56 protein-coding genes are annotated in these 56,626 nt (G+C 61.9%); 19 read left to right on the forward strand and 37 right to left on the reverse strand.

What is annotated here, in order from left to right; genetic code table 11:
* Together dnaA and N1937_RS00010 are read left to right on the forward strand one after the other, a co-directional pair.
* Positions 1-1,551 carry a chromosomal replication initiator protein DnaA gene (gene dnaA / locus N1937_RS00005; RefSeq protein ID WP_017966712.1) on the forward strand — a complete coding sequence of 517 codons (1,551 nt, stop codon included), beginning with the start codon at positions 1-3 and terminating at the stop codon, positions 1,549-1,551.
* 135 nt (positions 1,552-1,686) lie between these two features.
* Entirely contained in the window at positions 1,687-2,769 is a 1,083-nt protein-coding gene (locus tag N1937_RS00010; protein WP_260057151.1) for a saccharopine dehydrogenase family protein, read from the forward strand.
* A gap of 67 nt (positions 2,770-2,836) precedes the next feature.
* Here N1937_RS00010 and hemW read toward each other — a convergent pair whose 3' ends face one another.
* Genes hemW through rph form a run of 4 tightly spaced genes read right to left on the reverse strand, consistent with a single transcriptional unit; the run spans position 2,837 to position 5,835 of the window.
* On the reverse strand, positions 2,837-4,039 hold the full coding sequence (gene hemW / locus N1937_RS00015; RefSeq protein ID WP_260057152.1) for a radical SAM family heme chaperone HemW: 1,203 nt from the start codon (positions 4,037-4,039) through the stop codon (positions 2,837-2,839).
* Between the two features lie 9 nt (positions 4,040-4,048).
* Complete coding sequence (rdgB, locus tag N1937_RS00020; RefSeq protein ID WP_170257376.1) at positions 4,049-4,693, reverse strand: RdgB/HAM1 family non-canonical purine NTP pyrophosphatase; 645 nt, start codon at positions 4,691-4,693, stop codon at positions 4,049-4,051.
* The gene (locus tag N1937_RS00025) at positions 4,694-5,119 is read right to left on the reverse strand and encodes a VOC family protein (protein ID WP_170277313.1); all 426 of its coding nucleotides are present in this window, start codon (positions 5,117-5,119) and stop codon (positions 4,694-4,696) included.
* Positions 5,116-5,835 carry a ribonuclease PH gene (rph, locus tag N1937_RS00030; RefSeq protein ID WP_007633796.1) on the reverse strand — a complete coding sequence of 240 codons (720 nt, stop codon included), beginning with the start codon at positions 5,833-5,835 and terminating at the stop codon, positions 5,116-5,118. The genes N1937_RS00025 and rph overlap by 4 nt, the downstream gene beginning before the upstream one ends.
* 128 nt (positions 5,836-5,963) lie before the next feature.
* On the opposite strand from rph, the gene hrcA reads away from it, so the two are divergent.
* Together hrcA and grpE are read left to right on the forward strand one after the other, a co-directional pair.
* Positions 5,964-7,052 (forward strand): heat-inducible transcriptional repressor HrcA, encoded by a 1,089-nt coding sequence (gene hrcA, locus N1937_RS00035; protein WP_017966717.1) that lies wholly within the window; start codon positions 5,964-5,966, stop codon positions 7,050-7,052.
* A gap of 110 nt (positions 7,053-7,162) precedes the next feature.
* Positions 7,163-7,795, forward strand: a complete 633-nt coding sequence (gene grpE, locus N1937_RS00040) for a nucleotide exchange factor GrpE (RefSeq protein WP_017966718.1) — start codon at positions 7,163-7,165, stop codon at positions 7,793-7,795.
* Positions 7,796-7,836: 41 nt separating this feature from the next.
* Here the strand turns inward: grpE and N1937_RS00045 are convergent, their stop codons facing one another.
* A complete protein-coding gene (locus tag N1937_RS00045; RefSeq protein ID WP_260057153.1) occupies positions 7,837-8,781 on the reverse strand; it encodes a nucleoside hydrolase in 945 nt (314 codons plus the stop codon).
* 277 nt (positions 8,782-9,058) lie between these two features.
* Here N1937_RS00045 and N1937_RS00050 point away from each other — a divergent pair, with 277 nt between their 5' ends.
* Positions 9,059-9,484, forward strand: coding sequence for an Hsp20 family protein (locus N1937_RS00050; RefSeq protein WP_017966720.1), 426 nt, complete (start codon positions 9,059-9,061; stop codon positions 9,482-9,484).
* Positions 9,485-9,531: 47 nt separating this feature from the next.
* Complete coding sequence (locus tag N1937_RS00055; protein WP_003556039.1) at positions 9,532-9,789, forward strand: DUF1150 family protein; 258 nt, start codon at positions 9,532-9,534, stop codon at positions 9,787-9,789.
* Positions 9,790-10,161: 372 nt separating this feature from the next.
* Here the strand turns inward: N1937_RS00055 and N1937_RS00060 are convergent, their stop codons facing one another.
* From N1937_RS00060 to N1937_RS00140, 17 genes are all read right to left on the reverse strand, one after another.
* Entirely contained in the window at positions 10,162-10,428 is a 267-nt protein-coding gene (locus N1937_RS00060) for a DUF2277 domain-containing protein (protein ID WP_162115414.1), read from the reverse strand.
* A 231-nt stretch (positions 10,429-10,659) separates the two neighbouring features.
* Positions 10,660-11,364: a tRNA (guanine(46)-N(7))-methyltransferase TrmB gene (gene trmB, locus N1937_RS00065; protein WP_170257379.1), complete on the reverse strand. Its 705-nt coding sequence runs from the start codon at positions 11,362-11,364 to the stop codon at positions 10,660-10,662.
* Positions 11,361-12,614 carry a methionine adenosyltransferase gene (gene metK / locus N1937_RS00070; protein ID WP_017966724.1) on the reverse strand — a complete coding sequence of 418 codons (1,254 nt, stop codon included), beginning with the start codon at positions 12,612-12,614 and terminating at the stop codon, positions 11,361-11,363. Before metK ends, trmB begins: the two co-directional genes overlap by 4 nt.
* Before the next feature lie 178 nt (positions 12,615-12,792).
* Positions 12,793-13,209 carry a helix-turn-helix domain-containing protein gene (locus tag N1937_RS00075; protein ID WP_017966725.1) on the reverse strand — a complete coding sequence of 139 codons (417 nt, stop codon included), beginning with the start codon at positions 13,207-13,209 and terminating at the stop codon, positions 12,793-12,795.
* Between the two features lie 152 nt (positions 13,210-13,361).
* Entirely contained in the window at positions 13,362-14,966 is a 1,605-nt protein-coding gene (lnt, locus tag N1937_RS00080; protein WP_260057154.1) for an apolipoprotein N-acyltransferase, read from the reverse strand.
* 76 nt (positions 14,967-15,042) lie between these two features.
* Positions 15,043-16,188 carry a hemolysin family protein gene (locus tag N1937_RS00085; RefSeq protein WP_162115411.1) on the reverse strand — a complete coding sequence of 382 codons (1,146 nt, stop codon included), beginning with the start codon at positions 16,186-16,188 and terminating at the stop codon, positions 15,043-15,045.
* The gene (gene ybeY, locus N1937_RS00090; RefSeq protein WP_017966728.1) at positions 16,185-16,700 is read right to left on the reverse strand and encodes an rRNA maturation RNase YbeY; all 516 of its coding nucleotides are present in this window, start codon (positions 16,698-16,700) and stop codon (positions 16,185-16,187) included. The genes N1937_RS00085 and ybeY overlap by 4 nt, the downstream gene beginning before the upstream one ends.
* A complete protein-coding gene (locus tag N1937_RS00095; RefSeq protein WP_017966729.1) occupies positions 16,700-17,752 on the reverse strand; it encodes a PhoH family protein in 1,053 nt (350 codons plus the stop codon). Before N1937_RS00095 ends, ybeY begins: the two co-directional genes overlap by 1 nt.
* Positions 17,753-17,770: 18 nt before the next feature.
* Positions 17,771-19,180: a tRNA (N6-isopentenyl adenosine(37)-C2)-methylthiotransferase MiaB gene (miaB, locus tag N1937_RS00100; RefSeq protein WP_017966730.1), complete on the reverse strand. Its 1,410-nt coding sequence runs from the start codon at positions 19,178-19,180 to the stop codon at positions 17,771-17,773.
* A 49-nt stretch (positions 19,181-19,229) separates the two neighbouring features.
* Entirely contained in the window at positions 19,230-20,027 is a 798-nt protein-coding gene (locus tag N1937_RS00105; protein WP_260057155.1) for a lysophospholipid acyltransferase family protein, read from the reverse strand.
* Between the two features lie 27 nt (positions 20,028-20,054).
* On the reverse strand, positions 20,055-20,483 hold the full coding sequence (locus N1937_RS00110; RefSeq protein WP_017966732.1) for a Fur family transcriptional regulator: 429 nt from the start codon (positions 20,481-20,483) through the stop codon (positions 20,055-20,057).
* Between the two features lie 82 nt (positions 20,484-20,565).
* Complete coding sequence (locus tag N1937_RS00115) at positions 20,566-21,066, reverse strand: GNAT family N-acetyltransferase (protein ID WP_017966733.1); 501 nt, start codon at positions 21,064-21,066, stop codon at positions 20,566-20,568.
* On the reverse strand, positions 21,063-21,725 hold the full coding sequence (tsaB, locus tag N1937_RS00120) for a tRNA (adenosine(37)-N6)-threonylcarbamoyltransferase complex dimerization subunit type 1 TsaB (RefSeq protein WP_260057156.1): 663 nt from the start codon (positions 21,723-21,725) through the stop codon (positions 21,063-21,065). Before tsaB ends, N1937_RS00115 begins: the two co-directional genes overlap by 4 nt.
* A gap of 88 nt (positions 21,726-21,813) precedes the next feature.
* Positions 21,814-22,380 (reverse strand): NifU family protein, encoded by a 567-nt coding sequence (locus N1937_RS00125; RefSeq protein WP_012755783.1) that lies wholly within the window; start codon positions 22,378-22,380, stop codon positions 21,814-21,816.
* A gap of 208 nt (positions 22,381-22,588) precedes the next feature.
* Positions 22,589-23,080, reverse strand: coding sequence for a universal stress protein (locus N1937_RS00130; RefSeq protein WP_003544884.1), 492 nt, complete (start codon positions 23,078-23,080; stop codon positions 22,589-22,591).
* 85 nt (positions 23,081-23,165) lie between these two features.
* Positions 23,166-24,230 (reverse strand): tryptophan--tRNA ligase, encoded by a 1,065-nt coding sequence (gene trpS / locus N1937_RS00135; RefSeq protein WP_017966736.1) that lies wholly within the window; start codon positions 24,228-24,230, stop codon positions 23,166-23,168.
* Positions 24,231-24,360: 130 nt separating this feature from the next.
* Positions 24,361-24,759 carry a VOC family protein gene (locus tag N1937_RS00140; RefSeq protein WP_170260410.1) on the reverse strand — a complete coding sequence of 133 codons (399 nt, stop codon included), beginning with the start codon at positions 24,757-24,759 and terminating at the stop codon, positions 24,361-24,363.
* 187 nt (positions 24,760-24,946) lie between these two features.
* On the opposite strand from N1937_RS00140, the gene N1937_RS00145 reads away from it, so the two are divergent.
* Positions 24,947-25,375, forward strand: a complete 429-nt coding sequence (locus tag N1937_RS00145; RefSeq protein WP_260057157.1) for a YcbK family protein — start codon at positions 24,947-24,949, stop codon at positions 25,373-25,375.
* A gap of 353 nt (positions 25,376-25,728) precedes the next feature.
* Entirely contained in the window at positions 25,729-26,085 is a 357-nt protein-coding gene (locus N1937_RS00150; protein WP_260057158.1) for an endonuclease domain-containing protein, read from the forward strand.
* A 2-nt stretch (positions 26,086-26,087) separates the two neighbouring features.
* Here the strand turns inward: N1937_RS00150 and murJ are convergent, their stop codons facing one another.
* The 4 genes from murJ to mutS all read right to left on the reverse strand — a co-directional run bounded on the left by murJ (position 26,088) and on the right by mutS (position 33,734).
* A complete protein-coding gene (gene murJ / locus N1937_RS00155) occupies positions 26,088-27,665 on the reverse strand; it encodes a murein biosynthesis integral membrane protein MurJ (protein ID WP_222280038.1) in 1,578 nt (525 codons plus the stop codon).
* 24 nt (positions 27,666-27,689) lie between these two features.
* On the reverse strand, positions 27,690-30,596 hold the full coding sequence (locus N1937_RS00160) for a [protein-PII] uridylyltransferase (RefSeq protein ID WP_260057159.1): 2,907 nt from the start codon (positions 30,594-30,596) through the stop codon (positions 27,690-27,692).
* Positions 30,597-30,722: 126 nt separating this feature from the next.
* A complete protein-coding gene (locus N1937_RS00165) occupies positions 30,723-30,998 on the reverse strand; it encodes a hypothetical protein (RefSeq protein ID WP_003544896.1) in 276 nt (91 codons plus the stop codon).
* Positions 30,999-31,007: 9 nt separating this feature from the next.
* Positions 31,008-33,734, reverse strand: coding sequence for a DNA mismatch repair protein MutS (gene mutS / locus N1937_RS00170; protein WP_260057160.1), 2,727 nt, complete (start codon positions 33,732-33,734; stop codon positions 31,008-31,010).
* Positions 33,735-33,847: 113 nt separating this feature from the next.
* On the opposite strand from mutS, the gene N1937_RS00175 reads away from it, so the two are divergent.
* Together N1937_RS00175 and N1937_RS00180 are read left to right on the forward strand one after the other, a co-directional pair.
* The gene (locus tag N1937_RS00175; RefSeq protein WP_017966743.1) at positions 33,848-36,130 is read left to right on the forward strand and encodes an NADP-dependent malic enzyme; all 2,283 of its coding nucleotides are present in this window, start codon (positions 33,848-33,850) and stop codon (positions 36,128-36,130) included.
* 163 nt (positions 36,131-36,293) lie between these two features.
* On the forward strand, positions 36,294-36,833 hold the full coding sequence (locus tag N1937_RS00180) for a L,D-transpeptidase family protein (RefSeq protein ID WP_026154400.1): 540 nt from the start codon (positions 36,294-36,296) through the stop codon (positions 36,831-36,833).
* 37 nt (positions 36,834-36,870) lie between these two features.
* On the opposite strand, the gene N1937_RS00185 is transcribed toward N1937_RS00180, so the two are convergent.
* The 6 genes from N1937_RS00185 to N1937_RS00210 form a co-directional block, all read right to left on the reverse strand.
* Positions 36,871-37,746, reverse strand: coding sequence for a GNAT family N-acetyltransferase (locus N1937_RS00185; protein WP_222387259.1), 876 nt, complete (start codon positions 37,744-37,746; stop codon positions 36,871-36,873).
* 108 nt (positions 37,747-37,854) lie between these two features.
* Positions 37,855-40,137: a hybrid sensor histidine kinase/response regulator gene (locus N1937_RS00190; RefSeq protein WP_260057161.1), complete on the reverse strand. Its 2,283-nt coding sequence runs from the start codon at positions 40,135-40,137 to the stop codon at positions 37,855-37,857.
* Positions 40,138-40,192: 55 nt separating this feature from the next.
* On the reverse strand, positions 40,193-40,696 hold the full coding sequence (gene lspA, locus N1937_RS00195; protein ID WP_260057162.1) for a signal peptidase II: 504 nt from the start codon (positions 40,694-40,696) through the stop codon (positions 40,193-40,195).
* Positions 40,693-41,553, reverse strand: a complete 861-nt coding sequence (locus N1937_RS00200; RefSeq protein ID WP_260057163.1) for a TrmH family RNA methyltransferase — start codon at positions 41,551-41,553, stop codon at positions 40,693-40,695. Before N1937_RS00200 ends, lspA begins: the two co-directional genes overlap by 4 nt.
* A complete protein-coding gene (locus N1937_RS00205) occupies positions 41,550-42,647 on the reverse strand; it encodes a class I SAM-dependent methyltransferase (RefSeq protein WP_260057164.1) in 1,098 nt (365 codons plus the stop codon). Before N1937_RS00205 ends, N1937_RS00200 begins: the two co-directional genes overlap by 4 nt.
* A gap of 185 nt (positions 42,648-42,832) precedes the next feature.
* Entirely contained in the window at positions 42,833-43,480 is a 648-nt protein-coding gene (locus tag N1937_RS00210; RefSeq protein ID WP_260057165.1) for an NUDIX hydrolase, read from the reverse strand.
* Positions 43,481-43,548: 68 nt separating this feature from the next.
* Here N1937_RS00210 and N1937_RS00215 point away from each other — a divergent pair, with 68 nt between their 5' ends.
* Positions 43,549-44,004 (forward strand): SRPBCC family protein, encoded by a 456-nt coding sequence (locus N1937_RS00215; RefSeq protein ID WP_260057166.1) that lies wholly within the window; start codon positions 43,549-43,551, stop codon positions 44,002-44,004.
* A 37-nt stretch (positions 44,005-44,041) separates the two neighbouring features.
* Positions 44,042-44,476, forward strand: a complete 435-nt coding sequence (locus N1937_RS00220; protein ID WP_260057167.1) for a GNAT family N-acetyltransferase — start codon at positions 44,042-44,044, stop codon at positions 44,474-44,476.
* 39 nt (positions 44,477-44,515) lie between these two features.
* Here the strand turns inward: N1937_RS00220 and N1937_RS00225 are convergent, their stop codons facing one another.
* The 3 genes from N1937_RS00225 to sppA all read right to left on the reverse strand — a co-directional run bounded on the left by N1937_RS00225 (position 44,516) and on the right by sppA (position 46,396).
* The gene (locus tag N1937_RS00225) at positions 44,516-44,848 is read right to left on the reverse strand and encodes a LapA family protein (protein ID WP_017966752.1); all 333 of its coding nucleotides are present in this window, start codon (positions 44,846-44,848) and stop codon (positions 44,516-44,518) included.
* A 268-nt stretch (positions 44,849-45,116) separates the two neighbouring features.
* On the reverse strand, positions 45,117-45,416 hold the full coding sequence (locus tag N1937_RS00230) for an integration host factor subunit beta (protein WP_003544934.1): 300 nt from the start codon (positions 45,414-45,416) through the stop codon (positions 45,117-45,119).
* Between the two features lie 29 nt (positions 45,417-45,445).
* Positions 45,446-46,396: a signal peptide peptidase SppA gene (sppA, locus tag N1937_RS00235; RefSeq protein WP_170280298.1), complete on the reverse strand. Its 951-nt coding sequence runs from the start codon at positions 46,394-46,396 to the stop codon at positions 45,446-45,448.
* A gap of 225 nt (positions 46,397-46,621) precedes the next feature.
* On the opposite strand from sppA, the gene lptC reads away from it, so the two are divergent.
* From lptC to ptsN, 7 genes are all read left to right on the forward strand, one after another.
* A complete protein-coding gene (gene lptC / locus N1937_RS00240) occupies positions 46,622-47,287 on the forward strand; it encodes an LPS export ABC transporter periplasmic protein LptC (RefSeq protein WP_162115395.1) in 666 nt (221 codons plus the stop codon).
* Between the two features lie 15 nt (positions 47,288-47,302).
* A complete protein-coding gene (locus N1937_RS00245; RefSeq protein WP_018070081.1) occupies positions 47,303-47,938 on the forward strand; it encodes an LptA/OstA family protein in 636 nt (211 codons plus the stop codon).
* Positions 47,939-47,978: 40 nt separating this feature from the next.
* Complete coding sequence (lptB, locus tag N1937_RS00250) at positions 47,979-48,755, forward strand: LPS export ABC transporter ATP-binding protein (protein WP_020486179.1); 777 nt, start codon at positions 47,979-47,981, stop codon at positions 48,753-48,755.
* 155 nt (positions 48,756-48,910) lie between these two features.
* Positions 48,911-50,470 carry an RNA polymerase factor sigma-54 gene (rpoN, locus tag N1937_RS00255; RefSeq protein ID WP_260057168.1) on the forward strand — a complete coding sequence of 520 codons (1,560 nt, stop codon included), beginning with the start codon at positions 48,911-48,913 and terminating at the stop codon, positions 50,468-50,470.
* Between the two features lie 129 nt (positions 50,471-50,599).
* Positions 50,600-51,523 (forward strand): DMT family transporter, encoded by a 924-nt coding sequence (locus N1937_RS00260; RefSeq protein WP_260057169.1) that lies wholly within the window; start codon positions 50,600-50,602, stop codon positions 51,521-51,523.
* Between the two features lie 293 nt (positions 51,524-51,816).
* Positions 51,817-52,392, forward strand: coding sequence for a ribosome hibernation-promoting factor, HPF/YfiA family (gene hpf / locus N1937_RS00265; RefSeq protein WP_017958734.1), 576 nt, complete (start codon positions 51,817-51,819; stop codon positions 52,390-52,392).
* Between the two features lie 70 nt (positions 52,393-52,462).
* The gene (gene ptsN / locus N1937_RS00270; RefSeq protein WP_017966761.1) at positions 52,463-52,927 is read left to right on the forward strand and encodes a PTS IIA-like nitrogen regulatory protein PtsN; all 465 of its coding nucleotides are present in this window, start codon (positions 52,463-52,465) and stop codon (positions 52,925-52,927) included.
* A gap of 87 nt (positions 52,928-53,014) precedes the next feature.
* On the opposite strand, the gene N1937_RS00275 is transcribed toward ptsN, so the two are convergent.
* Entirely contained in the window at positions 53,015-55,348 is a 2,334-nt protein-coding gene (locus N1937_RS00275) for a methyl-accepting chemotaxis protein (RefSeq protein ID WP_260057170.1), read from the reverse strand.
* A gap of 345 nt (positions 55,349-55,693) precedes the next feature.
* Positions 55,694-56,593, reverse strand: coding sequence for a ribokinase (locus tag N1937_RS00280; protein WP_017966763.1), 900 nt, complete (start codon positions 56,591-56,593; stop codon positions 55,694-55,696).
* Positions 56,594-56,626: the final 33 nt, after the last annotated feature.

A 56,626-nucleotide genomic window follows, 5' to 3' on the forward strand; every position in this document is an offset into this window, starting at 1 on the left:
ATGCAGATGAATACGATGACGACGAGCGGGCTCGACAATGGGGATGCGGCACCGCAGGCGTTCGGCTCCATTCGCCTGGAAGCGGCGGAAGTAAAGGCGGATACGAAGCAGAACGTATTGTTTGAGCGCGTCAGTGCGCGCTTGAAGGCTCAGGTCGGTCAGGATGTCTACGCCAGTTGGTTCGCCAGATTGAAGCTGCATTCGGTATCGAAGAGCGTCGTTCGCCTTTCGGTCCCCACGACCTTCCTGAAGTCGTGGATCAACAATCGTTATCTCGACCTCATCACCGGTCTGTTCCAGGCCGAAGATCCGGAAATTCTGAAAATCGAAGTCCTGGTGCGTACGGCGACGCGCCACGGCACGAAGGCGCTCGATGAGGCGGTCGCGCCGGAACCTGCCGCCCCGACGCAAATGCGCCGCCCGGCAAGCGCTCAGCCGGCCGGTCAGGCTGTCCAGCAAGCGGTTTCGGCTGTTGCCGCCGCAAGGCCCGCAAGCTTTGGCTCGCCGCTCTTCGGCTCGCCGCTCGATAGCCGCTTTACCTTCGACACCTTCGTCGAAGGCAGCTCCAACCGGGTCGCGCTTGCGGCTGCAAAGACGATCGCGGAAGCTGGTCAGGGCGCCGTGCGCTTCAACCCGCTCTTCATCCATTCGGCCGTCGGCCTTGGCAAGACCCACCTGCTGCAGGCGGTCGCCAATGCGGCGGTGCAGAACCCCAGGGCTCTGCGCGTCGTCTATCTGACGGCCGAATATTTCATGTGGCGCTTCGCCACCGCGATCCGCGACAATGATGCGCTGACGCTGAAGGATTCGCTGCGCAACATCGATCTCTTGATCATCGACGACATGCAGTTCCTGCAGGGCAAGATGATCCAGCATGAATTCTGCCATCTCCTGAACATGCTGCTCGACAGCGCCAAACAGGTCGTCGTTGCCGCCGACCGCGCGCCCTGGGAGCTGGAGTCGCTCGACCCCCGCGTCCGCTCGCGCCTGCAGGGCGGTGTCGCGATCGAATTCGACGCGCCGGATTACGAGATGCGTCTCGAAATCCTCAAGCGTCGCCTTGCTGTCGCCCGGCTCGAAGATCCGTCGCTCGAAATTCCAGCCGAACTGCTCCAGCATGTCGCCCGCAACGTCACGGCCAGCGGCCGCGAACTCGAAGGCGCCTTCAACCAGCTGGTCTTCCGCCGCTCGTTCGAGCCGAACCTGTCGATCGAACGCGTCGACGAACTGCTCGCCCATCTGGTCGGCTCCGGCGAGCCCCGCCGTGTACGCATCGAGGATATCCAGCGCATCGTCGCAAGGCACTACAATGTCTCGCGCCAGGAACTGGTCTCGAACCGTCGCACCCGCGTCATCGTCAAGCCGCGCCAGATCGCCATGTATCTGTCGAAGACGCTGACGCCGCGCTCCTTCCCGGAGATCGGCCGCCGTTTCGGCGGGCGCGATCATACGACCGTGCTGCACGCCGTGCGCAAGATCGAAGAGCTGATTTCGGGAGACACCAAGCTTTCGCACGAAGTCGAGCTTCTGAAGCGGCTGATCAACGAATAATCGGCGGTTTTCCAAAAAATCGACGGCCGGAAGCGATTCCGGCCGTTTTCCTTTATAAGTTTTTTATTCTATACCTCCCGCGCATCACGTGCATATCAAAGACTGAAGCGCCAAAACGGCGCGTGGGAGGAATGAATGAGTTTTGAAAAGATCGCCGTTTTCGGCCTGGGCAAGGTCGGACGGCTGGCGGCGACGCTTTTGCATGAAGGCGGCTTCGAGGTCATCGGCGTCGATGCGCAATTGCCGCTGAGCGACGTCCCTTTCAAGTGCCGCACCGGCGATATCTCCGATCTCCAGGTGATCGGCGAACTGCTCTCGAATGTCGAGGCTGTGCTCTCCTGCCTGCCCTACCATCTGAACATCGAGCTGGCGCGCGCCGCCCATCTTGCCGGCATCCATTATTTCGATCTGACCGAAGACGTTCCCACAACCAATTTCATCATCGAGCTGTCGAAGACATCACGCGGCCTGATGGCGCCGCAATGCGGCCTGGCGCCGGGTTTTGTCGGCATCGTCGGCGCAAGCCTGGCCGACGGCTTCGATCGCTGCCGGTCGATCCGCATGCGCGTCGGCGCCCTGCCGCAGCATCCGACTGGACTGCTCGGTTACGCCTTCAATTGGTCGCCCGAAGGCGTCGTCAATGAATATCTGAACGACTGCGAGGTCATCGAGGGCGGCGTGCGCAAGCTTGTCTCGCCGATGGAATGGCACGAGACCGTCTATGTCGGCGGCGTCAAGCTCGAAGCCTTCACGACGTCCGGCGGCCTTGGCACTATGTGCGACACCATGCTCGGCAAGATCGACAATCTCGATTACAAGACCATGCGTTATCCCGGCCATATGGAGCTGATGAATTTCTTCTTCCACGAGCTGTTGATGCGCGACAAGCGCAAGCTCGCCGGCGAGATCCTGACCAATGCCAAGCCGCCGGTCGAAGACGACGTCGTCTATGTCCATGTCGCCGCTGAAGGCACCGAGAATGGCAGCCTGCGCCGCAAGGAGTTCGTGCGCGCCTATTACCCGATCGAGATTGCCGGCGCGCGCCGCACGGCGATCGCCTGGACCACGTCAGCCTCCGTCGTCGCCGTCATCGAGATGGTCCGCGACGGCCTGCTGCCGACGACCGGCTTCCTGCACCAGGAGCATATTCCGTTGGAGATGTTCCTGAAGACGCCGACCGGCAGCCTCTTCAAGGCGGGTGCGACCAGCCACGGCTAAGAAATAGTCTCCGGTGCGGCGGCAATATCAATGCCGCCGCACCGAAAACCAATCCGTCGTATCGGTGTCAGCAGGCGAGATCGGCGACGACCGAATCGAGGATCAGCATGCCGGATGGCGTGCAGCGCAGGCGTGAATTGCCGATCCGCTCGATGAACTTGTGTTCGAGCAGGAATTCCTCGCGCTTCGGATCGAGGTCGCGGCCGGAAAGCTGCTGCCAGCGGGCGAGATCGACGCCTTCCCTGAGCCTCAACCCCATCAGCAGCAGCTCGTCGGACTGTTCCTCGAAGCCGAGCCGCTCCTCGTCGAGAATGCCGTGCCCATCACGCTCGACCATGTCGAGCCAGGCTTCCGGCTTGCGCTCGGTCGCGGTCGCGAGCTTCTCGGGGCCACGCGTCAGCCGGCCGTGGGCGCCTGGGCCGATACCGGCATAATCGCCGTAGCGCCAGTAGGTCAGGTTATGCCGGCTTTCAGCACCCGGCCGGGCATGATTGGAGACCTCATAGGCCGGCATGCCCTCGCGCGCCGTGATCTCCTGCGTCGCCTCGTAGAGCAATGCCGATTGCTCGCCGTCCGGCACGACCAGCTTGCCGGCCTTGTGCAGGCCGTAGAAGGGCGTGCCTTCCTCGATGGTCAGCTGATAGAGCGAAAGATGGTCGACCGCGTAGGAGATCGCCTCCTTCAGTTCCTTTTCCCAGTCCTCGACTGTCTGGTCGGGCCGGGCATAGATCAGGTCGAAGGACATGCGCGGAAAGATGTCGCGCGCCAGCCTTATCGCCTTCAGCGCGTCGGCGACATCATGCAGCCGGCCGAGGAATTTCAGATCCCGGTCGTTCAGCGCCTGCACCCCAAGCGAGACGCGGTTGACGCCGGCTGCTCGGTAGCCGCGGAAACGTTCGGCCTCGACGCTTGAAGGGTTGGCCTCCATGGTGACCTCGATGCCATCTGGCACATGCCAGTGCCGCGCAATGCCATCGAGAATGGCGGAAACCGTTTCCGGCTTCATCAGCGACGGCGTGCCGCCCCCCAGGAAGATGCTTGTCACCGTCTTCGGCCCACTGAGCGACCGGACCGCCGCCATCTCCTTCAGGAAGGCAGATGTAAAACGCTCCTGGTCCACCGGCTGGTGGCGCACATGGCTGTTGAAGTCGCAATAGGGGCACTTCGCCGCGCAGAAGGGCCAATGCACATAGACGCCGAAGCCCGGCTCGCCGGTATCAGGCAGCAGGGCCGCATCGCGCGAGGTGCTTGGCGTATCGAAATTGCCCACAGACCGACTCTATGCCTCCAGGCAGGTTTCGACAAAGAGTTTGAAGGCACGGGCCCGGTGCGACAGCGCTTGCGGCTTGCCGACGTTCCAGCCGTGTTTTTCCTCGCCGCTCATTTCCCCGAAGGTGATGTCGTAGCCCGCAGGCTGGAAGACCGGATCGTAGCCGAAACCCTGCGTGCCGCGCGGCGGCCAGACGACGCTGCCTTCCACCTCACCGCGGAACAGCTCCGTATGCCCATCCGGCCAGGCAAGGCAGAGCACGCTGATGAAACGCGCCCTGCGCTGTTCCGGCTTTGTCGCGCCCGCATCCTGCAGCGCCTTTTCCACCTTCGCCATCGCCATGTCGAAATCGCGCGTGCCGTGAGATGTCTCCGCCCAATTGGCGGTGTAGACACCAGGATCGCCGCCAAGCGCGTCCACCACCAGCCCGGAATCGTCCGAAAGCGCCGGCATGCCTGATGCATTGGCCGAGGCGACCGCCTTGATCGTCGCATTCTCTTCGAAGCTCGTGCCCGTCTCATCCGGTTCGACGAAGTTCAGCTCGGCTGCGGATCTGGCGGTGAAGCCGAGCGGCCCGATCAATTCCTGGATCTCGCGGATCTTGCCGGCATTGTGGCTGGCGACGACGATGGTCTTCGTTTCAAGCTTGCGCATTCAGATATCCTGTTCGATGCCCCAGATTTTAGCCTCCGCGCATTCCAGGCTGTTGCCGGCCGGATCGCGGAAATAGATCGAGCGGCCGCCGTTCGGCCAGCGCACCTCGGATTCGATCGCAACGCCCGCCGCCGACAGCCGTTCGGCCATGGCATCGATATTGCGGCCGGACACCCGGAAACAGGCGTGGCCTTGGCCGTTCGTGCCGTGCGGCGGCACCTGCAGTGCTTCGGGTGCCGGCGGCTTCACCGTTTCCTCGGGATTGAAGATCAACAGAACGCCGGGCCCACAGCGGAAGAAGACATGCCGGTTGGCGGCCCGCGCGATCTTTTCAAGCCCGAGAACGTCTTCGTAAAACGTCTCGGCCTTATCGAGATCCCGCGCATAGAGCGCCGTTTCCAACATGCCTTCCAGCATGGGGTTCATCCTTCGACGGCTTGCTTCTGCAGCGCCACGAGTTCGCCGATGCCGTTTCTGGCCAGCTGCATCAGCGAGGTGAATTCGCCCTCACTGAACGGCGTGCCTTCGGCGGTGCCCTGGATCTCGACGATCCCACCGGTGCCCGTCATGACGAAGTTCGCATCGGTCTCGGCCGAGGAATCCTCGAGGTAATCGAGATCGATCACCGGCTGGCTGGCAAAGATACCGCAGGAAATGGCGGCGACATGATCCTTCAGGACCCGGTCGACCTTGATCATGTTGCGGCTTTCCATCCATTTCAGGCAGTCGTAAAGCGCGATCCAGCCGCCGGTGATCGAGGCGGTCCGCGTGCCGCCATCGGCCTGGATGACGTCGCAATCGAGCGTGATCTGCCGTTCGCCGAGCGCCTGCAGGTCGACGACGGCGCGCAGCGACCGGCCGATCAGCCGCTGGATTTCCTGGGTGCGGCCGCCCTGCTTGCCGGCGGCGGCTTCGCGCTTCATGCGTTCGCCGGTCGCCCGCGGCAGCATGCCGTATTCGGCCGTGACCCAGCCCTTGCCGGAATTGCGCAGCCATGGCGGCGTCTTTTCTTCGAGGCTCGCCGTGCAGAGTACATGCGTATCGCCGAATTTCACCAGGCAGGAGCCTTCCGCATGCTTGGAAAAATTGCGCTCGAACGAGACCTTGCGCATCTGGTCGATTTTTCTGCCTGAAGGCCGCATTCTTATCTCCTGGGGTTTATTTGACCGCTTCTACGATTGGCGGCGCTCATTTGCAAATTCCCTTTTGCCACGGGTGTGAGTTTGACTTACTTTTCGGGAAGTATCATCAGCATGGGTTTGAAAGCTTCATGGGCATCAGGTCGACGTCGGTTTCGGATGCCGTAGCTGCGCTGGACGAGCGCTCCAGGGAAATTTTTCGTCGCATCGTCGAAGGTTACCTGGAAAGCGGCGAGCCGCTCGGTTCGCGCAACCTGTCCCGTATCCTGCCGATGTCGCTGTCGCCGGCCTCGGTGCGCAACGTCATGAGCGATCTCGAAGAGCTCGGCCTGATCTATTCGCCGCATGTCAGCGCCGGCCGGCTGCCGACCCAGATCGGCCTGCGCTTCTTCGTCGATGCCTTCATGCAGGTCGGCGACCTCTCCGCCGAGGAGCGCGCCAACATCGACCGTCAGCTGCGGGCCGAAAGCGGCGGCAATCCCGTTGAATCGATGATGAACGAGGCAAGCCGCATGTTATCGGGCATTTCGCGCGGCGCGGGCCTCGTCATCACCTCGAAAAGCGATCCGGTGCTGAAACATGTCGAGTTCATCCGGCTCGAACCGACAAAGGCGCTGGCCGTGCTCGTCGGCGATCATGATCAGGTGGAAAACCGCATTATCGAGCTGCCGGCGGGCGTCACGTCCTCGCAGCTGACGGAGGCGGCGAATTTTCTCAATGCCCATATGTCCGGCCAGACCCTGCCGGAGCTCCGCAAACAATTGAGCCGCCTGAAGGACGACGTCCGTCACGAGCTCGATGCCCTGTCGCGCGATCTGGTCGAGCGCGGCATTGCTGTCTGGGCTGGGAGCCCGGATGAGGGGAAGCCGACGCAGCTGATCATCCGCGGCCGCGCCAACCTGCTCGAAGGCCTCGCCGGCGCCGACGATCTCGACCGGCTGCGGCTGCTGTTTGATGATCTCGAGAAGAAGGACAGCCTGATCGAGATCCTCAATCTCGCCGAAAGCGGTCCGGGTGTGCGCATCTTCATCGGTTCGGAAAACAAGCTCTTCTCGCTGTCCGGCTCATCGCTCATCGTCGCACCCTATCGTGACGACGACGATCGCATCGTCGGTGCCGTCGGGGTCATCGGCCCGACGCGGCTCAATTATTCCCGCATCGTGCCGATGGTGGACTATACAGCCCAGCTCGTCTCCCGCCTTTCGCGCAATCAGCTTTGATGCGCGGCAATCAGTCACGCGGAATTTTCGCTTCTTTGTCACGCAGACTTGATTTTTTTCGGTCAAACCTCGATATCGGGCGCATCTGAAGACACCAACCGGAGACCGTCATGACCGATGACACGACGAAAAACGGACCTGACGCAACTGCGGCCGATGCCGCAGCCGACGCTGCCGCCTACGTCGAGAACGAAACTGCGCAGCAAGAGCCCGCCCAGCCGGACCCGATCGAGCTTCTGAAAGCCGAAAACGGCGAACTGCGCGACCGCTATTTGCGCCTTGCTGCCGAGATGGACAATCTGCGCCGGCGCACCGAGCGCGAGGTAAAGGATGCCAAGTCCTATTCCGTCGCCGGCTTTGCTCGTGACATGCTCGCCGTCTCGGACAATCTGCGCCGCGCGCTCGATGCCATCCCTCCGGAGACCAAGGCTGCCGCCGATGCCGGCCTGAGCACGCTGATCGAGGGTGTCGAGATGACCGAGCGCGCCATGCTGTCGGCTCTCGAGCGCCACGGCGTTCGCAAGCTTGAGCCGGTTGGCCAGAAGTTCGATCCGAATTTCCATCAGGCAATGTTCGAGGTGCCGAACCCCGACGTGCCGAACAATACGGTCGTGCAGGTCGTGCAGGCGGGCTTCTCCATCGGCGAGCGCGTGCTGCGCCCGGCCATGGTCGGCGTCGCCAAGGGCGGCCCGAAGCCGACCGAAGCCGAAACCAACTCCGTCTTCGACGAGAAAGACGCCTGATATCCCTTCCTTCTGCTCGTGCAGAAGGGAAAGCCGAAGCGTTAGATGCGGGCGAAGCGTTCGATCAGCAGATCGAAAAAGCCATCCGCATCGACATGGCGCATGACCTTGGCGTTGCGCTTGCGCTCGGTCACATGCCACCAGTCGACGACCGTCATGCCGACGGTGAGTTCGGACTGGACCTCGATCTCGACATTGCAGTCGCGGCCCTGGAAAAGTTCCGGCTTCAGCAGATAGGCGACAACGGTCGGGTCGTGCAGCGGCCCGCCGTCGGAACCGTATTTCTCGATGTCGAAGCGTTCGAAGAATTCCAGCATCTCGACCATGGCCTTTGCCGGCGCCGTGCCGATCTCGGCCATGCGTTTCACCCGGTCCTTGCGGGTCAGCAATTGATGCGTCACATCAAGCGGCATCATCACGATCGGAACGCCTGAGCGGAAGACGATGTCGGCCGCCTCCGGATCGACATAGATGTTGAATTCGGCCGCCGGCGTGATGTTGCCGCCCTCGAAGAAGCCCCCGCCCATCATCACCAGTTCGCGGATGCGGGGGACGATGTCGGGCGCCTTCTGAAAGGCCATGCCGATATTGGTGAGCGGCCCGAGCGTGCACAGCGTCACCATGCCTTCCGGCTCGCGGCGGAACGTCTCGATGATGAAGTCGACGGCGTGGCCAGGCTGCAGCGCCATCGTCGGCTCGCTGAGTTCCGGACCGTCGAGGCCGGTCTTGCCGTGCACATGTTCGGCCGTCACCAGCTTGCGGGCGATCGGTGCGTCGGCGCCGACGAAAACCTTGGTCTCCGTCCGGCCGCAGAGTTCGCAGACGATGCGCGCATTGCGGCTGGTGAGCGGAAGCGGCACGTTGCCGGCGACCGTCGTGATCCCCAGCACCTCCAACTCATCGGGACTGCCGAAGGCCAGCATGATGGCGGCCGCGTCGTCCTGGCCAGGATCCGTGTCGATGATGATCTTTCTTGCGCTTGCCATTCCGATGGTTCCATCCTCGCACTGCGTGTTACCGGGCATGCACCGATTTCTTCACGTCCCGTCACAAATCAGCACAATCCGCGCGGGCATGTTTTGATGCGAGGCAGCAGCCGGTTTGTCAAGGAAAGAGCCTGACGTCAGCTTAAAATTGAGAAGGTGGCGCCGACACGCAGCACCCCATGCCTTGCAGCGCCGGGCTCTTGTCCCCATATTAGCGGCATCCGGATGCTGCACTGAAGGTCCGGGATGGTCGCTTGCGCCAAGGACTTGAAAAGAGATGAGCCGCATTACCCCTTTCGCCAGCCCGCTGCTTCTGGGCTTCGATGCCATGGAAAAGACGCTGGAGCGCATTTCCAAGACGAGCGACGGATATCCGCCTTATAATATCGAACGCATCGGCGCCGACAGCGGCGCGCCGGAGCGTCTGCGCATCACCCTTGCCGTGGCTGGCTTCAGCGAGGAGGAACTTGATGTCTCCATTGAGGAGAACCAGCTTCTGATCCGCGGCCGCCAGGTCGAACAGGGCGAGCGGGACTATCTCTATCGCGGTATCGCCGCCCGCCAGTTCCAGCGTACCTTCGTTCTTGCCGACGGCATGCAGGTGCTGGGTGCGGCCCTGAAGAACGGGCTGCTCTCCGTCGATCTAATTCGCCCGGAACCTGCGCGCATGGTCAAGAAAATTAACATTTCGGTCTCACAGTAGCACAACGGTTTGTCGAACCGTTGGTCCCTTCTCCCGGAGGAACAGGAATGTTGATGAAAGAAGCCACGTCTCACTTGACCAAATCCGAGCTTGCCCACATCGGCAACGGCGAGGTCGCCTATATCAGAAAAATGCGGACCGATGAGGTCGCCAAGTGCTTTCCCGAGGCGCCGGATATCGATCCGACCGTCGATCTCTGGGCGCTCTTCGGCGCCGACGGCACGCCCATCCTGCTGACGGATAATCGCTCCAGCACCTTCTTCAAGGCTGCCGAGGACGAATTGAAGACGGTCAGCCTGCACTGACCGTCAAGACCGTCTGCTCCGTTTCACTGCTTGCGGTGCACGGTCGCTCTATTCGATTTCGCTGCGATCGGGACGGATGTCGCGACATATGCGCGTAGCCGTCTTCCGGCGCCGTACCTGCGATGACGTTGAAAATTCCAGGATCCGGTAGCAACTGAATGAATCGAACTCATTGAAGATGCCGACCTCTCATCGGGAACTAAGCACTCTGGCCAAGAAATTATGGGCAAGCTACGCTTGGCATTCTTGTGCCGCTGAGCAGATTTTCCTGATTTGAATCCTGACAAGCCCAAGGGTTGTCCGCTCCGGGCCGAGACCCGTCAGTAGACCAGTTGAGGCGTGATTGAGATCTCCTATCCGTGCCAGGCTCTCTCACCCGAACCGCACCGCCGTTCTCGCGCGCGCCTTTGCCGCTACCTCCTCGCGATCACGAGGAGGTTGGGACGTTTCCATCGAATCGAGCAGCTCGCGGGCGCATGCCGCGATCGAACTGACCGCGCGCTCGAATGCGACCTCATTGCGCTTCGACGGTTTGGTCGTTCCGCTCACCTTCCGTACAAACTGGAGCGCCGCATCGTGGATCTCCTCGTCAGTCGCCGGCGGATCGAAATTGAACAGGGGTTTTATATTTCGGCACATGACTTGCTCCCGGTCATTGTCTCTCTTCTATTTGAGAGGAGGGTGACCAGCACAGAAAATAGTCGCGCGAGCGCTAATGGCAACCGGTCCAACGGCGGGTCTCTCCGCGTCGCAAGGCACGGCGCAGCTCCTCCAGTTCGGTTTTTTTGTCGCTGTCGGCATCAGACCGGCGTCCCAGGCGATTGCTCACGCGAAGAACATCACGGCGCGTTCGCCGACTTGCGGGCAGCCTCAGATCTTCCTGAATGTCAGATAGGCCGAAGACCGGCCCTCGCGCCGCGCCTTGGCCTCGTAGCGTGTGCTCGGCCAGCCCTCATAGGGGGTCAGCCAATCGGCTGCATTGTCGGCCATCCATTCGAAACCGCCATGGTCGCGGCATTTGATCAGTGTCCAGTTCACATAGGTGTCGATGTCGGAGGCGAAGCAGAACAGGCCGCCGGGCTTCAACACGCGATGAAAGCGGCCGAGATTGGTCTTCGAGACGAAGCGCCGTTTCCAGTGCTTCCGCTTCGGCCAGGGGTCGGGATAGAGCAGATCGATTTGATCGAGTGAACCGTCCGGCAGCCAGTCGAGCAGTTGCGTCGCGTCGTCATTATAGACGCGGATATTGGAGGCGCTGGTCTCGCCGATCCGCGACAACAGCTTCTGCATGGAATTGACGAAGGGTTCGACGCCGATGAAGCCGGTCGAAGGCATCTCCAGCGCGCGGTGGATCAGGTGCTCGCCGCCGCCGAAACCGATTTCCAGCCGCAATCTCTCGACCGGGATCGGGAAGAGGGATGATGTCAGCGGCTCCGGGGGAGCCGCCGTCAGATCGATAAGGAACGCCGGAAGCAGACTGTTCAGCGTCTCCGCTTGCTGTTCACGCAGGGCCTTTCCCTTACGGCGACCGAAGAAAGCTTCGGTCGCCCGGCCCCGGCGCTCCATATCCGTCATGCAGCAGCCTTGGTCTTGACGGCTTCCTTGAGCGCCTTCACGAGGTCCGTGCGCTCCCAGGAGAACGAGCCGTCGCGTCCGGCCTTGCGGCCGAAATGGCCATAAGCCGAGGTCTTGGCATAGATCGGCTTGTTGAGGTCGAGATGGCGGCGGATGCCCGACGGCGACAGGTCCATGTTCTGGCGGATTGCGGCTTCGACCTGATCCTCGCTGATGCCATTGCCGGTACCGTGCAGGTCGACATAGATCGACAGCGGCTGAGCAACACCGATGGCGTAGGAGAGTTGGATCGTGCAGCGGTCGGCAAGGCCGGCGGCAACGACGTTCTTGGCAAGATAGCGGGCAGCATAGGCCGCCGAACGGTCGACCTTCGTCGTGTCCTTGCCGGAGAATGCACCGCCGCCATGCGGAGCGGCGCCGCCGTAGGTGTCGACGATGATCTTGCGGCCGGTGAGGCCCGCATCGCCGTCCGGTCCGCCGATGACGAACTTGCCGGTCGGGTTGATGTACCAGTTGCAATCGTCGGCGATCTTCAGCTCGCCGAGCGCTTCGCGGATATAGGGCTCAACGACGGCGCGGACCTTGTTCGAATCCCAGCTCTCGTCGAGATGCTGGGTCGAAAGCACGATCGAGGTTGCTTCCGACGGCTTGCCGTCGACGTAACGCACGGTCACCTGGCTCTTGGCGTCGGGGCCGAGCTTGGCAACTTCTCCGTCGCCCTTCTTGCGGGCAACTGCGAGCAGCTGCAGGATCTTGTGGGAATAATAGATCGGCGCCGGCATCAGGTCCGGCGTTTCGCGGCAGGCATAACCGAACATGATGCCCTGGTCGCCGGCACCCTCGTCGCCCTGCTGGTCGGCGGCGCTGTCGACGCCCTGCGCGATATCGGCCGACTGCGAGTGCAAGAGCACGTCGATCTTTGCCTTCTTCCAGTGGAAGCCGTCCTGCTCGTAGCCGATATCCTTGATGGCGCGGCGGGCGGCGGCCTTGAACTTCGACGGGTTGATGACGTCCTTGCCGTCCTTGTCCTTCTTCATCAGGCTCGGCGGCAGGCGAACTTCGCCGGCGATGACGACGCGGTTGGTCGTCGCCAGCGTCTCGCAGGCAATGCGCACGCCCCACGGATTGACGCCGGTCTTGGCCGCTTCGCGGTAGACCAGATCGACGATCTCGTCGGAGATGCGGTCACAGACTTTGTCCGGATGACCTTCGGCAACAGATTCGCTGGTAAAGAGATAATTCGCGCGCATTTCGGGATTCCCCTCAAAGAATAAAAGCCAGCTAGTAGGTACTCAGTTCGAGGGCCGATGACAAGCGCAGAAGGACATAAATATATCTTTATATCTGTGGCAAAGTGACAAATTTTGCCCCAAAAACGCAAAAAAGGCGGCCTTTCGACCGCCTTTCGAATTCTGCACCGGTCTTGGTTCAGTCGGCGTCGGCTTCAGCCGCCAAGGCTTTCACCAGCTCCACGACCTTGCGGCGAACCTTGGGATCGGAAATCTTGACGAAGGCGCGGTTGAGCTGCAGTCCTTCCGAGGAAGACAGGAAATCGACGACGTAATTCGAGCTGGAGGCTTCCATGCCGCCGCCGCCGGCAGAATGTTCGCCGGGCGCGTCCTCGAAGAAAAACGACACCGGAACATTGAGGATGTTCGAGATGTTCTGCAGACGGCTTGCGCCGACGCGGTTGGTGCCCTTTTCGTATTTCTGGATCTGCTGGAAGGTGATGCCAAGGCTTTCGCCAAGCTTTTCCTGGCTCATGCCCAGCATCGTACGACGGAGGCGAATACGGCTGCCAACATGGATGTCGATCGGATTCGGCTTCTTTTTGTTTTCAATCATGGTCGTGCCCTAGCTAAGAATTTCAACCTGTTTCTAACCGGCATGCCCCAGATCCATCCCAAAACGCCACGTTGCAAGAGGTGAGGAACCCACCTTCGAACATACGTTAAGAACGCCGATTGTCATCACTATGCAATTTTAGGGGTTTTTGGTCAATTCAACCCGGAAATAAAACCCCTGCGAGAAATTAGCGCAATCAGAATCAGCAACGCCTCGGTCAACCAGAAGTATGTTTGCTGGGGGTATGTCGTTCCGAGTCCCGCGCCGATGCTATCGAGCGTTGCATCGATGAAGCCGGTTTCCCCAAGATCGAGGCCCGCAATAATTTCCCCATGGGCGTTCACCAGCGCTGAAATGCCGCTATTGGCATCACGAATCAGCGGCATGCCGGTTTCAACAGCCCGTACTCGCGCCTGCTGGAAATGCTGGTAGGGGCCGGGCGTCGCGCCGAACCAGGCGTCATTGGTGATATTGAGGATCGCGTTGGCGTCTTTGATGTCGCCGGTCATTTCGTCGGGGAAAATGATCTCGTAGCAGATCAGCGGATAGAGATTGAGGCCGCCGGGCAGCGTCAGCAGGTGCCGGCTTGCCGCGGCCGAAAATCCTCCCGGTATTTCGACGACGTTCTGGATGCCGAATTCGGTGAGCACGTCCTCGAAGGGCAGGTATTCGCCGAAAGGCACCAGATGCATCTTGTCGGAGGCGCCGATGATCTGGCCGCGGCCGTCGATCACGTAGATGGAATTATAATAGCGCGTCGGAATGCCCGGTCCCATCTCCTCGGCGCGGACGGCGCCGGCGATCAGCACCTGGTTGTCATCGAGCGTATCGGCGATCCGCGTCAGCGCATCCTGGTTGTCGGTCAGGATGAAGGGGATCGAGGTTTCCGGCCAGACGATGATATCGGGTTTGCGTCCGCCATTTTTCGGTGCTTCAGCCGAAAGCTTCAGATGCGTCTCGAAGATCGCGGCGCGGTCGGCGTCGTTGTCCATCTTCGCCGCCTGGTCGATCGCCGGCTGCACCAACCGCACCACCGGCCGCTTGTCCTCCGGCAATGTGTCCGGCCGGGGCGCGAGATAGAGAGCATAAGCGCCATAACCGAGATGGGCGGCAAAGAGCAGGACGGCGAGCGCGATTCCCGGCCGCGCGCCTTGCCGCGTCCCGGCAAGGGCAGGCGCAGAAAAGACGAAGACGGCGAGGGCCGTCACCCCCGTCGCCCCGATCACATGCGCCGACTGCATCATCAGCGGAACCGGCATCATGCCGTAGCCGATGGCGTTCCAGGGAAAGCCGGTGAGGATCACGCTTCGAAGCCACTCCATCAGCCCGAAGCCTGCCGCAAGCGCGGCGATCCGCCCCATGCCATCAGACCAGACGATGCGGGCAAGGGCGGCCGCCAGCCCGTAGAAGATCGCAAGACAGGCCGGCAGGCCGAGGATTGCCAGCGGCAGCGCCCACGCGAATTCTTCCTGATCGACCAGCAGCGCATGGCCGAGCCACCAGAGGCCGGCGACGAAATAGCCGAAGCCGAACAGCCAGCCGGTGGTGAACGCCGGCCACAGCCTGCCGATCAGGCCGCTCTCAGGCGAAGCCGCCGCCCCGTCGATCAGCCAGACAAGCAGCGTGAAGGAAACGAACATTGCCGCGAAAAAGCCAAAGGGCGGCAGCGCCAGAACCGCGAATGCCCCGGCGGCGATGGTCAGCAGCGACCGTTTGAAACCCCAGACGAGGATAGCCCTGTCCGCAAGCCGCTCCATGCGCACTCCCATCAAACCGCGAATCAACCCATCCGCAGTCTTTCAAAAAAGCGGCTCTTTGTCCCGTTAGGTCCTGTTAGTTGGCGGTCGATTCCGCCGGCCGGTCTTCGCCGGCCTCGGAGCCGGGAGCGATGTCGCCATCCGTCTTGGCGCGGCGGCGAACCGCGTGGCGCTTGCGGGTAATGCGCAGCCGTTTGATGCGGCGCGGATCGGCGTCGAGGATGTGGAATTCGAAGCCCGGCAGTGCCTGGACGACTTCGCCGCGCACCGGAATGCGGCCGAGCGCCGAGAAGATCAGGCCGCCCAGCGTATCGACCTCGTCGACCTGCTCGCTGATGTCGAAATCCGGTCCGATCGCTGCGGCGATCTCTTCCAGTTCGACGCGGGCGTCGGCGATGAAGACGTCTTCGGCGACCCGCTTGAACATCACTTCGTCATCGTCATGTTCGTCGTCGATGTCGCCGACCACCATCTCGACGATGTCTTCATGCGAGGCAAGCCCGTCGGTGCCGCCATATTCGTCGATGACGAGCGCCATCTGCGTGCGGTTCACCTGCATCCGGCGCAACAGGTCGGACGCCAGCATCGACGGCGGCACGAACAGGATCTTGCGGATGATGCCGGCCTCGGCCAGCGTCTTTTGCAGGTCGACGCGGGCGAGATCGAAATTCTGCTTGGCCGAACGCGTGGTCTTCTGGATGTTTTCGGGCGCAACCTCGATCGCCGGCAAGACAGCGGCCGGTTTCGTCGGGCCGCGGCGTTTGTTGCGCGCCTGCTTGGCGATATAGGAGAGCAGATCGCGGATATGCACCATGCCGCGCGGATCGTCGAGCGTATCGGCATAGACAGGCATGCGCGAGCGGCCGGATTCCTCGAAGAGGATCATCAACTCGCCGATGGTGATGTTCTGGTCGACCGCCTCGATATCGGCGCGCGGCACCATCACGTCGGCGACGCGCACTTCGCGAAAGCGCAGGATGTTGTTGAGCATCGCCCGTTCGTCGGGCGAAAAGGCGTCGTCGCCGGCCGCATCGGTCATCAGCGCGTCGGCGAGATCCTCGCGCAGTCGCGAGCCCTGCTGCGGGCGAAGGATGCGCGCGGCGCGCGACCAGAAGGATTGGGATCGGCCGGATGGCCGACTACTACTGCCTGCCTCGTCCGAAGAGGAGGATGGCTCGGAGTCCTTGGCGTCTGCCGCCGGCTTCGTCGTAAAGTCGCTCATGGTTCCATTTTAAGGTCTTGACCCTCGTAAGGATCAGATAGGCCGAGCTGCGCCAAAATGCGAGTCTCCAGCCCCTCCATAATTTCGGCTTCGGTACTATTCATATGATCGTAGCCGAGAAGATGCAAGAAACCGTGCACCAGAAGATGGGTCAGGTGGTCGTCGAAGCTCTTTTCGAGCTCGGTCGCTTCCCGCTCCACCGTCTCCCGGGCGATGATGATGTCGCCGAGCATCGGACCGGGCATCTTGCCGGGCCGAACCGGAAAGGCGGGAAAGGAGAGCACGTTGGTCGCCTTGTCCTTGCCGCGCCATTCGGCGTTGATGTCCTGGATCGAGGCATCGTCGGTAAAGACAAGCGAAACCTCGGGCGGCATCGTCGGGAAGGGCTGCTTCTCGCTGTCGCGGAGATAGATTGCCGCGGCACTGAGCACGCGTTCGCAAAACGACTGCAGCGTTTCTTCGCCGGGCCAGCCGATGTCCTCGACGCTGATCTGGATATCGAGTTCGGCCATTAGTCCTGCCGGCTGACGTCTTCGGTTTCGACGGCATAGGTGGAATCATAGGCCCTGACGATGCGCCCGACCAGCGGATGGCGGACGACGTCGGTATCCTTGAAGCGCACGATCGAGATGCCCTCGACGCCGTTCAGAAGCTGCAAGGCCTCGACGAGGCCGGATTTGACGCCGCGTGGCAGGTCGATCTGGCTCGGGTCGCCGGTAACGATCATGCGCGCATTCTCGCCGAGACGCGTCAGGAACATCTTCATCTGCATAGATGTCGTGTTTTGCGCTTCGTCGAGGATGATGGCGGCGTTGGCGAGCGTGCGGCCGCGCATGAAGGCGAGCGGCGCGATTTCGATGACGCCGGCAGTGATCGCCCGGTCGACCTTGTCGGCGGGGATCATGTCGTAGAGTGCGTCATAGAGCGGGCGAAGATAGGGATCGACCTTTTCCTTCATGTCACCGGGCAGGAAGCCGAGGCGCTCGCCGGCCTCGACCGCCGGACGCGACAGGATGATCTTTTCGACCGCACCGCGCTCCAGCAACTGGGCGGCATGCGCGACGGCAAGATAGGTCTTGCCGGTGCCGGCCGGGCCAACGCCGAAGACGAGCTCGGCGCGTTCCAGCGCCCTGATATAGGCGTCCTGCGTCGGCGTGCGGGCGATGATCGTCTTCTTGCGTGTCGAAACCTGCGCCATCGTCAGCTTGGCCTTGCGTTCCATTGTGGGAAGGCTGAGCTGGTCGTCGGCGGCGACCGCCATGCGGATTGCTCCCTCGACGTCGGATCGTTCCACGCTGCCGCCTTTCTGAAGTTTTTCATAGAGATAGTCGAGCGTGCGCCGCGCCTGATTGGTGGTCACGACATCGCCTGTGATGACGACGGAATTGCCGCGCGCCCGCGCATCGATATTGAGCCGTTGCTCGAGTAGCTTGAGGTTCTGGTCGAATTGCCCGAACAGCTCGCTGGCGAACCGGTTGTTCTCGAACGTCAGGACGAAGTGATTGGTGTCGCTCGGCGTGCGGGGGTGGCGCGGTGAAGAAGAAACCAGTTCTTGTCCGTTCAAGCGGTCGGGCTCCTTAGGTTAAACCGCAGCCTCTGCGCGTTCGGCAAACAGGCTGTTTGTTCCGGTTCCGGTGATTCGCACTTTAATAATGTCACCGATTTGCGATGCTTTTGCATCAACATTCACTGATTGAAGCCAGGGAGAACGTCCGATTAGTTGTTCCGGCATGCGACCGGGCTTTTCGAGCAACAGGTCGATCTCCTTGCCGATGCAGGATTCGGCAAATTCCTGCTGCTGCTTCAGGAGAAGCATTTGCAGGCGTTCCAGCCGTTCTGCCTTGATTTTTTCCGGCACCTGGTCCTTCAGTTCCGCGCCGGGTGTGCCCGGCCGTGTCGAGTATTTGAACGAGAAGGCCTGTGCATAACGGACCTCCTCCACAAGCCTTAGTGTATCCTCAAAATCCTTATCTGTCTCCCCCGGAAAGCCGGTGATGAAATCGCCCGACAGGGCGATGTCAGGCCGCACCGTGCGGATGCGCTCGATCAACGCCAGATATTCGGCCGCCGTGTGACGCCGGTTCATTGCTTTCAGGATGCGGTCCGAGCCCGATTGCACCGGCAGATGCAGATAGGGCATCAGCGCCCGGAGGTCGCGATGAGCGTTGATCAGCCGGTCGTCCATGTCGCGCGGGTGGCTTGTGGTATAGCGCAGCCGCGCAAGGCCGGGGATTTCGGCCAGGCGATAAAGCAAGTCGCCGAGGCTCCATGCCTCGCCTTGGCTCCCGGCGCCGTGCCAGGCATTGACGTTCTGCCCGAGCAGGGTGATCTCGCGCACCCCGCTGTCGGCGAGCTTTTCGGCTTCCTCGACGATCTGGGAAACCGGCCGCGACACTTCCGAGCCGCGTGTATAGGGCACGACGCAGAAGGTGCAGAACTTGTCGCAGCCCTCCTGCACCGTCAGGAAGGCGGTGACGCCACGGGCGCGGATCTTTCGGCTCTCGGCGATCGGCAGATGCTCGAACTTGTCCTCAATCGCATATTCCGTATCGACGACGCGCTGGCCTTGTTTGGCCCGGCGCAGCGCCTCCGGCAGGCGGTGGTAGGTCTGCGGGCCGATGACGACGTCGACGGCGGGTGCGCGGCGCAAGATCTCCTCGCCTTCGGCCTGGGCGACACAGCCGGCAACGCCGATCATCATCTCCCGTCCGTCAGCCGCCTTCTTCTTTTTCATCTCGCGCAGCCGTCCGAGCGCCGAATAGACCTTCTCGGCTGCTTTTTCACGGATATGGCAGGTGTTGAGCAGAACGAGGTCCGCCTCTTCCATATCTTCCGTCGGCTCATAACCGTCGCGGGCGAGCGCATCGCTCATGCGCATGGAATCGTAGACGTTCATCTGGCAACCATAGGTCTTGATGAAGACCTTGCGGTTGTTGCTGCCATCGCGGGGTGTCGATTCCGGGGCCTGGAGAAGGGCGCTGTCCTGTGTCATGGCGCGCTATTTAGTGGTTTTTGCCGCCGGAGAAAATCGAAATCTTGTTTCAGGAGATTTCCCGCCCGCGCAGGCGGCTGTTCAGGAGGTTGCGGATGCGCAAGGCGATCGTCGCGCTCACTTCCTTGCGGCTGGTATCGGCGCGGTAATCCACCGCCTCGCCGAAGGAAACCTCGGCGTCGATGGCGCCGCAGCGAACGATGTCGATGAGATGCGGCAGCAGCTCGATATCACCCGGCCAGGCGGCGAGCGGCCGATGATAACGCCCCATGGCGATGCCGTGCACCCTGGTATAGGCAACCGCGACCGGCTGCACCACGACCGTCCCCGTCGGCGAATAAGGCACGGCCATCGCGGCGGCGCCGAACAGCGAGGACTTGACCTCCAGCACCCGGTTGCCGTCCGAGGTCGTGCCCTCGGGAAAGAGCACGACGATCTCACCGTCGGCCATGCGTCCGGCGATCTCGTTTGCCTGATGACCGGTCTTGCGCCGTTCCTCGCGCACCACGAAGACGCTCTTCTGCAGCTTGGCGAGCGTGCCGAAGATCGGCCAGTCGCGCACCTCGATCTTGGCGATGAAGACGACGTCGGCAACGGCCGACAGCACCATGATGTCAAGCCAGGAGGAATGGTTGGAACAGAGCATCAGCGGCCGGCGGTCTTCCAGCTTGCCGCTCACGCGGACGCGAATGCCGAGACAATAGCAGACGACACGGTGCCAGGCGCGCGGAAGCCGGCGGCGTAGCCGCCAGTCGAACCGCAGCGCCAGGATCTGCAGCGGCATGAGCATGAGGCTGACGGCAAGGATGACGACCGCGGCGAAGGCGATGCGCAGCCAGGCGATCAAATGCTGGTCTCCCGGGCTGCCATCGCTTCAGAGATCTTCTTTTTTCAGCGGAACGCCGTAGAGCTCCAGACGGTGGTCGACCAGCCGGAAGCCGTGCTCGCGGGCGATGCGCTCCTGCAGCGCCTCGATCTCCGGCGAGCGGAATTCGATGACCGTGCCGGTCTTCAGGTCGATGAGGTGGTCGTGATGCTCTTCCGGCACCGTTTCGTAGCGCGAGCGCCCGTCGCGGAAGTCATGCCGGGCGATAATGCCGGCATCCTCGAACAGTTTCACGGTGCGATAGACGGTCGAGATCGAGATCTTCGCATCGACCTTCACCGAGCGGCGGTAGAGTTCTTCGACGTCGGGATGGTCTTCCGACTCTTCCAGGATGCGCGCGATCACCCGGCGCTGCTCGGTCATGCGCATGCCGCGTTCGGTGCAAAGCTCCTCAAGGGTCTTGGCTACATCGGTCATCGCCCGCCTATAGAGATATTCATGTTTCGACAACGCCGCACGGCATTTGCGCCGGCCTGCAGGTCATCTCGCTGCCAGGGAACTACCGAAGAACGCGCTTCATGACAAGCGCCGTGGAGAGGGCGCCGTTTTCCTGTCTGTAGTAACCCTGGCGTTCGCCGACCTTTTCGAAGCCGAGCTTGCGGTAGAGGCCAAGTGCTGCCGTATTGCCGTTGTCGACCTCGAGAAACATGCTCTCGCCGCCGCGCGCGCGTGCTTCCCGCATCGCCGCCTGCATCAGCCGCCAGCCCAGTCCGGCGCGAGCGACCTTCGCCTGCACGGCAATCGTCAGGATCTCCGCCTCGCCGGCAACATGGCGGGCGAGGATGAACCCCGGAAGCGGCTTTTTCAGGATGGCATTGGTCTGGCGCGCAACGAAGCCGAACACGGTGTCCTGCATCAGCAGGCCGTGAAATTCACCGTCGCCCCAGGGGCGGGCAAACCGCTCGCCGTGCAGGAGGGCGACATCGCGGCAATCCTCACGCTCCATGGCGATGATCTCGAATTCCGGTTTCAGCGTCAGATAGGATTCCAGCATCGTCATACTCGTCGCGTAATCGCATACCCGGCCTGCGGCTTGGCATCGGGTCCGCGCAGATAGAGGGGTTTCGGCTTTCCGGCATCGGGGGAGGCGGCAGCGCCCAGGCGCGCCACCACAGAGATCGGGAACCTGTTGGTGTGATCGCCGAGGGCGTCGGCCTTGAGGAGGGGCGTCGCCGAACCGGTGATCTCGCCGTCGAAGCCGGCGGCAAAAGCCTGCGCTTCAGCAATGCTGACCGCCCTTGGCGCGTCGAGGGACGAACCGTCGGCTGCGAAGGACTGGAGGTAGATTTCGTCCCGCTTGGCATCCATCGCCGCCAGCACGGCGCGATGAGGCGTCTTGTCGCGCTGGGCTGATGCCATGACTTCGAGCGTGGTGATGCCGACGGCGGGAACATTGAGGGAGAGCGCAAAACCGCGGGCTGCGGCAACGCCGACGCGGATGCCGGTAAAGGAGCCGGGACCGATGGTGACGGCAAGGCGGTCGATATGAGAAAGCGCCAGTCCCGCCTGGTTCAGCGCGCGATCGACGATACCAATCAGATGTTCAGCATGCCCCTTGCCGATCATGTCCGATGCCTCCCCCAGCACCGTATCCCTGCCGCTGTCATAGACGGCGGCAGCGCAGTCCACACCCGCCGTGTCGAGCGCCAGAATGATCATGCCATCAATTTCCGAATAAACCAGTGTCGCCTATCGATAAATCCGTTCGGCCGAACCTGAGATGAACGGCGGGACGAATTCAAGATTTTTAAGCGGCAATCACTTCCTGCACTTCCGGAACGAAATGGCGCAGCAGGTTCTGCACGCCGTGCTTCAGCGTTGCCGTCGAAGACGGGCAGCCGGCGCAGGAGCCCTTCATGTTCAGGTAGACCTTGCCGTCCTTGAAGCCGCGGAAGGTGATGTCGCCGCCGTCCTGGGCAACGGCCGGGCGCACGCGGGTCTCCAGAAGCTCCTTGATGGTCAGCACGATCGATTCATCGCCTTCGTCGAAGAATTCGTCGCCGGCATCGGCGTCTTCGGAAAGGATGGAGGCATCGCCCATGACCGGCTTGCCGGACATGAAGTGCTCCATGATCGAGCCTAAGATAGCCGGCTTAAGATGCTGCCAGTCGGCATTGTCCTTGGAGACGGAAATGAAATCATAGCCGAAATAGACGCCGGTGACGCCTGATATTTCGAACAGGCGGGCAGCGAGCGGAGAGGCTTGAGCCTCCTCGGTGCTGCGGAACTCGGCCGTGCCGTTTTCCATCACCACCTTGCCCGGCAGGAACTTCTGCGTGGCGGGGTTCGGCGTGGCTTCGGTCTGAATGAACATCTGGTTCTCCATGCGGCCGGCCCAGGGCCTCGGCCGTCTTTAGAATTCTTCAAAAGAAGATAAGCCGATTGACGGCTCTAATCAAGAGACTTGTACTCAAGAAATGCGGGGACGGTACGATTTCAGGCCCGGTCGGCCTGAAACTAGAATCCTGTTCTAATGTAAAGAGTTAGAGCATGATGTCGTCCGAAACCGCTCGCATGTTTCGTTAGCAGAGGGCGTCGATTTCCTCGTTGGTCAGCGTATCCGGCAGCACGGTGACCGGGATCGGAAACGCCGCCGCGCGGCCGGCGACCGAGGAGACCAGCGGCCCTGGACCTTCCTTTGCCGAACCCGCAGCCAGAACCAGGATCGCCACATCGCGGTCTTCCTCGATCACGGCATTGATCTGTTCGGCAGCACCGCCCTCGCGGATGACGACCTCAGGCTCGATGCCGATCGTCTCGCGCACGATCTGGGCGATCTTGGCAACCACCGCCTCGGCCTCTTCGCGCGCTTCGGCCCGCATGATCTCTTCGACGCCGAGCCATTGCTGGAAATCTCCATCGGGGATCACGTAGAGCAGCACCAGCCCGCCATTGGAATTCTTCGCGCGCCGGCCGGCATAATGAACGGCGCGTTGGCATTCCGGTGTGCCGTCGATTACCGCCATGAATTTGCGGCGGTGACCTTCGAGCCGTGAGAGTCGCTTCGATACCATGGCGCGGACTCTGACACCCGAAGCGGAAAATTTGCAAGTCCAGTTTTTCCGCTTCCCCCCGCGACAGGGAGAAGGGGGATCACTCTCAATAGAGGAAGCCGATGACGTCGCGCACCTGGCGCATCGTCACCTCGGCGCGCGCTCTTGCGCGCTCGCCACCCTTGCGCAGGATCGCGTCGATATGGCTGGTATCGTCCATCAGCCGGCGCATCTCGCCGGTGATCGGCGCGAGTACGTTGATCGCCAGGTCGACCAGCGCCGGCTTGAAGACGGAGAATTGCTGGCCGCCGAATTCGGCAAGCACGTCCGCCTTCGACTTGTCGGCGAGTGCGGCATAGATCGCCACCAGATTGTCGGCTTCCGGACGGCCCTGCAGCCCGTCGATCTCGCTCGGCAAGCCGTCCGGATCGGTCTTGGCTTTGCGGATCTTCTTCGAGATCGCGTCCTCGTCGTCCATCAGGTTGATGCGCGAGAGGTCGGAAGGGTCCGACTTCGACATTTTCTTGGTGCCGTCGCGCAGCGACATGACACGCGGCGCCGGTCCGCCGATCAGCGGCTCGACCATCGGGAAATAGGCATGCACCGGCTCGTTGCCGACGGTGATATCGACGCCGTATCCGGTCCTGCTGATATGCTCGGCATAGTCGAGGTTGAACTTCATCGCGATGTCGCGGGCAAGCTCCAGATGCTGCTTCTGGTCCTCACCAACAGGCACATGGGTGGCGCGATAGACGAGAATGTCGGCAGCCATCAGACTTGGATAGGCGTAAAGGCCGAGCGAGGCCTGTTCACGGTCCTTGCCGGCCTTGTCCTTGAACTGCGTCATCCGGTTCATCCAGCCCATGCGGGCGACGCAGTTGAAGATCCAGGCGAGTTCGGCATGCTGCGGCACGGCCGACTGATTGAAGACGATATGCTTTTCCGGATCGATGCCGGCGGCGATGAAGGCAGCCGCGATCGAGCGCGTCTGGCTCGGCATGTCCTCGTGCACGAGTTGGGCGGTGAGCGCATGCATGTCGACGACGCAATAGATGCAGTCGTTGCCTTCCTGCAGCGCCACGAACCGGCGGATCGCGCCGAGATAATTGCCGAGATGCAGATTGCCGGTCGGCTGTACGCCGGAGAATACGAGTTTCTTGAATTCGTTCATGTCGTCCTCAATAGGCTGGTGGAGGGCCCACGCTGTCATGGTTTAAATTGCTGCAGAATGCAGCAGGGCTTTTCGCCCATATTGCTAACGCCGCGGCTTATGCACGGGCAACCGGTCGCAATCAAGGGGGTCAGGCGGCAGTGTGCTGGATCAGATCGAAAGTGTTGCCGTAGGGATCCGCAAAGACGGCCACCGTGCCGTAAACCTCGTGACGCGGCTCTTCCAGAAAGCGTATGCCGGCCGCCAGCATGGCGGCATGGTCGCGGGCGAAATCGTCGGTCTTCAGAAAGAAGCCGACACGCCCGCCGGTCTGATTGCCGATGGCCGCGCGCTGCGTCTCGTCTGCCGCCTGCGCCAGCAGAAAAGCGGCGCCGTCCCCACCCCTTGGCTTCACCACCACCCAGCGCTTGCCCTCCGGCTGCGGCCCGTCCTGAAGGCAGTCGAAACCGAGGCCGTCGCAATAGAAGGCCTTGGCGCGGTCGTAGTCGTCGACGACGAGAGTGACGAGGAAAAGAGATTGGATCATCATGTGTTGCCTCGCGTTTGAGATGTTTATTCCAGTTTTGAGCGGCGATATCCCGGTTTTTAAGCCGAATTGATCAACCGTTTTACTCATAATGGAGTATAAAATTTCACAAAAAAGCTTTTTTTGAACTGAGAATCCGCCGCTTGGCACCGGCGCCGATGGGTTGCTGCGATAGCCGATCGGAGGGACCATGCAGAACGCAACTTTGCTCGCCATGGCAGGCCTTTTCGCCCTACAATCAGCAACCGGTGCCGTCGGTCAAGACATGAAAAGGCATGCCGTTCATCTTCCAAAACATCAGGCACGCCTCGCCTACACGGTCCAGACTGTCAGCGTTCGTGCCGGCTGCTTTCCCGAGCGCCTGCGAACGGTCCTGTCGTATATTGCTGCGAAGACCGGCCGCCGCCCGGTGATAACCTCGGGCCACAGGCCGCATCCCCGCCGCCACGGGTCCCTGCACGGGACATGTCTGGCGGCCGATTTCAGGATGCCCGGCCTGTCGGAACGCACCATCATATCAGCCGCAAGAAGCGCGCCGGGCATAGGCGGCATCGGCAGCTATTGCAACGGCATCATCCATGTCGACGTCGGACCGAAGCGACGATGGGTGGATTGCTAGAGGATCCATCCGGCCGCCTCTTCCCGTTCCGGTTTATCCTATCCATTGCAGCCATCATGATATCGGCCAATTGAACGGGCGAGGCTCGCAGTGCGGGCCAAGGCAATGGGGAGGCGTCGACACGCACCGAAACTCCCCTCACCAACAAAATCTAAGACTTAGCCTTCGGCTAAGATCTTGATTTTGTATCCTCTCCCACAGGGGGAGAGGTATTTCGAGGCGAGCGCCGGCGTTTCCCCTCTCCCCTTGTGGGAGAGGAAGCAATTTCAACATCTTAGCTTCAGCTAAGTGTTAGAAATTGCAGGTGAGGGGGGGCATACCCTATCGTCGAGCGCGATGCAGGGAGGGACGCGATGCGCCACATACCGCCGCCGATCAATCGAAGCCGTGCCAAGGCGATGCGGAAGGATTCGACGCGCGCGGAAAATATGTTGTGGCAGGTCATTCGAGATCGGAAACTCGAAGGTTTCAAGTTCAGACGACAGGTGCCTCTGGGGCGCTACATTCTCGACTTTGTTTGCTTCGAAGCTAAGATCATTATCGAAGTCGACGGCTCGCAGCATGCGGAGAACGCAGCCGACACAGTTCGCGACGATCATTTCAAGGCCGAAGGCTTCCGTATCCTTCGCTTTTGGAACGATGAAGTCGAAAACAGCCTCGATTTCGTCTGCGCTTCCATCCTGCCGCTACTTCGAAATCGAGGCGAATAAGCTCACCCTTCCGTCTTCGCCGGCTTGCGGTTCAGATTGCGTCGGATCATGCCGAGATTTGCCCCGCCGACCAGGAAAGCGGCGGCGAAATAGATCAGCATGGCGATCGCAATCAGCAGCCCGAGGGTGCCGATCTTGGTGATAAGCGGCGCGCCGGAAGCAAGCCAGGGCGCCCAGTGCTGCTTGAGGAAGACGATCGCAGCGCCCATCACGGCCGCAGCGACGATCAGCAGGGCGGTGCGCTTTGCCAGCGCCCATTCCCATGTCAGGTGGCCACGGCGCAAAAGCGTGGTGAACAGCAGCACGGTGCTGATCCAGCCGGCGGTAGCTTCGGCAACCGCGATGCCGGGCGCGCCCATATAGGGGAAGAGGGTGAGCGCGGTGGCGCAGTTGGTCGCAACCGCGATGGCCGAAAAGCGCATCGGCGTCTTGGTGTCCTCGCGGGCATAGAAGCCGGGCTGCAGCGCCTTGATCAGCACGAAGGCCGGCAGGCCGATGCCATAAATCGCCAGGATCGAGCCGACGACGGCGGTGTTTTCCTGATGGAAGGCGCCGCGCTCATAGAGCACGCGGATGATCTCGTCGGACAGGATCCAGAGCGCGAAGGCAGCGGGGATCGTCAGAAACAGCACGAATTCGATCGAGCGGTTCTGCAGGTTTCCGGCCTCGCGCAGGTTGCCACCCTTCAGCGCCCGGGCCAGTTCCGGCAGAAGCACCACGCCGACGGCGACGCCGACGACGCCGAGCGGCAGCTGATAGATGCGGTCGGCATATTGCAGCGCTGCGATCGCGCCGTCGCGGGACGACGCAATCGCCTGGCCGATCAGCTGGTTGATCTGGGTGATGCCGCCCGTCACCGCAGCCGGCACCGCCAGGATCAGCAGCCGCTTGACATTCGGCGTCATCTTCGGGAAACGGAGGCCGATGCTCATGCCGGCCGCAAGCACACCGACATAGACGACGGCGAGCTGCAGAACGCCGGCGGCAAGAACGCCCCAGGAGAGATACCACGCCGTCGCCAGCGGATCGGCGCCGGTATAAAGCGCATAAAACAGCGCCCCGATCATCACCACGTTGAGGAAGACCGGTGCGATGGCGGCGGCAAAGAAATGATGCAGCGAATTCAGCATGCCGCTCATCATTGCGGTCAGCGACATGCACATCAGATAGGGAAACATCACCGCCGCCATGCGGATGGTGATCGAGAACTTGTCGGGGTCGTCGGCAAAACCCGGCGCGATGACGAAGCGCACCAACAGCGGCATGGCAAGCTCCATCACGATGGTGATGAGGAGCAGCACCGAAAACAACACGCCGAAGACTTCTTCCGAAAAGCGCTTGGCGCCGTCCGTGCCGTTCGCCTCGATCTCCTTGGCAAAGAGCGGCACGAAGGCGGCGTTGAAGGCACCCTCGGCAAACAGCCGGCGGAACAGGTTCGGAAAGCGGAAGGCGGCGTAGAAGACGTCGGCCATCGGTCCGGTGCCGAGGGCGGCGGCCATCAGCGTTTCGCGGGCGAAGCCGAAGATGCGGCTCCCGAGGGTGGCGCCGCCGACGGTCGCGAATTTCTTGACGAGGCTCATGCGTTTGGGCTCATGCGTGTTGGCTCATACGGGGGAACCGGCTTTCTTGTCGGTGGAGGGCGATGTCCGGGCTGTGGCGGCGGGCGCGATGATGCCGGAGGGCATGCGCTCGCGCAACTCGTCCTCCTCCTCGGCCATGACGGCCTTCATCCGGGCGGTGATGTTGGCGCGCTTGCTGTCGCCGGATATTTTCTGGCCGACCAGATCGGTGACGTAGAAGGTGTCGATCACCTTCTCGCCGAAAGTGGTGATGCGGGCCGACTGGATGTCGAGCGACAGATCGGACAGCACGGCGGTGATCTCCGACAGCAGTCCCGGCCGGTCGAGGCATTCGACTTCGATGACGGTGAACTTGTTCGACAGGCTGTTGGTGATGTTGACCGACGGCGGAATGACGAAAGCCTTGCTTTTCTTGCGGTTGCGCGCGCGCGTGGCGATGACCTCGGGCAGCCGCTTGCGGCCGGACAGCACGTCCTCGATCATCCGTCCGATCGTCGCCGCACGCCGCAGCTCGTCGGCATCGTCGGTAAATTCGCGGCTGACATGGATGGTGTCGAGCGCCCGCCCGTCCGATGTGGTGAAGATCTGGGCGTCGACGATGTTGGCGCCGGCCGCGGCACAAGCGCCAGCAATGACGGCGAGCAGCCGCGGATGGTCGGGCGACAGCACGGTGATCTCGGTGATCGCGTGGAAACTGTCGGTGCGCACCGTGGTCGCGAGCGCTTGGCCCGCCTTATCGGCTTGGCGGATGAAGTGGGCGTGGCGGATCTGGTCTTCCAGCGGCACCGAGAGCAGATAGGGCTGGTAGTGCAGCTTGGTATAGGTATTGCGGTCCTTCTGGCTCCAGTCGGCGAGCGCTGAACGCAGCGCCTCGGCGGCGGCATTGGCCCGCTCCTTGCGGGAGACCTCTGAAAAGCCGCCGGCGAGCAGCAGCTCGGTTTCATAATAGAGCGTGCGCAGCAGCTGGCCCTTCCAGCCGTTCCACACACCCGGACCGACGGCGCGGATATCGCAGATCGTCAGGATCAGGAGCATCTTCAGCCGGTCGAGCGACTGCACGCGGTCGGCGAAATCGGTGATCGTCTTGCGGTCGGTGAGGTCGCGGGTCTGTGCCACCATCGACATGGTCAGATGTTCCTCGATCAGCCAGACGACGATCTCGGTCTGCTTCTGCGACAGGCCGAAGCGGGCGCAGAGCTTGCGGGCGACGCGGGCGCCGGCGATCGAATGATCCTCCTGCCGGCCCTTGGCGATGTCGTGGAGGAGAACGGCGACATACAACGCCTCGCGATCCTCTATGCCGGGCATCAGCTTGTTGGCGAGCGGATGCAGATCCTCGGCGCGTCCCTTGTCGATCTCGGAGAGAATGTCGACGGTGCGGATCAGATGTTCGTCGACCGTATAGTGATGATACATGTTGAACTGCATCATCGCGACGATTTTGCCGAATTCCGGGATAAAACGGCCGAGCACGCCGGCCTCGTTCATCCGTCGCAGGATGAGCGCCGGATCACGCTTCGACGTCAGGATCGACATGAACAGGCGGTTCGCCTCATCATTTTCCCGCAGGCTGGTGTCGATCAAGGCGAGTGAACGGGTGACGCGTTTCAGCGCGTCCGGATGGAATTCCAGCCCGTTGATGTCGGCGACATGGAAGAGCCGGATGATGTTGACCGGATCGCGCTTGAAGACCTCGGGGTCGGCGAGCGCGATACGGCCGCGGTCTTCGACGAATTCGACGCTGCCGGCGATCTTGCGATTGCGATGGGTGAAGCGGCTGATGACGCCGGTAAGGCCCGGGATCGCCTTCGCCTGCTGGTCTTCAAGCGCAGCGCAAAGGATGCGCGTGAGATCGCCGACATCCTTGGCGACAAGGAAATAGTGTTTCATGAAGCGCTCGACGGCCGAAAGGCCCGGGCGCGTATGATAGCCGAAGGCTTCGGCGATCTCGCGCTGGATGTCGAAGGACAGACGCTCCTCGGCCTTGCCGGTCAGAAAGTGCATATGGCAGCGCACCGCCCAGAGAAAATCGTCGGCTTTCTCAAGCAGACGGTATTCGTGCTTGGACAGCACGCCGAGTTTGACCAGCTCCGCCTGGTCGCGCACGTGATAATAATATTTCGAGATCCAGAACAGCGTGTGCAGGTCGCGAAGCCCGCCTTTGCCTTCCTTGACGTTCGGTTCGACGAGATAACGCGTGTCGCCCGCTTTGCGGTGGCGTTCGTCGCGCTCGGCAAGCTTGGCGGCGATGAATTCGGGACCGGTGCCGGTGACGATTTCCTTGTCGAAGCGGGTCTCGAGCTCGGTTCCCAGCCGCTGCAGGCCGCAGATGCAGCGCATCTCCAGGATGGCGGTGCGGATCGTCATGTCGGACTTGGAAAGCGCGATGCACTCCTCCACCGTGCGGGTGGCATGGCCGACCTTGAAGCCCATGTCCCAAAGCACGTAGAGCATGAATTCGACCGCCTTGTGCGTCTCTTCCGCCGGCCTCGGCAAGAAGAGAAAGAGCAGGTCGATATCCGAGCCGGGCGCCAGCGTGTCGCGGCCGTAGCCACCGACGGCGGTCACCGCGAACTTATTTTTCTGATGCGGAAAGATATGGGCGGTGGCGAAATTGTAGAGGACGGTGATGATCTGGTCCTGCAGCCAGGAAATCCGGTAGGCGCAATTCAGCCCGCCGCCGTCGGCCATGAGTGCCTCGCGCGCCTTCTGCCGGCCCTCCGTGCTCGCCTTCTTCAGCACCGCCAGAAGATCGGCGCGCAGGATGTCGGGTCGGTTGCGGTTGGCCTCGGCAACGGCGTCACACTGCTTCTGCAAGAGCTCGATGTCGAGGATGTTGGAGAAATCGAGGTCGCGCATCGCTGTCGCCGGGGCGGTTTCCTGTTCATGCCGGACTGCCGGTTCACGGCCTGCCGCTTGTTTCGTCTGCATGCGCTATAGCCCCTTTGCCCGGCGATTGACACGGGCTTTGATAGTGCAAGAACCTTTAAATTTGGCGAAATGGTGTTGGTTCGCGTCAAGAGGCGAGGTCGCTTTGACGCAAGGCGCCGGTTTTCCTCAGCCGGCAGCCCGCGCATTCAGCAGATGCAGCACCTGCCGTGTCTCGCGCATGATCTCCTCAAGCGCCTGCCTGTCGCATTCGCGATAGCCGGCCTTGGCGATCGACGTTCCGAGCTCCGAGATTACAGCGCAGCAGCGGGTGATTTTCAGCATGCCGATCGGCGACGTCCAGCCGCGCGCGTTGCGGTCCTTATCGGCGCGCCGCATCGTGTCGAGCATGGAGCAGATCAGCGAGAGGCGCTCGGTTTCGCGAACCAGTTTTTCCATGAACATGGCGCGCTCCTATTTCAGCTTCTTCTTGAGATCGTAAAGCGCATCCATTGCCTCGCGCGGCGTCATGTCGTCAAGGCTCATCGTCTTCAACGCCTCCTCTACCTTGGAGGCCCCACGGGCCGTTTCCTCGCGGCGCACCGCCACCTGGAAAAGCGGCAGGTCGTCGATCAGTTGGCTCGCCGGGTTCTTGCGGTCGGCATCTTCCAGACGGGTCAGCACGTCGCGGGCCCGCGCCACGACGGAGGCCGGAAGCCCGGCAAGCCGCGCGACCTGGATGCCGTAGGAGCGGTCCGCCGCACCCGGCCCGACCTCGTGCAGGAAGATGACGTCGCCGTCCCATTCCTTGACGCGCATCGTCGCGTTCGATAGCCGGCCAAGCTTTTCCGAAAGCACGGTCAGCTCATGGAAATGCGTGGCGAACAGCCCGCGGCAGCGGTTGGCCTCATGCAGGTGCTCAACGGCGGCCCAGGCGATCGACAGACCGTCGAACGTGGCGGTGCCGCGGCCGATCTCGTCGAGGATGACGAGGGAACGATCACTCGCCTGGTTGAGGATCGCCGCCGTTTCCACCATCTCGACCATGAAGGTCGAGCGCCCGCGCGCCAGATCGTCGGAGGCGCCGACGCGCGAGAAAAGCCGGTCGACGATGCCGATATGGGCCGATGTCGCCGGCACGAAGGAGCCCATCTGCGCCAGGATTGATATCAGCGCGTTCTGGCGCAGGAAGGTCGACTTGCCGCCCATATTAGGGCCGGTCAGCAGCCAGATCGCCCCGTCCCGGTCGCCGGTCTTGGGCGAGAGATCGCAATGATTGGCGACGAAGGGGCCGCCCGCCTGCCGCCGTAGCGCCTGCTCGACGACCGGATGGCGCCCGCCCTCGATGGCAAACATCTTCGAGCCGTCGACCTGCGGGCGGCAATAGGCCTGCTCCTCGGCGAGAAGCGCCAAGCCTGCGGCGACGTCGATGACGGCAAGCGCCCGGGCGCCCGATTTGATCGCCTCGGCTTCCGCAACGACGGCCGCCGTCATCCTGTCGAAGGCTTCGAGCTCGATCGTCAGCGCCCGGTCGGCGGCATTGGCGATGCGGCTTTCGAGATCGGCAAGTTCGGTCGTTGTGAAGCGCATCGCGTTCGCCATCGTCTGGCGGTGGATGAAGCGGGCCTTCGCCTCCGCCGTCTCCGTCATCGGCGAGGCATTGCCGGCGGTGACTTCGATGAAATAACCGAGGACGTTGTTGTGCTTGATCTTCAGCGACCGGATGCCGGTCTCCTCGGCATATTGCAATTGCAGGCCGGCAATGACGCGACGCGACTGGTCGCGCAGTGCCCGGACCTCGTCGAGCTCGGCACTGGCGCCGTCGCGAAGAAAACCGCCATCGCGTTTCAACAGCGGCAATTCGTCGGCGAGGGTCTCGGCAAGCAGCTTTTCCAGGGCCGCGGGAAGGGCCTGCAGCTCGGACAGAGCCTGGCCGAGTTCTTCGGGCAGCATCGCCTTGCCGAGCATCGCCGCAACTCCGCCCGCCGCGTCAAGACCTTGACGGATCGCCGAGAGATCGCGCGGGCCGCCGCGGTCGAGCGCCAGGCGAGACAGCGCACGCGGCATGTCGGGAACATGTTTCAGCGTGTCGCGCAGATTGCCGCAGAGCAAGGGTTCGTCGATCAGGAAGCCGATCGAATCGAGCCGCGCGTTGATGCGGGCGGGGTCGGTCAGCGGCGACATCAGCCGCTCGGCGAGAAGCCTGGCGCCGCCGCCGGTGACGGTGCGGTCGATCGCCTTCAAGAGCGAACCGTTCCGATCGCCGGACAGCGTGCGGGCAAGCTCGAGATTGGCGCGGGTGGCGGCATCGATGAACAGCGTCGAGGCCGCACTTTCCCGTTCCGGCTTTCCAAGCGGCGGCCGCTCGGCGATCTGCGTCTTCTCGACATAGGCGATTGCGGCGGCCGCCGCCGCCAGCTCGGCGCGCGAGAAGGTGCCGAAGCCGTCGAGCGTCGCGACGCCGAAATACCGCGCGATCCGGCCTTCGGCGCTGGCGCTGTCGAAGAGCACGGAAGGTTGCGGCACGGCTGTGCGGCCGAGCACGTCGAAGACTGGCTTGAGTTCGGGATCGTGGAAGATGGTGTCGGGCAGGATAAGTTCGCGCGGATCGATTCGCAGGATATCGGCAAGCAGCCGCGAGGCTTCGGTCTCGGCAAGCCGGAAGACGCCGGTGGAAATATCGATCCAGGCAAGCGCCAGCAAGGCCTCGCCGCTGGCGCGAATGCGGGTCAGCGCCATCAGATAGTTGGATTCCGAGGGCGAAAGCAGCTTTTCCTCGGTGATCGTGCCGGGAGTGACGAGGCGGACGACGTCGCGCCTGACGACGGATTTCGCGCCGCGTTTCTTCGCTTCCGCGGGATCCTCGATCTGCTCGCAGACGGCGACGCGGAAGCCGAGCGAAATCAGCTTCTGCAGATAGTCGTCGGCCGCATGCACCGGAACGCCGCACATCGGGATATCCTGGCCCATGTGCTGGCCGCGCTTGGTCAGCGTGATGCCGAGCGCGCGTGAGGCTTCCAGCGCATCCTCGAAGAACAGCTCGTAGAAGTCGCCCATCCGATAGAACAGCAGGGAACCCGGATTGTTCGCCTTGATCTCGATAAATTGCTCCATCATCGGCGTCGCCGAGGCACGGCTTTCCGCCGTGGCAAGCTCGGCCGCCGAAAAGGCTTCATTCCCTGTGTCTATTCGTGCGTTCACGGAGGTGGAGTTTTTCCCAAAAAAACAGGTGCCAACCCTATCCGCGCGCCGCTATAGATGACAACAGCATTTGAGGAAGAGCAAAGCGTCGCCCACAGGACGTTGGAGGATTTATGCCCGATATCGATAAGAAGGACCGGCTGGTAACGTCTGTTACCGACCAGGAGGCGCTCGATTTTCACGCAATGGGCCGGCCCGGCAAGCTGGAGATCAACGCGACCAAGCCGATGGCGACGCAGCGCGACCTTTCGCTTGCCTATTCGCCGGGTGTTGCCGTGCCCGTGAAGGCAATCGCCGCCGATCCGCAGACGGCTTACGATTACACGGCGCGGGGAAATATGGTTGCGGTCATTTCCAACGGCACGGCAATCCTCGGTCTCGGCAATCTCGGCGCGCTGGCTTCGAAGCCCGTCATGGAAGGCAAGGCGGTGCTCTTCAAGCGCTTCGCCGACGTCGATTCCATCGACCTCGAGATCGATACGGAAAATGTCGACGAGTTCATCAACTGCGTGCGCTTCCTCGGTCCTTCCTTCGGCGGCATCAACCTCGAGGATATCAAGGCGCCGGATTGTTTCGTCATCGAAAGCCGGCTGCGCGAGCTGATGGACATTCCCGTCTTCCATGACGACCAGCATGGAACGGCGATCATTGCCGCTGCCGGCCTGATCAACGCGCTGGAGCTGACCGGCCGCGACCTGAAGACGACGAAGCTCGTCTGCAACGGTGCCGGTGCTGCGGCGATCGCCTGCGTCGAACTCATCAAGGCAATGGGTTTTGCGCCTGAGAACGTCATCCTCTGCGATACCAAGGGCGTCATCTACCAGGGCCGCACCGACGGCATGAACCAGTGGAAATCGGCGCATGCGGCAAAGACCGACGCGCGCACGCTGGAAGAGGCGATGAAAGGCGCGGATGTCATTCTCGGCCTGTCGCAGAAAGGTGCGTTTTCGGCCAAGATGATCCGCTCGATGGCGGAGCGGCCAATCATCTTCGCCATGGCCAACCCCGATCCCGAGATCACGCCGGAAGAGGTGGCTCGCATTCGCGACGACGCCATCATGGCGACCGGCCGCTCGGACTATCCGAACCAAGTCAACAACGTCCTCGGCTTTCCCTATATCTTCCGCGGCGCTCTCGATGTCCGCGCGTCGACAATCAACGATGCGATGAAGATCGCCGCCGTCAACGCGCTGGCAAACCTTGCCCGCGAGGATGTGCCGGATGACGTGGTTGCCGCCTATCAGGGCAACCGGCCGCGTTTCGGCTCGCAATACATCATCCCCGTTCCCTTCGATCCGCGCCTGATCTCGGCGATCCCGGTCGCGGTCGCGCAAGCCGCGATCGAAAGCGGCGTCGCCCGCAAGGTCATCACCGACATGGAGGGTTATGCCCGCGAGCTTTCGGCGCGTCGCGATCCGATCGCCTCGACACTTGCCAGCCTTTACGAGCGCGTCCGCCGCCGCCCGAAGCGAATCGTCTTTGCCGAGGCCGAGGAAGAGCAGGTCCTGCGCGCCGCCATGTCCTACGCCAACCAGCAGCTCGGCACCGCCATCCTGCTCGGCCGCGAGGATCTGATCCGGGCGACGGCGGAACGCGCCGGCATCGATCTCAACCGGCCCGGTCTCGAAATCGTCAATGCCCGGCTTTCGACCCGGGTCGAGGCCTATATCGACTATCTCTATGCCAGGCTGCAGCGGCAGGGTTATCTCCATCGCGACGCCCAGCGCCTGATCCATAACGACCGCAACCACTTCGCCGCCACCATGGTGGCGCTCGGCGACGCCGACGGCATGGTGACGGGCATTACCCGAAACTATTCGACGGCGCTCGAAGATGTGCGCCGCTGCATTGACGAGAAGCCAGGCCACCGCGTCATCGGCGTGTCGCTGGCGCTCTGCCGCGGCCGCACGGTCTTCGTTGCCGATACCGCGGTGCACGATATGCCGACCGCCGTAGAGCTTGCCGATATCGCCGAAGAGGCCGCAGGTCTGGCGCGGCGCATGGGTTATCCGCCGCGTGTCGCCATGCTTGCCTATTCCACCTTCGGCCACCCCTCAGGCGAACGCTCCGAGCGGGTGCGCGAGGCGGTGAAGATCCTCGACAAGCGCCGCGTCGATTTCGAATATGACGGCGAGATGGCGGCGGACGTCGCCCTGAACCGCAAGGTGATGGAGCAATATCCCTTCTGCCGCCTCTCCGGGCCGGCCAACGTCCTCGTCATGCCGGCTTTCCACTCGGCCTCGATCTCGACCAAGATGCTGCAGGAGCTCGGTGGCTCCACCGTCATCGGCCCGATCCTCGTCGGCCTCGACAAGCCGGTGCAGATCACCTCGATGGGCGCCAAGGACAGCGACATCGTCAATATGGCGGCGATCGCCGCCTACGGGGGTTCGTAAACTCGCTTGCGCATGTGAGGCGCTTATTGGTGCCCGGCCGACAGCGCGTCGGCTGGGCGCTTATCCGGCTTAAAATGGCGCCGAAGGGTGAGGGCATCATGCTCTAGCCGTTGCCGGCCGATCATGCCCAGCCTCGAGCGCAGCTCCTGAAGATGAGATCATGTTGAGAAACAAGCTTGTCGTTTTGGCCATCGTGGTCGCCAGCTCTTTCGCTTATACGAAATTGATGGCCAGGGTCGGCTCAGGCTCGCCGCCTCCAGATGCGCCATTGGAACAACGGGCCGACCTCATTCGCGTTTATAAATCCGAACGTCGCATGGTCCTTCTCAGAGGCGATGCTCCCATCTCTACATACCGGATTTCTCTCGGCACGGCTGCCGATGCGGGGCCCAAGCAACGAGAAGGTGACGAGAAAACACCTGAAGGGCGTTATGAAATAGACTGGCGAAATCCAAAGTCGATGGACTATCTGAGCCTGCACATTTCCTATCCAAACACGGATGATCGGCGCAACGCTGAAGCCGGAGGCTTTCCAGCCGGGGGCGATATCATGATCCACGGGCTTCCCAATGGCTGGGGCCTATTCGGAAACGTCCATCACCTTTGGGATTGGACGGATGGGTGTGTTGCCGTAACCAACGCGGAGATGCGCGATATCTGGGCCCGCGTCCCCACCCATACCCCGATAGAGATCGTGCCCTGAAGCATTGCCGGCGCCCGGAAAGGCTCTAGGAAAGGTTCTAGCTCGCGAAGCGGCCGGCGTCGGCGCCGTAATAATTCAGGTAACGGTCCGAAATGCTGGTGATCGGCAGCACGATCAGCACGTCGGTCGTGTTGAAGGCATGATCGACGACCGCGCTGGAGCCCACCATCGCACCGAGGCGCAGATAGCCCTTGATCAGCGGCGGCAGGGCCATCAGCGCCCGCTTCGGGTTGATGGCCTCGACCGGCATCAGGTCCATGTTGCGGGCCAGATGCGGCAGGGCGCCGACGGCCCATTCGTTCTTCGCCAGCACATTGTGATGGAGGAAGGACAGCGCCAGCGCGTGGCTTTCGAGATAGACGCCGGGGAAAGAGGCGCAGCCGAACATGGCGCTGACGCCATGCTTCAGCGCATAGGCCCAGTTCCCCTGCCACAGCAGCTCGACAGTGCGCTTGGTGCGGTATTCCGGCAGCACGCAGGAACGGCCGAGCTCCATGAAGCGCTTGTCCGGATGTTTGGCGATGAGGCCGTCGATTTCGAATTCGGAAGCCGAGTAAAAACCGCCATTGGCGATGGCGACATCTTGACGCAACAGCCTGTAGGTGCCGACGATCTGGTCTTCCGGGTCGCCCTCGATCGAGCGGTCGAGAACGAGAAGATGATCGCAGACGGCGTCATAGGCATCGACGTCGCGCTGGCGGCGCATGGCATCCAGCGGCAGCTGCGCCTTCATTTCGTCGACGAAGACGCGGTAGCGCACGGCCTGGGCGGCATCGATCTCGCGTGCCGTGCGGGCAAGGCGGGTCTCCAGATTGCCGATGCGGCCGAGGATATCGCCGTCCTTCTGTACAGCCGTCGAGGGCCGTGCGGGCTCCGCGGTGGTGTCACGATTCAGGATGTCGATGGCGGACATGACGATTCTCCCGTTGCCGGCTTATCGACGCCATAAAACACTTCTCTGCGACAGGAAAGTGACATTTTGAATTTCCAGGCGCAAGAAGCGTGCCGGTTTTTGAGGCGCTCACCGCGCCTCTGCCCGGCGGGCGGAAAGGGCGGCAACCGCCTGAACTTCGGTCAGCAGCCGCACCGGATCGACCGGCTTTACCATGACGCGGTTGGCGCCGTTGAGCAAGACCTGGCGGCGCGATTCGTCGCTCTTGTCGGCGGTCAGCACGATCACCGGCACCGAGGCAAGATCGAGCCGCCGTTCATGGCCGCGCAGGCGTCCCAGCATTTCGATGCCGTTACCACCAGGCATCGAGAGGTCGCTGATGATGATGTCGGGCCGGGCATTCGCCTCGCAGAGCGCGTAGTCGAGCAGGGCCTCGAAATCTTCGACATGGCGCACCTTATGTCCGCCTTTTTCCAGGACGACGCGGACCAGCATGGCATTGATCGGGTCGTCCTCGCCGAGCAGGATGCTGAGCCCGCTGGCGGCAACAAATGTCTCCGCCACCGAAAGGCCGAAGCCCGGCTGGTTGTCGTTCAGCGCGTCGCGTTTCTCCATGCCGCGCATGCGCCCGCGCAGCACGTCGATCAGCGACTGCTCGCGCAGGGGGCGGATGAGCCAGGCGTCGAAAAGGTCGAGCGGATGGGCGCTACGCTCTTCCGGATTGACGAGCAGCACCTTGCGCAGGCCAAGCGCGGCGATTTCGGCGCGATCGGCAAGATGGGCGGAAAATTCCGCCGACATCCGGTGGTCGATGATGATATCGGTCGGCCGCCGTCCGCCCTTTGCCAAGCCGAGCAGCGTTGCCCGCGCCGTCTCGCCGTCGCCGACGAGATGGCAGAGGCCGCCGAGCGTGGTGATCGTCTCGGCAATGGCTGTGCGCGCCGCACCGGCTGGGGCCAGCAGCACGACACTGTTGCCGGCAAGCAGCGTGTTTCGCCGGTCGGGGCGCTCGCTGCCGATATCGACAGGGAAGCGGATGGTGAATTCGCTGCCTTTACCCTTTTCGCTGGCAACCGTCAGCGCGCCGTTAAATTCGCGCATGATGCGGGCGGAGATGGCAAGGCCGAGCCCGGTCCCGCTGCTCTTGTCGGCAACACTCCCACCTTGCTCGAACTCGCCGAAGACGCGCGCCTGCTCCTCCGTCGTCATGCCGGGACCGCTATCGGTGACGGTGATCAAAATATCGCCGGGGTCGAGCGATACGCGGATGAAGACGCCGCCGACCTGGGTGAATTTCACCGCATTGCCGATGACGTTGAAGAGGACCTGACGCAGCCGCGCCGGGTCGAAGTTCATATTTTCGGGCACGTCGGACGACACTGTGGCGCCGATCTCGATACCCTTTTCATGCGCCCGGTGGGCGAGCATCTCGACGACGCTTTCCAGAAGCTTGCGCAACGATTCCGAGCGCGGGTGCAGCGCGAAACGGCCGACCTCGATGGTGGAGAAGTCGAGCAGGTCCTCGACGAGTTGCGTCAGCGCATGGCCGGACTGGCGGATGTTCGCGAGATAGTTCTGCTGTTCCTGCGTCAGCCGCGTCTCAGCGATCAGATGCGTCATGCCGAGGATGCCGGAAAGCGGCGTGCGCACCTCGTGGCTGACAGTGGCAAGCAACCTCGATTTGGCGGCGCTGTTATATTCGGCTTTTTGCCGGGCCTCTTCGCGACCCTGCGCGATGAGCCGCTCGTCGGTCACGTCGCGGGCAACGCTCTGCAACAGCAGGCGGCCATTTGCCGGGTCGCGGGTGACGACGTCGCGCCAGAGGAAGATGCGCTGGCCCTCCGGTGTCGAGATCTCGACATCGTAGCAGTGCGGTATCGGGCCGGGGCGGAAGGCAAGCCCGATCTCCTCGCAGGTTTTTCCTTCCGGACGCAGCCGCCCGCTCAGGCGGCGAAAAGTATCGTTGGCGGAGATGATGCACCGGTCCATGGTCCGGCTGACCGTGATGTCGCCGAGCACGTCGTGCACGTCGGCAAACAGCTTTGCGCCAGCGTTCCAATCCTGCAGGGATTTGCCGGGGCCCTGCCCGGCCTTGCGCGGCCGAACCATCAGCAGGGCATAACCGGCAATGACGGCAAGGCCAAGAACGACAAGGCCGCCCGAAAGAAGCAACGGATCGCCGGCATGGGCAAGCAGCATCAGGATCGTTGCGGCAAGAAGGCCGGCGCCGCCCAGCCAGTAGAACAGCAGCCGCCTTGTCGGTGCGGTTCCCCTCTGACGATCATCGGCTCCCTGAGGTGTCGATGCGCCGGGTCGTGAGGAAGGGGCCTCCATCCGCTTCTCATGCGGCTTGGCGGCGGGTCCACCGAAGGCGGCGGACAATCTTTCCTGCAACTGTCCCAGGTTCTGCATGCTATCTGGATAACATGAGGCCCGTTCCGAATGCCTTCAGGATTTCGATAAGATTTTAGCGGCCGGCCTTTTTTGGCAGCAGCAGCTCGTCGAGAATGACACAACCGGCGCCGATGGTGATGAAACTGTCGGCGAGATTGAAGACCGCGAAGGACCAGCTCTCGGTGTAGAAAAGAATGTAATCGATCACATGTCCATAGGCGAAGCGGTCGACGAGGTTGCCGATCGCGCCTGCGATGATCAGCGCATAACCGAGATGAGCGATCCAGCGGTCCTTCGCCGTGCGGTGCCACAGCCAGATGACGAAGGCGACGATGACGAGCCGCATGCCGACGATGAACCAGCCGTCCATGCCAGACAGCATCGAAAAGGCGACGCCGAGATTGTAGGTGCGGTAGAGCGCCAGCATCGGAATAACCGGCACCGCCTCCTGCAGCGGCAGGTAATGATCAACGGTGATCTTGACGACCTGGTCGATGAGAACGGCGACGACGATGAAGAAGAGGATCGGTGCCGGCCGCGAAAACAGCGCGGAGCGTGCATGCGTCTGTTCGGTCATTTGCCCTCGGCAAGTGAGAGGAGATGGCGGCGCGCCTCGAAAAGCATGACGGCGGTGGCGACGGCGAGGTTCAGCGAATCGGCGCGGCCCTGCTGCGGAATGCGGGCAAGCGCGTCGGCCTCCCTGGCCAACTGCTCGGGCAGGCCGGATTGTTCGTTGCCCATCAGGAGCACGACCGGCTTTTTCCGGTAGTCGATCGTCCGGTAATCGACCGCGCCGGCAAGATGCGTCGCGACGACGGAAACGCCGGCCGATTTCCGCCAGGCGATGAATTCCTCAGGTGTCGCCCGCGCGACCGGAACGGCAAAGACCGAGCCCATGGTGGCCCGCACGGTTTCGAGCGAAAAAGGATCGGTCGTTTCTCCTAGAAGAATGATGCCGGAAGCGCCGGCCGCATCGGCCGTGCGGATGATGGTGCCGAGATTGCCGGGGTCACGCACCCGGTCGAGCGCCACCCATGTCTCGCCATCCCTTGGCCGGATACCCTTGAGCGGTGTCCAGCGCTGCTCGAAGATGCCGACGACCATTTGCGGATTGTCGCGGCGGGTGATCGAGGCGATCACTTTTTCGCTGACTTCGAGCACCAGCCCGCCCGAGGCGACGGTCCTTGCCGCCATCTGCTCGACCAGCGGCTTGCCTTTGGCGGCCTTGGCATAGACCAGCGTGCGGATCGCCCAGCCGAGTTCGATCGCATCGATGACGAGCTTCAGCCCTTCGGCGAGGAAAGTGCCGCTTTCCTCGCGCGACTTCTTGTTCGTCAGCGCCTTGATGTCCTTGATGATCGGATTGGCAAGCGAGGTGACTTCCTTCACCTGTCCGACCCTGCGCGGCCCCTGATCGTGGAAGTCCTTGCTCATTTCGGCACCCAGCGGGAAAAGAGGGAGGTGGAAAGCGCGCGGCCCTGCGTCCTGCCGTCGGTGCCGGCTTCGCGAATCACCAGCTCGCCGGATTCGACCACGCCGCCGGCGCCGCGCATCGTCTCGCGCATCAACTCGTGGATCGAATAGAAGCTGGCGCGGATCGAATAGGCCGTCAGCACCAGGCCCACTGCCTTTGGCGACAGGATCTCGCGGCAGACATCGAGCATCAATGGCAGATGCTCGAAGAGGTGCCAGACTTCGCCATTGGGGCCGCGGCCGAATTTCGGCGGGTCGGTGAGAATGATATCGTACTGGCTGCCGCGGCGTTCTTCGCGCAGGATGAATTTCATCGCATCCTCGCAGATCCAGCGGATCGGCAGTTTCTCCATGCGCCCGAGCGCCTGGTTTTCCCTTGCCCAGCCGATCGCCTTCTTCGAGGCGTCGACATGGGTGACCTCGGCGCCGGCTGCGGCGGCGACAAGCGAGGCGACGCCGGTATAACCGAAGAGATTCAGCACCTTCAGCGGCCGGCCGGCCTTTTCGGCCTGCTCCTTCATCCAGCTCCAGTGGACGATCTGCTCGGGAAAGACGCCGACATGACGGAAGGAGGTGAAGCGACCGAGGAAATCGACGCCGAGCAGATTGAGCGGCCAGGTCTCGCCGAGCGCCTCTTTCGGGAAGCGCCAGCGGCCCGTGCCTTCCTCGTCGGTGTCGCCGGTGAAGACGGCATCGACCTTTTCCCAGACTTGGGGCGCCAGCGAAGGCCGCCACAGCGCTTGGGCCTCGGGGCGGATGATGCGGTAGGGGCCGTATTGCTCGAGCTTTTCGCCGTTGCCGCTGTCGATCAGGTGGAAGTCGCCGGCCCCGAGCGATTCGAGGATGACGGGCACGCGCTCCGTCGGACGCTCGCCGCTGCGTGTCATCAGGGGACGCACAACGGCGGCAGGCACAGCAGCCTCGCGCACCGCCTCGCGGGTTGCCGCGGGCCGCGCGACCGGCTTTGGCGGCCGGCGTGCCTGATCGTCCCTGCGGCTTTCACCGGAAGGACCTGATGTTTTCTTCTGGCCCGGCCGGCCTTCTCTTTGTTTCAACGTGCTCTTCCGCATCTCTGTCGGGGTGGCTTATCGGCTTTGCGTCCGCCACAGCGCCGTGCGTCTTTTGAGACGCGCAAAGGACGCTGCAGCACTTGAATTATGCAGTAGCGCAGAAAACCGTGCCGGATCAACTGCGCAGCCGACCTGGCCCGGGCAAACGACAGGGTCACTCGGCGCGGCGCCTATTTCAAGCCCTCGAAGGTCTGTGTGCGAAGCCAGCTTTCCGCCGCATAGAGCGCTGCGACATGCATCGATTGCATGATGACGGCGCCGGACTGCAGGTCGCTCAGGATGGCAGCAAGATCCGCAAACAGCAGGTCGACCTTCTCGCCGGGGTCGAATGCCGGTTCGCCGACCTTGCTCAGGCCGAGCGCCAGCCAGCTCGTCACCACATTGCTGTGGTTGGCGGCATTCGGATAGGAGGTGAGCAGCTTGACGAAGGTGGAGGCTTCATAGCCGGTCTCTTGCCGCAGCTCGCGCCGTGCCGCCGCCATTGCCGCATCGCCGGTCTTGCTATCGCCGGGTTCGACGCCGCCGGCGACGAGACCGGCCACGATCTCGCCGCGGCCGTGCCGGTATTCCCGCGTCAGCAGCACGCGCCCGTCGGGCATCAGCGGAATGACGTTGATCCAGTCAGGATAATCGAGCACATGGAATGGCGCGATGACGGTTCCATCGGCAGTGACGCAATCGTCGCTCCGGACCCGGATCCAGCGATCTTCATAGGTGATGCGGCTTGCCGTCACGCTCCACGGCTTCAGTTCGTCGTTCATCGGCCCATCCCCTATGTGTGTCAAATATGTGCCAGGTCGGAGCCCGGCAGATAACATTCCGTCCCGCCTTGGCAAAGCGCTTTCCCGCTGGGATAAGATGAACCGATCGGAGATGGGGCTATCGAATGGATTTCACCGGCGAAGAACGCATCGCCGCGCCGCGGGACGTCGTCTGGGCAGCGCTCAACGATCCCGAGATCATGCGCGGTTGCATCCCAGGTTGTCAGAGCATCGAGCGGCTGTCGCCGAGCGCTTTCGAGGCGACGATCAAGGTCAAGTTCAGCCTGCTGTCTGCCACCTTTCATGGGCTGCTGACGCTTTCCAATGTGGATGCGCCGAAGAGCTACACGTTGTCGGCCGAAGGCAAGGGCGGTCTTGCCGGCTTCGCCAGGGGCAGCGCCGATGTCGTGCTCGAGGAAAGGGGTGCCGAGACCATACTGCAGTACCGGTCGAAGGCCGAACTCGGTGGCAGGCTCGCCCAGCTCGGTGCCCGCCTGCTCGATTCGACCTCGAAGAAGCTCGCCGAAGGGTTCTTTTCGGATTTCAATGCCGCTGTCGTCGCGAAGATGGCGGCCGGTTAGGCTTGGCGCGGGCTGAGGGTTTGTTTAAATCGACGTCATGACGTGGACCATCAGGCCGCCGCGGGCGGAAGACCAGGAAATGCTCGCGGAGATTTATCTTTCCGTGCGCCGCGAAACATTCGTCTGGGTCGATCCCGGCAAGTTCTATCGCGAGGATTTCGCCGTCCATACGAATGGCGAGACGGTCTTCGTCTGCGCGCATGAAAACGGCAGCGTCGCCGGCTTCCTGTCGCTCTGGCCGGAAGACGATTTCATCCACATGCTCTATATCAGTCCTGAATTCCAGGGGCAGGGCGCTGGCACGGCGCTGCTGCACGCCCTGCCGGAATGGCCGCAACACCGGTACAGGCTGAAATGCCTGGTGAAGAACCGGCGGGCAAAGGCGTTCTACCTTTCCCACGGGTTCCAGGTGACCGGCAACGGCGCCTCGCCGGAGGGTGACTATGAGGAATTGAGCTTTTTTCCGGTTTGAGACGCCGCCAAAACTGGCCGTCGACATGCCAATCCGGCTTTACCGCGCCGGCAGCTGCCCGGCGATTTCCTCGGCACGGTTTTTGTGGCGGTCGGCCTCGCCTTGCCAGCGAATGGCTTCCTTGGCCTCGGTGCGGGCGCGTTTGCGGTGTTTGCCCTGGCTGAACCAGGTGGCGGCCGCACCGATCAGCATGCCTGTGATCAGCGCGATGAACAGGAAGACGAAGAAGGGCGCGGAAACTGCAAGCACTTGGTCTTCGGGCCGGAACGGATTGAAGGCGAGCGTGACGCTCTGCCGGTTGGCGACGCAAAAGACGATGAGGATGACGCCGAGCGGCAGCAGAATCAACAGGTTGACGATCTTCTTGGCCATTTGAGGTCTCCACGCGGCAGATTGCGCCGGTCTTTTTTCAGGGCGCGTTTCGTCCTTACTGCGCCGCGCATCTTTGTGAGAGGCGTAAAATACGATGCGTCGCCAGAATAGGAAAACGGCCCTCGAGTTCAAGTGCGGTTTTGCCGCAGGCGGCTAAAGCGCGTCGCAATCTTTCAGATTTGCTCCGCACGCTTTAGGTCTTTATGTCGATGCATGTCGTTATCGCAAATCCGCTGCACACTTTTGCGCGACATGCTTGAGCAACTGCTCAATCCTCTTCGTCGGCCTGGCCGGGATTGAGCCGCTCGCGCAGTTCCTTGCCGGTCTTGAAGAAGGGAACCCACTTCTCCTCGACGAAGACGGTATCGCCGGTCCGCGGGTTGCGGCCGGAGCGGGAAGGGCGGTTCTTGACCGAAAAGGCGCCAAAGCCGCGCAATTCGACACGGTTGCCCGCAGCCAGTGCATCCGTGATCTCGTCGAGAACCGCGTTGACGATATTCTCGACGTCGCGATGATAGAGATGCGGGTTGCGTGCCGCAACAATCTGCACCAATTCGGACTTGATCACATTCGCCCCCTTAAATTATTGATTTCTTATCAATCGTGGCCAACCTGCCAAACTGAAAGCAGCCCGTCAAGAAGCAACTTTGGGGGCAGGATTCCATTGATATCCTGGGTTTTCATGACATCATCATAACCGAAGATCGTAATCAACCGCGAAACAGCCCCAGCGAGCAGAAAGGGCGTATTGCTCTTCTTGTCCCAGTCCACCATCGGCAGTTCGCTGTCGACGCCGCGCGACTTCAGATAGGCGCGAATCTCAGCCTCGCCGCCAATTGCATCGACGAGTTTCACCTTCAGCGCCTGGCGGCCGGTATAGATCGTTCCGTCGGCCAGTTTCAGCACCTCGTCGCGCGGCAGCTTGCGCCGGTCGGCAACCAGGTCGACGAACCAGTTATAGCTGTCGACCACCATGCTGCGGATCATCGCCTTGGCCTCTTCGCTCGCCTCGTGGAAGGGCGAGGGCTCTGCCTTCAGCGGCGAAGACTTGATCTCCTGCAGCGAGACGCCGATCTTGTCGAGCAGCGGCTGGATCTGCGGATACTGGAAGATGACGCCGATCGAGCCGGTGATCGAGCTGTCGCCGGCAATGATCGTATCGCCGGCGGTGGCGATCATGTATCCGGCGGAGGCGGCAAGCGTGCGCACGTCGGAGACGACAGGCTTCTTGGCCGATATCGCACGGATCGCCTTGAAGATTTTTTCGCCGCCATAGGTCGTGCCGCCGGGCGAGGAGATCGAAATCACCGCCGCCTTCACCTGGTCGTTGGTCTCGACCTTCTTCAGCCGCTCCAGAAGCTCGTCGTCATCGACGATCAGCCCGGATATCGTCACATGGGCGATATGCGGGCGCTGCGTCCCGGCATCGCCGAGGGCAAAGTGGTAGAAGGCGAAACCAAGTGCCACGATGAGGGCCACCGCGAAGAGGCGCCAGAAGCCGAGCTTGCGGCGCAGCCGCCGGCGATCCGCGATGATCGAACTGTCCATGGAAACCTCCAGCGCTGGCACCGGCTTCGGCATGCCGCCGATCAATCCGGTGAAATAGGGTGGCAGCGGCCCGTACGAATGCCACTTTTGAATGTTTTTCCGTTGTGTTGCTTGTTGCAGAAAAAATTCCATATTGGCAAGCCAATGTAATAATGCGAAACGAACTGTGATTGGCGGCCCGCTTTGTTATTGAGGCGCGGCGATCACCGCACATGGACGAGGCCTATGCTCGATACCCTGAAGAACAACGGACATGCCGCCTATTCAGGGTCCGGCAGGAGCGCCTATGGCGACGCGTTGTTCCATTCCGCCCGCGTGCGGCGGCTGAAGATATTGCTGCCGGTGGCGGCCCTCACCATCGCGGCGAGCCTCACGGCGGTGGCGTTGGTCAGCATCTATCTGCCCGAGAATGTCAAGATGGAAGGCGCCAAGATCGAGAACGGCAAGGTCGTGATGGAAAAGCCGGCGATATCAGGACGCAATTCCGACGGCATCAACTATTCGATGCTGGCCGAAAGGGCCCTTCAGGATATCCGCAATCCCAATCTCATCACGCTCGAGACGATTAAGGCCGCCGTGCCGATGAATGACGGCCTGATCGCCCGCGTCGTCGCCTCGACTGCCGATTACAACCGCGCCACCGACAACCTGCATATGACGGCCCCCTTCACTCTGGTGCTGAGCAGCGGCCTCAATGCGAATTTCCAGTCCGCGCAGCTCGACATCAAGGGCGGCAACATGCGGAGCGACGACCCCGTCACCATCACCAAGGACAATGCCTCCATTGTTGCGAAGACGCTTCAGATAACCGATAAGGGGCGGGTGATCACATTCGAGGGGAATGTTCGAATGAATGTCGATCCATCCACCATCCATAAACAGGGCACTTAACCAGCCGGGTCATCCATGACAAAAGATTGTCGCATTTCCACTTGCAAGACAGGCATGGCATTCATTGCCGGCGCATTTGCCCTTATTCTGACGGCCTCGGGCGCGGGTGCGCAGTCGACCACGATGTCGGGCATGAAGCTTTCCAACGACCAGCCGATCCAGATCGAAAGCGACAAGCTTGAGATCCATGACCAGGAACACACCGCGCTCTTCACCGGCAAGGTCAAGGTCGTCCAGGGCACGACGACGATGCAGTCCGGCAAGATGACCGTCTATTACAAGGACAAGGCGGCAAAGCCGGCTGCTGACGGCGCGCAACCCGCCGCCCAGCCGGAGCAGTCGGCCTCGCTTGCATCGGGAAGTGCTGATATCGACAAGATCCTGGTGACGGACAAGGTCCTCTTGACCTCTGGCACGCAGACGGCGACCGCCGATGACGGCAATTTCGACATGGCCTCGCAGACATTCATCCTCACGGCAGATGAGGGGAACAAGGTTATTCTGTCGGACGGGCCGAACGTCTTCACCGGCTGCAAACTGACGGTTCACATGCAGACTGGCCAGGCGGAGCTTGAAAGCTGCGGCGGGCGTGTCCAGATTCAGCTCGATCCGAAATCGAAGCCGAATACACCGCAGCAGAAGCAGAACTGAGAAGCCGGCCTCCCACGTGAAATTATCATCGCTATCCACCATGTTCGGCAAGCCCGGGCCACAAGCTGCGGGTGCTGCCGACAAGAGCCGCTATCAGGGAACGCTGATCGCACGCGGTCTGACGAAGACCTATGCGACGCGGCGCGTCGTCAACGGCGTTTCGCTGGTGGTGCGCCGTGGCGAGGCCGTTGGCCTGCTCGGCCCGAACGGCGCCGGCAAGACCACCTGTTTTTATATGATCACCGGCCTTGTGCCGGTGGATGAAGGCACAATCGAGATCGACGGCAACGACGTCACGACCATGCCGATGTACCGCCGGTCGCGCCTTGGCGTCGGTTACCTGCCGCAGGAAGCCTCGATCTTCCGCGGGCTGACGGTGGAACAGAATATCCGCGCCGTCCTCGAAGTGCATGTGAAGGACAAGGCCGAGCGCGAGCAGAAGCTGAACGAGCTGCTGGAGGAATTCCATATCCAAAAGCTGCGCAAGAGTGCCGCCGTCGCCCTTTCCGGCGGTGAGCGCCGCCGCCTCGAAATCGCGCGTGCGCTAGCGACAGACCCGACTTTCATGTTGCTCGACGAGCCCTTCGCCGGCGTCGACCCGATCTCGGTCGCCGACATCCAGAATCTCGTTCACCACCTGACGGCGCGCGGCATCGGCGTTCTCATCACCGACCACAATGTGCGCGAGACGCTGGGTCTCATCGACCGCGCCTACATCATCCATGCCGGTGAGGTGCTGACCCATGGCCGGGCGAATGACATCGTCAACAATCCGGAAGTGCGCCGGCTCTATCTCGGCGACAATTTCAGCCTCTGATGCCGGGCCGCCCGCAGAAATTCACCTTGTCGGCATAGTTCCGCTTGACCAAATCCAATAAAAAAGCAATTTTTGGGCCAACTTGGATTTCCGTGGCCTGAAGCCTTGATCGGACGCGGATTCCCGGAGGAATTGAGGGGAGTTTCGCGTCCGTCATGGCACTGTCCGCCAATCTTTTCCTGCGCCAGACCCAGTCCCTGGTGATGACACCGCAACTGATGCAATCCATCCAGTTGCTGCAGATGACGCATTTTGAACTCACCCAGTTCATCGCCCAGGAAGTCGAAAAGAACCCGCTGCTCGAATTTCCGTCGAATGACGGCGAGGGGGGCGGCGAACGCGGCGAGGCCGAAGATAGCGAGTATGCTCATCAGCCGGAGGATGCCGGGTCGGATGACGGTTACGACAACCGGACCGAGGCGCTTTCCAGCGACTGGTATGACAATGGCGGCAGCGCCAGCACGAGCCGGCTGAACGACGAACTCGACGCCAATTACACCAATGTCTTTCCTGATGACGGTGCCCCGCAGCGCCTCGATGCGCCGGAGCTCGTCAGCCAGTGGAAATCGATGCCGGGCAGCGGCGAGGGCGCCGATTACGATCTCGATGATTTCGTCGCCGGCCAGGTGTCGCTGCGTGATCATCTCGCCCAGCAGATCCCCTTCGTCCTGTCTGACGTGGCCGACCGGCTGATCGCGCAGAATTTCGTCGACCAGCTCGATGACTGCGGTTATCTGCAGGCCGATATCGTCGAGGCGGGCGAGAGGCTAGGCACGAGTCCCGCACAGGCCGAGCGCGTGCTCGCCACCCTCCAGAGCCTTGATCCGCCGGGTGTTTTCGCCCGCAGCCTCGCCGAATGCCTGGCGATCCAGCTCAGGCAGAAGGACCGATATGACCCTGCCATGCAGGCTCTGGTCGAAAACCTCGAACTCCTGGCGCGGCGCGATTTCGCCACGTTGAAGCGGCTCTGCGGCGTCGACGAGGAAGATCTTCTCGACATGCTCGGCGAGATCCGCCAGCTCAATCCCAAGCCCGGCAGCGGTTTCGAGGCGGGTGTTTCCGAAGCGATCATGCCGGATGTGGTCGTCAGAGCCTCTTCGGACGGCGGCTGGCTGGTCGAGCTCAATCCGGATACGCTGCCGCGCGTGCTGGTCAACCAGTCCTATTTTTCCCGGGTGACGAAGAACGGCGAGGATCACGCCTTCCTCTCCGATTGCCTGCAGAGCGCCAACTGGCTGACGCGCAGCCTCGACCAGCGGGCAAAAACCATCATGAAGGTGGCAAGTGAAATCGTCCGCCAGCAGGACGCCTTCCTGCTGCATGGCGTCGACTACCTGCGCCCGCTGAACCTGAAAACGGTCGCCGAGGCGATCAAGATGCATGAATCCACCGTCAGCCGCGTTACATCGAACAAATATATGCTGACGCCGCGCGGACTCTTCGAACTCAAATATTTCTTCACCGTCTCGATCAGCGCCGTCGCGGGCGGTGACAGCCATTCGGCCGAGGCCGTGCGTCACAAGATCCGTGCGCTGATCCTGCAGGAGAGCCCGGAGGCGGTGCTTTCCGATGACGATATCGTCGAGATGCTGAAGAAGGGCGGCGTCGATCTTGCCCGCCGCACGGTTGCGAAATACCGGGAAGCGATGAACATCGCCTCTTCGGTGCAACGCCGCCGCGAGAAGCGGGCGCTCGCCAAGGTCGCCGGCTTCTAATGCCGTCATGCTTCGACCTGGATCGAAGCATCCCGCCCGCAAATCCCGTTATTCCTCTCCGGTGCCCTGCGACTTTTCAGACGCGCAACGGCGCTGTAACCTTTTGAATTTTCTTAAACGAAGATCGAAATGCCGACGATGATGCCGCAAAATCCGAACCTTGCCAGAGAGCTTTTCCTGCTGCTGGTGCTGGCGACCCTCTGGGGTTCCTCCTATAGCTTCATCAAGATCGGCGTCGAGACTATCCCGCCGATAACGTTGATCGCCGCCCGCACGCTGATTGCCGGCGGCATTCTGTTTGCCGTGCTGCGCCGCCGGCGTGTCCGCCTGCCGCGCGATGGTGCGACCTGGCGCCGGTTTTTCGTTCAGGCCTGTCTGAACAGCGTCGTCCCCTTCACGCTGATCGCCTGGGCAGAACAGTCCGTCGATGCCGGATTGGCGGTGATCCTGAATTCGGCAACGCCGATCTTCACCTTCCTGCTGACCGTGCTGATCACCGGCCATGAGCAGGTGACGCTGCGAAGGTTTTTCGGCGTCATCGCCGGGCTTGTCGGCATCTGCCTCGTCATCGGCGTCGAAGCGCTCGACGGTCTCGGCGAAAGCCTGATGGCGCAGCTTGCCATCATCCTGGCGACCATCTGTTATGCAGGTGCCGCGATTTTCAGCAAGAACTTCAAGGGGCTCGATCCCGCGGTGCCGGCGGCCGGCTCGTTGATTTCAGGCGCGGTCATTCTCCTGCCTGTGAGCCTCGTCGCCGATCGGCCATGGGAACTCGACCCGTCGGCGGCATCGATGCTGGCGCTGCTTGCCCTCTCCGCCTTTTCGACGGCCCTTGCCTTCACGATCTATTTCCGTCTCGTCCAGACGCTGGGTTCGGTCGGTACCACCTCGCAAGCCTATCTCAGAGTGCCGATCGGTGTTGCAATCGGCATCGTTTTCCTCGGCGAAAGGCTGAGCCAGACGGCCTGGATCGGACTCGTCTGCGTCATATCAGGTGTCGCAGCCATGACGATCCCCGCGAGGACGAGCGCAACGCAAGCGCGAGGCGCATAAAGTGGATGGGGTGGCAATCGGCGGCATAACTTTGCCAAGCAAGGTATCGACTACACGTTACCCGGGCGTCGGCGATGGTGATTCTCCACCCTATTGACTTTTCGGTAGCCTCTGGCTAGAAGCCCGCCGCAATCGATGCCGCGAACGGCATCTGGAGTTATCCCCAGCATCAGAAGGGTACCAAGGACCCGCGGGCCTAAGCCGATCTTGCTTGAGATTGTGCGAAGTGCTTGGATGAACCTGAGGCTTGGCGTAAACTGATACCCGCAAACGACCATAAGAAGGGAAACTCCATGAGTGTGCGTGTATCCGGGAAACATATGGAAATTGGTGAATCCTTCCGTCAAAAGATCGAGGACCAAATTGGTATGGCCATCACGAAATACTTCGACGGGGGATATTCCGGCCAGGTGACCGTGGAAAAGGCGAGTTCTCGTTACTCGGCGGACTGCAAGCTGCATCTCGACAGCGGGGTGGTACTGCATGCGGCCGGCGAGGCGACCGACCCGCAGTTGGCTTTCGACGCCGCCTCCCAGCGGATCGAAAAACGGCTGCGGCGTTACAAGCGCAAACTGAAGGACCATCACGCCGGAAACCATCTGAATGGTTTTGCAGAGGTCTCCTACACGGTTATGGATTCCGTTCCTGATCACGATGATGAAATCGCCGACGATTTCGCTCCGGCGATCGTCGCTGAAAGCACGAAGCAGCTGAAGACCATGTCGGTCGCCACCGCCGTGATGGCGCTCGACATGACCGACGAGCCGCTTCTCCTGTTCCGCAGCCCCGGCAAGGAACATCTGAACATCGTTTACCGTCGGCACGACGGAAATATTGGCTGGATCGATTCAGCCAGTATCAAAGGCTGAGATCGGCGTGGTGAGCGGCGGTGTTGCCGCCGCTCCTTGCATTTGATTCCGGCGACAGAAGGAAAAAGAAATGGCATTGGCAGATTTGCTCCATCAGGATGCGATCATTCCCGCCCTCAGAGTAAATTCCAAGAAACAGTTGCTTCAGGAATTGGCTGCAAGAGCCGCCAGGATCACCGGGCTTTCCGAACGGGAGATCTTCGACGTTATCCTGCAGCGCGAACGCCTGGGCTCGACCGGCGTCGGCAACGGCATCGCCATTCCCCACGGCAAGCTGGGAAACATCCATTCGATCGTCGGTATCTTCGCCCGACTGGAGCAGCCGGTCGATTTCGAGGCGCTGGATGACCAGCCGGTCGATCTCGTGTTCCTGCTGCTTGCGCCGGAGGGCGCGGGTGCCGATCATCTCAAGGCTCTGTCGCGGATCGCCCGCGTGCTGCGCGATCACGATCTGGTCGCCAAGCTGCGCGCCACCGATTCCTCCCAGGCGATCTATGCCTTCCTCAACGAAGAGCAGGCGTCGAACGCTGCCTGACGCACGCCGCGCGATAACGCATCTATTCTCGAATGTAAAAAGCGCCTGATCTCTCAGGCGCTTTTTACATTATGAGGGGTTGGACGATCAGAACTCTTCCCAGCTGTCTTGCGCCACGGCCGCGGACCCGCGCGACGGAACAACGGAGCGACGGACCGCCGGGGAGCGAGGCGAAGGGGCCGCGGCTGCCGGCGCCCGCATCTTTTGTGCGACCGAGGCAAGCGCTGCGGCGTTCCTCGAACCTGAGACATTGAAGCGGGTGGCGAGCTGCTTCAGCGTCTGTGCCTCGTCGTTGAGTGCGACGCTCGCAGCAGTCGCTTCCTCCACCATCGCCGCGTTCTGCTGCGTTACCTGGTCCATCTGGTTCATGGCCTGGTTGATTTCCTTCAAGCCGACAGCCTGTTCGCTGGCCGATGCCGAGATCTGCCGGATGAGGTCGTTGATGCCCATCACCTGTTCGGCGATCTTGTGCAGCGTGCCGCCGGCGCGCCCGACGAGATCGACGCCTTCCTTGACCTGGACGGCCGAGGTGTTGATCAGCGTCTTGATTTCCTTGGCGGCATTGGCCGAACGCTGCGCGAGTTCACGCACCTCCTGGGCGACGACGGCAAAACCCTTGCCGGCTTCCCCGGCACGCGCCGCCTCGACACCCGCATTCAGGGCGAGCAGATTGGTCTGGAAGGCGATCTCGTCGATGACGCCGATGATCCGCGAAACCTCCGTCGAAGATTGTTCGATCCCTCGCATCGAGGCAATCGCCTTCTGCACCACTTCGCCGGACTTTTCCGCATCCTGGCAGGCGAGGTTGACGTTGTCGGCTGCCGTACGCGCATTCTCGGCGCTGGAATCGACCTGCGCGGTGAGCTCGTTGAGCGCCGCCGCCGTCTCCTCCAGACTTGCTGCCTGCTGCTCGGTGCGCTTGGCGAGGTCGGAAGCGCTGTTACTGATTTCGCCGGTGCCGGAGCCGATGTTGGCGACGCTGAGGTTCATCGTGTTGATCGTCTCTTCGAGGCTCGCAAGGGCGGCGTTGAAATCCTGTTTCAGCTTGCCGTATTCGCCGGGGAATTCGTCGGTGATGCGGTGACTGAGATTGCCCTGCGACAGCGCGGAAAGGCCGGCGCCAACGATCGAGACGATATGGCGCTGCAGCGACACCGATTCCTGGCGTTCCGATTCCGAGCGGCTGCGCTCGGTCTCGGCGGCCTGCCGCTGGTCGGCGGCCTCGTCTTCGAGGCGGCGGCTGTCGGCGAGCGTGAAGCGGAAGCCTTCCAGCGCCTTGGCGACCGAACCGACTTCGTCGCTGCGGTCTTGGGCGGCGATTGGTTCGCCATATTGGCCGTCGCTCAGTGCCTTGACGCTGGCGACGAGGCCGCCGAGCGGCCGCTGCACGAAAGAGCGGACCGCGAAATAGAGCGCCAGCATGACGGCGCCAAGCACGATCAGCCCGTTGATGATCATCACGTAGGTCTGGTCTCGCACCGGCGCGTTGATTGCCGTGTGCGGCACGTCGACGAGCACGACCCAGGTGGCGTTGACGCCGGGGACCGCGAACGGATAGACGACACGATCGAAGGGATCGAGGCCGTCATAGGTGACGTTCCTGACGAGACCGGGCTGCTTGCTCGACAGCGCCGTCTTGACGATGTCGGTGCCCTCGCCGTCGTATTCCTTGGTCATCAGGTCGGGGATCGGCGCGACGATCCAGTTGCCGGCCTGCGACAGCAGCGTGACGCGGCCCGAACCGAAAGGATGCAGCGCCTGCAGCTTGTCGGTCAGCGACTTCAGCGAAATATCGACACCGCCGACGCCGATCATCTTGCCGCCAGACATGACCGGATAGGCAATCGAGGTCAGCAGCGTCGGCACGTCCGTTCCCTCGGCCATATAGGGCGTCGTGATCGCGCCCTTGCCGCTGTCGGCGGCGAGCTTCCACCATGCGGCGGTATAATCATTGTCGAAGGTCGAATATTGGATGCCGCCGTCCTTGGTCTTCGACCAGTATGGCGTGAAGGCGCCGTTCTTGTTGGTGCCTTCGTCATTGTTGTTGGCGACCTCAGTGGTCTTGCCGTCAAGCGCGCCGAGTTGTTCGCAGAACCAGCTGCCGAAGGCGAAGGTGTTCTGCTCGAGATTGGCTTTCAGTACGTTGATCATGCCCTTGCGGTCGAGCGACTTGCCTTCATGGCCGCGGCCGATGACGCCCGACATGGTGCGAGCGGCGCTGGCGAGTTCGCCGACATTGGCGGCGATTTCATTGGCGATCGATTTCGCTTCGAGGTTGGCCTGATCCATCGTCAGCGTCTGGACGCGATCCCGGGTCTGGCCGATGAGGAAAAAATTCGAAACGATGAGAACAAGCGCGATGGCGATGCCGGTGATGACGATGAGTTTCGCGGCAAGCGATTTCATGCGAAAAATGAACATGGGGTCCTCGGGCAAGGATGCGCCGAACGGGCATTCTCCGGCGCAGGAGCGAAGGCTCGCCCCATCATGGGGCAGCCGCCTACAGCGCCGTGCGTCTTTTCGAGACGCGCAAAGGACGCTGTAGCACTTTGAATGGCTGCATAATTTCATCCTTAAATCGATTCCGATTTAAGGAATTATGCAGTCGACAGCTGGATTCCAAAAGCGCAGGGAACCGGCGGCCACGAGGAACATCGCCGGAAATCTCTTAAATTTGAATGAAACTCGATCGGTCGAGACAAGGAAAACCGCCGGAACGCCCTGAATTACAGGGCGTTTCGCCGGCGGTTTCGCAAAGAGACGCCCCTATATCCTGTCAGCGACTTCCTCGCTCAAGGGGATCGAAGGTTGCGCCCCGGCCTTGAGGCATGCGAGCGAACCGGCAACCGCCGCACGACGCAGCGCCGAGACAAAATCGAGGCCTTCGTCGAGGCTGGCAGCGAAATAGCCGCAGAATGTGTCTCCGGCGCCGACCGTATCGACAGGTTCGATCTTGAGACCCTGCGCTCGTGAAATCGCCCCGTCGCGGATGGCGATGACCCCGTCGGCACCGAGCGTCACGATCAGCGTCTGGCCCGTCTCCGCATGCAGGCGCGCAAGGGCTGCCTCGCGTGCTTGGGCGTCCATGCCCTCCTGTCCGGCAAGCCGCTCGAACTCGGTTTCGTTGGCAATGACGATATCGGCAAGTCGGCCGAGACGCGGCGCATCGGGGATCAGCGGCGCGAGGTTGAGGATGCTGGTGACGCCCTTGGCGCGGGCGGCCGACAGCGCACGTTCGACGGCAGCAGCTGGCACTTCGAGCTGCAGCATCAGGATATCGCCTTCGTTCATGCGGCCGATCGCCGTCTCGGCATCGGCAGGCGTGACCTGGCCATTGGCGCCGGGAACGACGGCAATCATGTTCTCGCCGTCGCCGCCGACAAGGATCAGCGCCGTGCCTGTCGGACCGTCGACATGGTTGATGAGGGAAAGGTCGGTGCCTGCATCATCGAGCAGGGCCAGCGCCTCCGCAGCGAAAGCATCCTTGCCGACGGCGCCGGCCATATGCACGTAGCGGCCGGCGCGCCGCGCTGCCAGCGCCTGGTTGGCGCCCTTGCCGCCGGCGGCCGTCGCAAAGCCGTTGCCGGCCACCGTCTCACCGGGCTTCGGCAGGCGCTCGGTCGTGGCGATGAGATCCATGTTGATGGACCCGAAAACTGTGATCATGAATGTGTCCCGTCTTCTAGAGCATGATGCCGA

This window comes from Rhizobium sp. WSM4643, from assembly GCF_025152745.1.
Taxonomy (GTDB): Bacteria; Pseudomonadota; Alphaproteobacteria; order Rhizobiales; family Rhizobiaceae; genus Rhizobium; species Rhizobium leguminosarum_I.

Bases quoted from the DNA above. Each gene is read 5' to 3' on its own strand.
- N1937_RS00055 (WP_003556039.1), top strand. From the start codon at position 9,532: ATGTTGATGAAAGAAGCCACGTCTCACTTGACCAAATCCGAGCTTGCC.
- N1937_RS00260 (WP_260057169.1), top strand. From the start codon at position 50,600: ATGCCGACGATGATGCCGCAAAATCCGAACCTTGCCAGAGAGCTTTTC.
- sppA (WP_170280298.1), bottom strand. From the start codon at position 46,396: ATGGACAGTTCGATCATCGCGGATCGCCGGCGGCTGCGCCGCAAGCTC.
- N1937_RS00225 (WP_017966752.1), bottom strand. From the start codon at position 44,848: ATGGCCAAGAAGATCGTCAACCTGTTGATTCTGCTGCCGCTCGGCGTC.
- N1937_RS00150 (WP_260057158.1), top strand. From the start codon at position 25,729: ATGCGCCACATACCGCCGCCGATCAATCGAAGCCGTGCCAAGGCGATG.
- N1937_RS00275 (WP_260057170.1), bottom strand. From the start codon at position 55,348: ATGTTCATTTTTCGCATGAAATCGCTTGCCGCGAAACTCATCGTCATC.
- N1937_RS00060 (WP_162115414.1), bottom strand. From the start codon at position 10,428: ATGTGCCGAAATATAAAACCCCTGTTCAATTTCGATCCGCCGGCGACT.
- N1937_RS00145 (WP_260057157.1), top strand. From the start codon at position 24,947: ATGCAGAACGCAACTTTGCTCGCCATGGCAGGCCTTTTCGCCCTACAA.
- N1937_RS00175 (WP_017966743.1), top strand. From the start codon at position 33,848: ATGCCCGATATCGATAAGAAGGACCGGCTGGTAACGTCTGTTACCGAC.
- lptC (WP_162115395.1), top strand. From the start codon at position 46,622: ATGCTCGATACCCTGAAGAACAACGGACATGCCGCCTATTCAGGGTCC.
- N1937_RS00165 (WP_003544896.1), bottom strand. From the start codon at position 30,998: ATGTTCATGGAAAAACTGGTTCGCGAAACCGAGCGCCTCTCGCTGATC.
- N1937_RS00140 (WP_170260410.1), bottom strand. From the start codon at position 24,759: ATGATGATCCAATCTCTTTTCCTCGTCACTCTCGTCGTCGACGACTAC.
- lptB (WP_020486179.1), top strand. From the start codon at position 47,979: ATGTTCGGCAAGCCCGGGCCACAAGCTGCGGGTGCTGCCGACAAGAGC.
- N1937_RS00075 (WP_017966725.1), bottom strand. From the start codon at position 13,209: ATGATTGAAAACAAAAAGAAGCCGAATCCGATCGACATCCATGTTGGC.
- N1937_RS00050 (WP_017966720.1), top strand. From the start codon at position 9,059: ATGAGCCGCATTACCCCTTTCGCCAGCCCGCTGCTTCTGGGCTTCGAT.
- N1937_RS00110 (WP_017966732.1), bottom strand. From the start codon at position 20,483: ATGACCGATGTAGCCAAGACCCTTGAGGAGCTTTGCACCGAACGCGGC.
- N1937_RS00200 (WP_260057163.1), bottom strand. From the start codon at position 41,553: ATGAGCAAGGACTTCCACGATCAGGGGCCGCGCAGGGTCGGACAGGTG.
- N1937_RS00185 (WP_222387259.1), bottom strand. From the start codon at position 37,746: ATGTCCGCCATCGACATCCTGAATCGTGACACCACCGCGGAGCCCGCA.
- hrcA (WP_017966717.1), top strand. From the start codon at position 5,964: ATGGGCATCAGGTCGACGTCGGTTTCGGATGCCGTAGCTGCGCTGGAC.
- grpE (WP_017966718.1), top strand. From the start codon at position 7,163: ATGACCGATGACACGACGAAAAACGGACCTGACGCAACTGCGGCCGAT.
- dnaA (WP_017966712.1), top strand. From the start codon at position 1: ATGCAGATGAATACGATGACGACGAGCGGGCTCGACAATGGGGATGCG.
- rph (WP_007633796.1), bottom strand. From the start codon at position 5,835: ATGCGGCCTTCAGGCAGAAAAATCGACCAGATGCGCAAGGTCTCGTTC.
- murJ (WP_222280038.1), bottom strand. From the start codon at position 27,665: ATGAGCCTCGTCAAGAAATTCGCGACCGTCGGCGGCGCCACCCTCGGG.
- N1937_RS00245 (WP_018070081.1), top strand. From the start codon at position 47,303: ATGACAAAAGATTGTCGCATTTCCACTTGCAAGACAGGCATGGCATTC.
- rpoN (WP_260057168.1), top strand. From the start codon at position 48,911: ATGGCACTGTCCGCCAATCTTTTCCTGCGCCAGACCCAGTCCCTGGTG.
- lnt (WP_260057154.1), bottom strand. From the start codon at position 14,966: ATGGAGCGGCTTGCGGACAGGGCTATCCTCGTCTGGGGTTTCAAACGG.
- N1937_RS00085 (WP_162115411.1), bottom strand. From the start codon at position 16,188: ATGAGCGACTTTACGACGAAGCCGGCGGCAGACGCCAAGGACTCCGAG.
- N1937_RS00130 (WP_003544884.1), bottom strand. From the start codon at position 23,080: ATGGTATCGAAGCGACTCTCACGGCTCGAAGGTCACCGCCGCAAATTC.
- N1937_RS00210 (WP_260057165.1), bottom strand. From the start codon at position 43,480: ATGTTATCTGCCGGGCTCCGACCTGGCACATATTTGACACACATAGGG.
- N1937_RS00160 (WP_260057159.1), bottom strand. From the start codon at position 30,596: ATGCAGACGAAACAAGCGGCAGGCCGTGAACCGGCAGTCCGGCATGAA.
- N1937_RS00010 (WP_260057151.1), top strand. From the start codon at position 1,687: ATGAGTTTTGAAAAGATCGCCGTTTTCGGCCTGGGCAAGGTCGGACGG.
- N1937_RS00125 (WP_012755783.1), bottom strand. From the start codon at position 22,380: ATGTTCATTCAGACCGAAGCCACGCCGAACCCCGCCACGCAGAAGTTC.
- trmB (WP_170257379.1), bottom strand. From the start codon at position 11,364: ATGACGGATATGGAGCGCCGGGGCCGGGCGACCGAAGCTTTCTTCGGT.
- N1937_RS00025 (WP_170277313.1), bottom strand. From the start codon at position 5,119: ATGAACCCCATGCTGGAAGGCATGTTGGAAACGGCGCTCTATGCGCGG.
- rdgB (WP_170257376.1), bottom strand. From the start codon at position 4,693: ATGCGCAAGCTTGAAACGAAGACCATCGTCGTCGCCAGCCACAATGCC.
- miaB (WP_017966730.1), bottom strand. From the start codon at position 19,180: ATGACACAGGACAGCGCCCTTCTCCAGGCCCCGGAATCGACACCCCGC.
- N1937_RS00280 (WP_017966763.1), bottom strand. From the start codon at position 56,593: ATGATCACAGTTTTCGGGTCCATCAACATGGATCTCATCGCCACGACC.
- N1937_RS00115 (WP_017966733.1), bottom strand. From the start codon at position 21,066: ATGACGATGCTGGAATCCTATCTGACGCTGAAACCGGAATTCGAGATC.
- N1937_RS00215 (WP_260057166.1), top strand. From the start codon at position 43,549: ATGGATTTCACCGGCGAAGAACGCATCGCCGCGCCGCGGGACGTCGTC.
- tsaB (WP_260057156.1), bottom strand. From the start codon at position 21,725: ATGATCATTCTGGCGCTCGACACGGCGGGTGTGGACTGCGCTGCCGCC.
- metK (WP_017966724.1), bottom strand. From the start codon at position 12,614: ATGCGCGCGAATTATCTCTTTACCAGCGAATCTGTTGCCGAAGGTCAT.
- N1937_RS00045 (WP_260057153.1), bottom strand. From the start codon at position 8,781: ATGGCAAGCGCAAGAAAGATCATCATCGACACGGATCCTGGCCAGGAC.
- N1937_RS00190 (WP_260057161.1), bottom strand. From the start codon at position 40,137: ATGCAGAACCTGGGACAGTTGCAGGAAAGATTGTCCGCCGCCTTCGGT.
- trpS (WP_017966736.1), bottom strand. From the start codon at position 24,230: ATGAACGAATTCAAGAAACTCGTATTCTCCGGCGTACAGCCGACCGGC.
- hpf (WP_017958734.1), top strand. From the start codon at position 51,817: ATGAGTGTGCGTGTATCCGGGAAACATATGGAAATTGGTGAATCCTTC.
- ybeY (WP_017966728.1), bottom strand. From the start codon at position 16,700: ATGGCCGAACTCGATATCCAGATCAGCGTCGAGGACATCGGCTGGCCC.
- N1937_RS00220 (WP_260057167.1), top strand. From the start codon at position 44,042: ATGACGTGGACCATCAGGCCGCCGCGGGCGGAAGACCAGGAAATGCTC.
- ptsN (WP_017966761.1), top strand. From the start codon at position 52,463: ATGGCATTGGCAGATTTGCTCCATCAGGATGCGATCATTCCCGCCCTC.
- lspA (WP_260057162.1), bottom strand. From the start codon at position 40,696: ATGACCGAACAGACGCATGCACGCTCCGCGCTGTTTTCGCGGCCGGCA.